This window comes from Streptomyces sp. NPDC005752, assembly GCF_040630715.1.
Classification (GTDB): domain Bacteria; phylum Actinomycetota; class Actinomycetes; order Streptomycetales; family Streptomycetaceae; genus Streptomyces.
In genome coordinates this window covers 1-54,572 of record NZ_JBEXYB010000042.1, presented here as the reverse complement: position 1 = coordinate 54,572, position 54,572 = coordinate 1, and the positions used below count along the sequence as shown (strand labels likewise).

The 54,572-nt window shown below is 69.1% G+C and carries 56 protein-coding genes, 2 tRNA genes and 1 riboswitch (1 of these 59 running past the window's edge); of the genes, 28 read left to right on the top strand and 30 right to left on the bottom strand.

Translation table 11 applies throughout. From position 1 onward, the window contains the following. Positions 1-101 carry the 3' end of a hypothetical protein gene (locus ABZ441_RS28775; protein WP_358979455.1) on the top strand. 361 nt of this gene lie to the left of the window's left edge, so the window shows 101 of its 462 coding nt (coding positions 362-462); the start codon falls outside the window, past its left edge; it ends in the stop codon at positions 99-101. A 144-nt stretch (positions 102-245) separates the two neighbouring features. Here ABZ441_RS28775 and ABZ441_RS28770 read toward each other — a convergent pair whose 3' ends face one another. From ABZ441_RS28770 to ABZ441_RS28760, 3 genes are read right to left on the bottom strand one after another with little or no spacing between them, the layout of a single operon-like run. Further along, positions 246-1,214, bottom strand: a complete 969-nt coding sequence (locus ABZ441_RS28770) for an ATP-binding cassette domain-containing protein (RefSeq protein WP_358979468.1) — start codon at positions 1,212-1,214, stop codon at positions 246-248. An 18-nt stretch (positions 1,215-1,232) separates the two neighbouring features. Further along, positions 1,233-2,105, bottom strand: a complete 873-nt coding sequence (locus ABZ441_RS28765; RefSeq protein ID WP_358979453.1) for an ABC transporter permease — start codon at positions 2,103-2,105, stop codon at positions 1,233-1,235. Next, entirely contained in the window at positions 2,098-2,898 is an 801-nt protein-coding gene (locus ABZ441_RS28760; RefSeq protein ID WP_358979451.1) for an ABC-2 family transporter protein, read from the bottom strand. The genes ABZ441_RS28765 and ABZ441_RS28760 overlap by 8 nt, the downstream gene beginning before the upstream one ends. A 148-nt stretch (positions 2,899-3,046) precedes the next feature. On the opposite strand from ABZ441_RS28760, the gene ABZ441_RS28755 reads away from it, so the two are divergent. Then, positions 3,047-5,500, top strand: coding sequence for a transglycosylase domain-containing protein (locus tag ABZ441_RS28755; RefSeq protein ID WP_358979449.1), 2,454 nt, complete (start codon positions 3,047-3,049; stop codon positions 5,498-5,500). Between the two features lie 70 nt (positions 5,501-5,570). Here ABZ441_RS28755 and ABZ441_RS28750 read toward each other — a convergent pair whose 3' ends face one another. The 3 genes from ABZ441_RS28750 to ABZ441_RS28740 form a co-directional block, all read right to left on the bottom strand. Next, a complete protein-coding gene (locus ABZ441_RS28750) occupies positions 5,571-5,891 on the bottom strand; it encodes a multidrug efflux SMR transporter (protein WP_014156030.1) in 321 nt (106 codons plus the stop codon). Between the two features lie 36 nt (positions 5,892-5,927). After that, positions 5,928-5,996: riboswitch (guanidine-III (ykkC-III) riboswitch) on the bottom strand. 57 nt (positions 5,997-6,053) lie between these two features. Further along, positions 6,054-6,389 carry a co-chaperone GroES gene (locus tag ABZ441_RS28745; protein WP_051834804.1) on the bottom strand — a complete coding sequence of 112 codons (336 nt, stop codon included), beginning with the start codon at positions 6,387-6,389 and terminating at the stop codon, positions 6,054-6,056. A 140-nt stretch (positions 6,390-6,529) separates the two neighbouring features. Next, on the bottom strand, positions 6,530-6,850 hold the full coding sequence (locus ABZ441_RS28740) for a DUF3618 domain-containing protein (protein WP_358979447.1): 321 nt from the start codon (positions 6,848-6,850) through the stop codon (positions 6,530-6,532). Between the two features lie 129 nt (positions 6,851-6,979). Between ABZ441_RS28740 and bcp the strand changes: the two genes are divergently transcribed. From bcp to ABZ441_RS28720, 4 genes are all read left to right on the top strand, one after another. After that, complete coding sequence (gene bcp, locus ABZ441_RS28735) at positions 6,980-7,447, top strand: thioredoxin-dependent thiol peroxidase (RefSeq protein WP_358979445.1); 468 nt, start codon at positions 6,980-6,982, stop codon at positions 7,445-7,447. Positions 7,448-7,576: 129 nt separating this feature from the next. Beyond that, positions 7,577-9,073, top strand: a complete 1,497-nt coding sequence (gene proP, locus ABZ441_RS28730) for a glycine betaine/L-proline transporter ProP (RefSeq protein ID WP_358979443.1) — start codon at positions 7,577-7,579, stop codon at positions 9,071-9,073. 156 nt (positions 9,074-9,229) lie between these two features. Next, a complete protein-coding gene (locus ABZ441_RS28725; protein ID WP_358979441.1) occupies positions 9,230-10,231 on the top strand; it encodes an HNH endonuclease in 1,002 nt (333 codons plus the stop codon). 46 nt (positions 10,232-10,277) lie between these two features. Beyond that, positions 10,278-10,361: transfer RNA gene (locus tag ABZ441_RS28720), tRNA-Leu, on the top strand. Positions 10,362-10,417: 56 nt separating this feature from the next. Here the strand turns inward: ABZ441_RS28720 and rdgB are convergent. The 4 genes from rdgB to ABZ441_RS28700 all read right to left on the bottom strand — a co-directional run bounded on the left by rdgB (position 10,418) and on the right by ABZ441_RS28700 (position 12,697). Then, positions 10,418-11,020, bottom strand: a complete 603-nt coding sequence (gene rdgB / locus ABZ441_RS28715) for an RdgB/HAM1 family non-canonical purine NTP pyrophosphatase (RefSeq protein ID WP_358979439.1) — start codon at positions 11,018-11,020, stop codon at positions 10,418-10,420. 21 nt (positions 11,021-11,041) lie between these two features. Then, positions 11,042-11,431 (bottom strand): hypothetical protein, encoded by a 390-nt coding sequence (locus ABZ441_RS28710; protein ID WP_358979437.1) that lies wholly within the window; start codon positions 11,429-11,431, stop codon positions 11,042-11,044. A 101-nt stretch (positions 11,432-11,532) separates the two neighbouring features. Further along, the gene (gene rph, locus ABZ441_RS28705) at positions 11,533-12,270 is read right to left on the bottom strand and encodes a ribonuclease PH (RefSeq protein ID WP_358979435.1); all 738 of its coding nucleotides are present in this window, start codon (positions 12,268-12,270) and stop codon (positions 11,533-11,535) included. Between the two features lie 124 nt (positions 12,271-12,394). After that, complete coding sequence (locus tag ABZ441_RS28700) at positions 12,395-12,697, bottom strand: PTS glucose/sucrose transporter subunit IIB (protein ID WP_307792665.1); 303 nt, start codon at positions 12,695-12,697, stop codon at positions 12,395-12,397. Positions 12,698-12,850: 153 nt separating this feature from the next. Between ABZ441_RS28700 and ABZ441_RS28695 the strand changes: the two genes are divergently transcribed. After that, positions 12,851-14,110: a PTS transporter subunit EIIC gene (locus tag ABZ441_RS28695; RefSeq protein ID WP_358979432.1), complete on the top strand. Its 1,260-nt coding sequence runs from the start codon at positions 12,851-12,853 to the stop codon at positions 14,108-14,110. Between the two features lie 240 nt (positions 14,111-14,350). Further along, positions 14,351-15,616 carry a PTS transporter subunit EIIC gene (locus tag ABZ441_RS28690; protein WP_358979430.1) on the top strand — a complete coding sequence of 422 codons (1,266 nt, stop codon included), beginning with the start codon at positions 14,351-14,353 and terminating at the stop codon, positions 15,614-15,616. A gap of 68 nt (positions 15,617-15,684) precedes the next feature. Here the strand turns inward: ABZ441_RS28690 and ABZ441_RS28685 are convergent, their stop codons facing one another. Next, positions 15,685-16,437 (bottom strand): MBL fold metallo-hydrolase, encoded by a 753-nt coding sequence (locus ABZ441_RS28685; RefSeq protein WP_358979428.1) that lies wholly within the window; start codon positions 16,435-16,437, stop codon positions 15,685-15,687. 174 nt (positions 16,438-16,611) lie between these two features. Between ABZ441_RS28685 and ABZ441_RS28680 the strand changes: the two genes are divergently transcribed. Then, entirely contained in the window at positions 16,612-17,082 is a 471-nt protein-coding gene (locus ABZ441_RS28680; protein WP_358979426.1) for a type II toxin-antitoxin system PemK/MazF family toxin, read from the top strand. An 88-nt stretch (positions 17,083-17,170) separates the two neighbouring features. On the opposite strand, the gene ABZ441_RS28675 is transcribed toward ABZ441_RS28680, so the two are convergent. From ABZ441_RS28675 to clpS, 7 genes are all read right to left on the bottom strand, one after another. Further along, the gene (locus ABZ441_RS28675; RefSeq protein ID WP_358979423.1) at positions 17,171-18,121 is read right to left on the bottom strand and encodes a cysteine synthase; all 951 of its coding nucleotides are present in this window, start codon (positions 18,119-18,121) and stop codon (positions 17,171-17,173) included. After that, positions 18,121-18,399 (bottom strand): MoaD/ThiS family protein, encoded by a 279-nt coding sequence (locus tag ABZ441_RS28670; protein ID WP_031100176.1) that lies wholly within the window; start codon positions 18,397-18,399, stop codon positions 18,121-18,123. Before ABZ441_RS28670 ends, ABZ441_RS28675 begins: the two co-directional genes overlap by 1 nt. Before the next feature lie 112 nt (positions 18,400-18,511). After that, positions 18,512-18,625, bottom strand: a complete 114-nt coding sequence (locus tag ABZ441_RS28665) for a putative leader peptide (RefSeq protein ID WP_324605446.1) — start codon at positions 18,623-18,625, stop codon at positions 18,512-18,514. A gap of 120 nt (positions 18,626-18,745) precedes the next feature. Next, a complete protein-coding gene (locus ABZ441_RS28660) occupies positions 18,746-19,180 on the bottom strand; it encodes a M67 family metallopeptidase (RefSeq protein WP_358979420.1) in 435 nt (144 codons plus the stop codon). A 113-nt stretch (positions 19,181-19,293) separates the two neighbouring features. Then, complete coding sequence (locus ABZ441_RS28655) at positions 19,294-20,724, bottom strand: amino acid permease (RefSeq protein ID WP_358979418.1); 1,431 nt, start codon at positions 20,722-20,724, stop codon at positions 19,294-19,296. A 303-nt stretch (positions 20,725-21,027) separates the two neighbouring features. Next, complete coding sequence (locus ABZ441_RS28650) at positions 21,028-21,615, bottom strand: DUF2017 domain-containing protein (protein WP_358979416.1); 588 nt, start codon at positions 21,613-21,615, stop codon at positions 21,028-21,030. Positions 21,616-21,665: 50 nt separating this feature from the next. Then, positions 21,666-21,974, bottom strand: a complete 309-nt coding sequence (gene clpS, locus ABZ441_RS28645) for an ATP-dependent Clp protease adapter ClpS (RefSeq protein WP_358681254.1) — start codon at positions 21,972-21,974, stop codon at positions 21,666-21,668. Between the two features lie 88 nt (positions 21,975-22,062). Here clpS and ABZ441_RS28640 point away from each other — a divergent pair, with 88 nt between their 5' ends. Both ABZ441_RS28640 and ABZ441_RS28635 read left to right on the top strand, forming a co-directional pair. Further along, positions 22,063-23,391: a nicotinate phosphoribosyltransferase gene (locus ABZ441_RS28640; protein WP_358979412.1), complete on the top strand. Its 1,329-nt coding sequence runs from the start codon at positions 22,063-22,065 to the stop codon at positions 23,389-23,391. Positions 23,392-23,545: 154 nt separating this feature from the next. Further along, positions 23,546-24,130 carry an isochorismatase family protein gene (locus ABZ441_RS28635; RefSeq protein ID WP_358979411.1) on the top strand — a complete coding sequence of 195 codons (585 nt, stop codon included), beginning with the start codon at positions 23,546-23,548 and terminating at the stop codon, positions 24,128-24,130. A gap of 15 nt (positions 24,131-24,145) precedes the next feature. Here the strand turns inward: ABZ441_RS28635 and ABZ441_RS28630 are convergent, their stop codons facing one another. Together ABZ441_RS28630 and ABZ441_RS28625 are read right to left on the bottom strand one after the other, a co-directional pair. Beyond that, positions 24,146-24,490 (bottom strand): hypothetical protein, encoded by a 345-nt coding sequence (locus tag ABZ441_RS28630; protein ID WP_358979409.1) that lies wholly within the window; start codon positions 24,488-24,490, stop codon positions 24,146-24,148. A gap of 121 nt (positions 24,491-24,611) precedes the next feature. Then, positions 24,612-27,017 carry an immune inhibitor A domain-containing protein gene (locus ABZ441_RS28625; protein ID WP_358979407.1) on the bottom strand — a complete coding sequence of 802 codons (2,406 nt, stop codon included), beginning with the start codon at positions 27,015-27,017 and terminating at the stop codon, positions 24,612-24,614. A gap of 393 nt (positions 27,018-27,410) precedes the next feature. Between ABZ441_RS28625 and ABZ441_RS28620 the strand changes: the two genes are divergently transcribed. Beyond that, entirely contained in the window at positions 27,411-27,701 is a 291-nt protein-coding gene (locus tag ABZ441_RS28620; protein ID WP_358979405.1) for a hypothetical protein, read from the top strand. An 11-nt stretch (positions 27,702-27,712) separates the two neighbouring features. On the opposite strand, the gene ABZ441_RS28615 is transcribed toward ABZ441_RS28620, so the two are convergent. Both ABZ441_RS28615 and ABZ441_RS28610 read right to left on the bottom strand, forming a co-directional pair. Then, on the bottom strand, positions 27,713-28,363 hold the full coding sequence (locus tag ABZ441_RS28615; protein WP_358979403.1) for an RDD family protein: 651 nt from the start codon (positions 28,361-28,363) through the stop codon (positions 27,713-27,715). 88 nt (positions 28,364-28,451) lie between these two features. Then, positions 28,452-30,080: an RDD family protein gene (locus ABZ441_RS28610; RefSeq protein ID WP_358979401.1), complete on the bottom strand. Its 1,629-nt coding sequence runs from the start codon at positions 30,078-30,080 to the stop codon at positions 28,452-28,454. 216 nt (positions 30,081-30,296) lie between these two features. Here ABZ441_RS28610 and ABZ441_RS28605 point away from each other — a divergent pair, with 216 nt between their 5' ends. Continuing rightward, positions 30,297-30,773 carry an SsgA family sporulation/cell division regulator gene (locus tag ABZ441_RS28605; protein WP_358979399.1) on the top strand — a complete coding sequence of 159 codons (477 nt, stop codon included), beginning with the start codon at positions 30,297-30,299 and terminating at the stop codon, positions 30,771-30,773. A gap of 17 nt (positions 30,774-30,790) precedes the next feature. Here ABZ441_RS28605 and ABZ441_RS28600 read toward each other — a convergent pair whose 3' ends face one another. Next, the gene (locus ABZ441_RS28600) at positions 30,791-32,158 is read right to left on the bottom strand and encodes an FAD-linked oxidase C-terminal domain-containing protein (RefSeq protein WP_358979397.1); all 1,368 of its coding nucleotides are present in this window, start codon (positions 32,156-32,158) and stop codon (positions 30,791-30,793) included. Positions 32,159-32,255: 97 nt separating this feature from the next. On the opposite strand from ABZ441_RS28600, the gene ABZ441_RS28595 reads away from it, so the two are divergent. Then, on the top strand, positions 32,256-33,929 hold the full coding sequence (locus ABZ441_RS28595; protein ID WP_358979395.1) for a tetratricopeptide repeat protein: 1,674 nt from the start codon (positions 32,256-32,258) through the stop codon (positions 33,927-33,929). A 57-nt stretch (positions 33,930-33,986) separates the two neighbouring features. Here ABZ441_RS28595 and hppD read toward each other — a convergent pair whose 3' ends face one another. Next, on the bottom strand, positions 33,987-35,132 hold the full coding sequence (gene hppD / locus ABZ441_RS28590) for a 4-hydroxyphenylpyruvate dioxygenase (protein WP_358979393.1): 1,146 nt from the start codon (positions 35,130-35,132) through the stop codon (positions 33,987-33,989). A 122-nt stretch (positions 35,133-35,254) separates the two neighbouring features. Between hppD and ABZ441_RS28585 the strand changes: the two genes are divergently transcribed. The 8 genes from ABZ441_RS28585 (at position 35,255) to ABZ441_RS28550 (ending at position 41,802) form a co-directional block, all read left to right on the top strand. Continuing rightward, positions 35,255-35,728 carry an Lrp/AsnC family transcriptional regulator gene (locus ABZ441_RS28585; protein WP_205020046.1) on the top strand — a complete coding sequence of 158 codons (474 nt, stop codon included), beginning with the start codon at positions 35,255-35,257 and terminating at the stop codon, positions 35,726-35,728. A 16-nt stretch (positions 35,729-35,744) separates the two neighbouring features. Then, positions 35,745-36,392, top strand: coding sequence for an ABC transporter permease (locus tag ABZ441_RS28580; RefSeq protein ID WP_358979390.1), 648 nt, complete (start codon positions 35,745-35,747; stop codon positions 36,390-36,392). Continuing rightward, complete coding sequence (locus ABZ441_RS28575; protein WP_358979388.1) at positions 36,385-37,659, top strand: betaine/proline/choline family ABC transporter ATP-binding protein; 1,275 nt, start codon at positions 36,385-36,387, stop codon at positions 37,657-37,659. The genes ABZ441_RS28580 and ABZ441_RS28575 overlap by 8 nt, the downstream gene beginning before the upstream one ends. Beyond that, positions 37,656-38,510 carry an ABC transporter permease gene (locus ABZ441_RS28570; protein ID WP_358979385.1) on the top strand — a complete coding sequence of 285 codons (855 nt, stop codon included), beginning with the start codon at positions 37,656-37,658 and terminating at the stop codon, positions 38,508-38,510. Before ABZ441_RS28575 ends, ABZ441_RS28570 begins: the two co-directional genes overlap by 4 nt. Next, complete coding sequence (locus ABZ441_RS28565; protein ID WP_358979383.1) at positions 38,507-39,478, top strand: glycine betaine ABC transporter substrate-binding protein; 972 nt, start codon at positions 38,507-38,509, stop codon at positions 39,476-39,478. Before ABZ441_RS28570 ends, ABZ441_RS28565 begins: the two co-directional genes overlap by 4 nt. A gap of 155 nt (positions 39,479-39,633) precedes the next feature. Continuing rightward, complete coding sequence (locus ABZ441_RS28560; RefSeq protein WP_358979381.1) at positions 39,634-40,251, top strand: winged helix-turn-helix domain-containing protein; 618 nt, start codon at positions 39,634-39,636, stop codon at positions 40,249-40,251. A gap of 13 nt (positions 40,252-40,264) precedes the next feature. Further along, complete coding sequence (locus ABZ441_RS28555) at positions 40,265-40,480, top strand: hypothetical protein (protein ID WP_358979379.1); 216 nt, start codon at positions 40,265-40,267, stop codon at positions 40,478-40,480. Positions 40,481-40,482: 2 nt separating this feature from the next. Then, positions 40,483-41,802, top strand: a complete 1,320-nt coding sequence (locus ABZ441_RS28550) for an MFS transporter (protein ID WP_358979377.1) — start codon at positions 40,483-40,485, stop codon at positions 41,800-41,802. On the opposite strand, the gene ABZ441_RS28545 is transcribed toward ABZ441_RS28550, so the two are convergent. Together ABZ441_RS28545 and ABZ441_RS28540 are read right to left on the bottom strand one after the other, a co-directional pair. After that, on the bottom strand, positions 41,732-42,520 hold the full coding sequence (locus ABZ441_RS28545) for a S16 family serine protease (protein ID WP_358979375.1): 789 nt from the start codon (positions 42,518-42,520) through the stop codon (positions 41,732-41,734). The two genes, ABZ441_RS28550 and ABZ441_RS28545, sit on opposite strands and share 71 nt — an antisense overlap. 95 nt (positions 42,521-42,615) lie before the next feature. After that, entirely contained in the window at positions 42,616-43,257 is a 642-nt protein-coding gene (locus ABZ441_RS28540) for a helix-turn-helix domain-containing protein (protein ID WP_109881333.1), read from the bottom strand. 675 nt (positions 43,258-43,932) lie between these two features. Between ABZ441_RS28540 and ABZ441_RS28535 the strand changes: the two genes are divergently transcribed. Genes ABZ441_RS28535 through ABZ441_RS28525 form a run of 3 tightly spaced genes read left to right on the top strand, consistent with a single transcriptional unit; the run spans position 43,933 to position 47,367 of the window. Further along, a complete protein-coding gene (locus ABZ441_RS28535; RefSeq protein WP_358979372.1) occupies positions 43,933-44,382 on the top strand; it encodes a hypothetical protein in 450 nt (149 codons plus the stop codon). Then, the gene (locus ABZ441_RS28530; RefSeq protein WP_358979370.1) at positions 44,382-46,673 is read left to right on the top strand and encodes a DUF6571 family protein; all 2,292 of its coding nucleotides are present in this window, start codon (positions 44,382-44,384) and stop codon (positions 46,671-46,673) included. The genes ABZ441_RS28535 and ABZ441_RS28530 overlap by 1 nt, the downstream gene beginning before the upstream one ends. Before the next feature lie 52 nt (positions 46,674-46,725). Next, complete coding sequence (locus ABZ441_RS28525; RefSeq protein WP_358979368.1) at positions 46,726-47,367, top strand: hypothetical protein; 642 nt, start codon at positions 46,726-46,728, stop codon at positions 47,365-47,367. 72 nt (positions 47,368-47,439) lie between these two features. Here the strand turns inward: ABZ441_RS28525 and ABZ441_RS28520 are convergent, their stop codons facing one another. Both ABZ441_RS28520 and ABZ441_RS28515 read right to left on the bottom strand, forming a co-directional pair. After that, positions 47,440-49,221: a DEAD/DEAH box helicase gene (locus ABZ441_RS28520; protein WP_358979366.1), complete on the bottom strand. Its 1,782-nt coding sequence runs from the start codon at positions 49,219-49,221 to the stop codon at positions 47,440-47,442. A gap of 240 nt (positions 49,222-49,461) precedes the next feature. Continuing rightward, positions 49,462-50,928, bottom strand: coding sequence for an MFS transporter (locus ABZ441_RS28515; RefSeq protein ID WP_358979363.1), 1,467 nt, complete (start codon positions 50,926-50,928; stop codon positions 49,462-49,464). A 197-nt stretch (positions 50,929-51,125) separates the two neighbouring features. On the opposite strand from ABZ441_RS28515, the gene ABZ441_RS28510 reads away from it, so the two are divergent. Together ABZ441_RS28510 and ABZ441_RS28505 are read left to right on the top strand one after the other, a co-directional pair. Continuing rightward, positions 51,126-51,200 (top strand) — tRNA-Cys (locus tag ABZ441_RS28510). 125 nt (positions 51,201-51,325) lie between these two features. Beyond that, on the top strand, positions 51,326-51,886 hold the full coding sequence (locus ABZ441_RS28505; protein ID WP_358979361.1) for a hypothetical protein: 561 nt from the start codon (positions 51,326-51,328) through the stop codon (positions 51,884-51,886). 125 nt (positions 51,887-52,011) lie between these two features. On the opposite strand, the gene ABZ441_RS28500 is transcribed toward ABZ441_RS28505, so the two are convergent. Then, entirely contained in the window at positions 52,012-52,260 is a 249-nt protein-coding gene (locus ABZ441_RS28500) for a winged helix-turn-helix domain-containing protein (protein ID WP_358979359.1), read from the bottom strand. Between the two features lie 128 nt (positions 52,261-52,388). Here ABZ441_RS28500 and ABZ441_RS28495 point away from each other — a divergent pair, with 128 nt between their 5' ends. After that, a complete protein-coding gene (locus ABZ441_RS28495; protein WP_358979357.1) occupies positions 52,389-52,685 on the top strand; it encodes a hypothetical protein in 297 nt (98 codons plus the stop codon). A gap of 21 nt (positions 52,686-52,706) precedes the next feature. On the opposite strand, the gene mycP is transcribed toward ABZ441_RS28495, so the two are convergent. After that, complete coding sequence (mycP, locus tag ABZ441_RS28490; RefSeq protein WP_358979355.1) at positions 52,707-53,942, bottom strand: type VII secretion-associated serine protease mycosin; 1,236 nt, start codon at positions 53,940-53,942, stop codon at positions 52,707-52,709. Positions 53,943-54,572: the final 630 nt, after the last annotated feature.

The following is a 54,572-nucleotide window of genomic DNA, read 5'->3' as shown; positions in this document are numbered from 1 at the left end:
AGGTCACCAACATGGCGAAGAGCGACCCGCCGGTGCTGAGCCTCGACCTGGTGTCCGGCTGCTACAAAGTCCCGGACGGCGAAGAGGTCGAACGCTTCTGAGAGGCCGTACGACGTAGCGACCATCAGCTACAGGACGGGCGCTCGCATACTGGACGTATGCGAGCGTTCCGAAGCATGGCGAGGTGCCGTAGCTGTCGCCGTGCGCCCGCCGGGGATTGCGGGACAGCCCTCTGAGCACGCCCCTCAATGAGCAGAGTCCGACACGTACATCCTCGCGATGACGGACTCGATGTCCGGCTCCCGCACCGACAGGTCCACCAGCGGATAGTCCGCCGCGATACGCGCCACCAGCGGTGCGGCGGACGCCGCCGCCGGGAACGCCAGCCACTGCCGGGGGCCTTCGACCTTCACCACCCGCACCGACGGCTCCGACCCCAGCTCGATCGGCGGCAGTTCCCGCTCCAGGTCCACGACCAGCGTGCGCTCGCTCTCCCCCACCTCGTGCAGCCCGGCGAGCGCGCCGTCGTACATCAGGCGGCCGTGGTCGATCACCATCACCCGCTTGCACAGCTGCTCGATGTCGGTCAGGTCGTGCGTGGTGAGCAGCACGGTCGTCGACCGCTCCTCGTTAAGGTCCCGCAGGAACCCGCGCACCTTGGCCTTCGACACCACGTCGAGCCCGATCGTCGGCTCGTCCAGATACAGCACCTCAGGGTCGTGCAGCAGCGCCGCCGCGATGTCGCCCCGCATCCGCTGCCCCAACGAGAGCTGACGCACCGGCACCTCCAGCAACGCTCCCAAGTCCAGTAGCTCGACGCACCGGTCCATGTTCTCCCGGAACCGGCTGTCCGGAATCCGGTACATCCGGTGCATCAGCCGGTACGAATCGCGCAACGGAAGGTCCCACCACAACGTCGTACGCTGCCCGAACACCACACCGATCCGGTGCGCCAGCCTCGTACGCTCCCGGGATGGATCGACCCCCGCGACCCGCAGCCGGCCACCGCTCGGCGTGAGGATGCCCGTCAGCATCTTGATCGTCGTCGACTTGCCGGCCCCGTTCGGACCGATGTAGCCGACCATCTCACCGCGCGGCACCCGGAAACTGATGCCGTCCACCGCCCGGACCTCGCGCCGCTCCCGGCGCATGAAGCCCGTCCTGCGGCGCACGTCGAAGACCTTCTCGACGCCGTCGAGCTCGATGAAGTCCATGTCGTCCACGCCCACTCCTCAGCTTCCCGTACTGCGGTACGCCCGCAGCCCCATGCGCCACACCAGCCCCGCGAGCACCCAACACCCCACGGCCACCACCGGCGGCAGGAACGCCACCCACCGGGGCAGGTCCAGCGGATAGTCCCGGCCCAGCAGGTACAGGGCCGGCAGCCAGCTCACGAACGCCAGCGGCACCACGAACGTCACCCCGCGCACCAGGTCCTTCGCGAACACCGACGGCGGATACTGCAGCAGCGTCGTCCCCCCGTACGTGAACGCGTTCTGCACCTCCGAGGCGTCCTGGGCATAGAACTGGAACGCCGCCCCCACCACGAACACCGCCCCGAAGATGGCCGCCCCGCTCAGCACCATCAGCGGCAGCATCACCACCTTCAGCGGCGTCCACGCGATGTCCAGCGCCAGCAGCGCATAGCCCAGCACCAGCAGCCCCTGCGTGATCCGCCCCAGCCTGCGCAGCGCGAACCGGTCGGCCGCCACCTGCGCCAGCACCGGGACCGGCCGCACCAGCAGCGTGTCCAGCGTCCCGTCCCGCACCCGCCGCCCGAGCCGGTCCATCGACCCCAGCAGCAGGTCTGCGAGCCCGAACGCGGTCGCCGACGTCCCGTACAGCAGCGCGACCTCCTGCAGCGTGAAGCCGCCCAGCACATCGACGTGCGCGAACATCAGCATGATCGTGACGAAGTCGAAGCCCGTCGCCACGAAGTTCCCGACGGCCGTCATCACGAACGACGCGCGGTAGGCCATCGTCGACCGCAGCCACATCGCCACGATCAGCCCGTACCCCCGCACCCCCTCGACCAGCCGCGACCGCTCGCCGAACGCGGCCTCCGGCCCCACCGCGACGACGCGCTCCTCCCGGACCTCAGCCACCCTGGACCACCACCCTCCTGGTCGCCACCGACTGCAGGAGCCGCCCCGCGAGCAGCAGCGCCACCGCCCAGCCGGCCTGGAAGGCGTACGCCCCCGCCAGATCCCAGCCCGCATACCTGCCGAGGAACACATCGGCCGGCACCTGCAGCAGCGACGACCACGGCAGAGCGCGCGCCACGTCACCCAGCACCCCGGGGAACAGGTTCAACGGCAGCAGCATGCCGGAGAAGAACAGCCCGGCCAGCCAGGCGATCTGCATCGCGCCCGCACCGTCCATCAGCCAGAAGGCCGACAACGCCACGAGGAAACGCACCCCGAAGCTCACCATCACCCCCAGCGCGACCGACACCAAAAAGGCGACCCACGTCCACGGCGAACCCGGCAGCGCCAGATCGAAGGCCAGGGCCCCCAGCACCATCGGCACGATCCCCCGCCCCAGCAGGTGGAACGCCGCCCGGCCCAGATCCCCCGCCAGCCACCACAGTTGCAGATCGGCGGGCCGGTACAGGTCGACCGCGATGTCACCCGTACGGATCCGCTCCATGAGCTCGTCCTCGAAGCCGCCGCCCATCATCGCGCAGGTCATCAGCAGGGCCTGACCGAGCCACACATAGGTCAGGGCCTGCGACATGTCGTAGCCGCCGAGATGCGGACGCTCGTCCCACAGGGCGATGTAGGTGTACGCCATGATGAAACCGAAGACGGTGTTGGTGAACATCCCCGCGACCGTCGCCACCCGATAGGTGGCATACCGCCGGAACCCACCGGCCGCCACCACGGCGTAGAGCCGCACCCCACTCCCCCCTCTTTCGCCAAAGCGCACGACGTTAGCCGAGGGAGCCCGGCCGCCGCGACCCTATTTCCCTTGAGGGGGTCCAAGGGATATCCGCCCGAAAAGTGCACTATAGGAAAATCATCCGCAGTCGAGGAGCCTCACAGTCATGAGCCACGAGCCACCGCAGCACGGCGGAGACCCTGGTCAGCAGGGCTCCCAGGGCTGGGCCCCCCGAGACCCCTCGGCCGCGGCCCCCACCACCGACCCCCAGCACCCGAACGGCGCAAAGGACTCCAAGGGGCGCACAAAACGCCCCAAGCGGCCCAAGCGCACCGGCTGGCGCCGCGCCGTCCCCAGCTGGCGGATGGTCCTCGGCGGCGTACTCCTCCTCGCGCTGCTCCTCGTCGGCGGGTTCATCGCCGGCTACCAACTCGTCGACATCCCCGCCGCCAACGCCAGCGCCACCGCCCAGTCCAACGTCTACCTGTACGAGGACGGCACCGTCATCGCCCGCGACGGCAAGATCAACCGGGAGAACATCCCCCTCCGCCGCGTCCCCCGCACCGTCCAGCACGCCGTACTCGCCGCAGAGGACCGGGACTTCTACTCCGAGGACGCCATCGACGTCAAAGCCACCCTCCGGGCCGGCTGGAACACCGTCACCGGCAAGGGCAGGCAGGGCGGTTCCACCATCACCCAGCAGTACGTCAAGAACTACTACCTCGGCCAGGAACAGACCGTCGTCCGCAAGGCCAAGGAATTCTTCATCTCCATCAAGCTCGACCGCGAACAGAGCAAGGACGAGATCCTCGAGGGCTACCTCAACACCAGCTACTTCGGCCGCAACGCCTACGGCATCCAGGCCGCCTCCCACGCCTACTACGGCAAGGACGTCGAAGACCTCGGCGCCGACGAAGGCGCCTACCTCGCCTCCCTGCTCAACGCCCCCAGCTCCAACGACGTCGTAGCCCACCCCGAGAACAAGAAAGCCATCCTCGCCCGCTGGAACTACGTGCTCGACGGCATGGTCAAGCACCACTGGCTCACCTCCGCCGACCGCGCCGCCATGACCTTCCCCGTCCCCGGCAAGGCCAAGCCCGCCACCGCACTCTCCGGCCAGCGCGGCTACATCGTCCAGGCCGTCGACCGCTACCTCGCCGCCAACAAGATCCTCGACGAGAAGACCCTCGCCACCGGCGGCTACCGCATCACCACCACCCTCCAGAAGAAGAAGCAGGACGCCCTCGTCGAAGCCGTCAAGGACAACGTCCTGTCCAAGACCAGCGACGAACGCGAAGCGGACCGCAACGTCCGCGCCGGCGGCGCCTCCGTCGACCCCGCCACCGGCCACGTCGTCGCCCTCTACGGCGGCATCGACTACACCAGACAGTTCGTCAACAACGCGACCCGCCGCGACTACCAGGTCGGATCCACCTTCAAACCGTTCGTCCTCGCCGCCGCCCTCGCCAACGGGTCCACCACCCGGAAGGACCGCGCGATCACCCCCAACACCCGCTACGACGGCACCAACGAACGCACCGTCCTCAGCGCCACCGGCTCCACCGGCTACTCCCCCGCCAACGAGGACGACGTCGACTACGGCAACATCACCGTCCGCGAAGCCACCGACAAATCCGTCAACGCCGTCTACGCACAGATGGCCCAGGACGTCGGCCCCCAAGAGGTAAAGGACACCGCGGTCGCCCTCGGCATCCCCCAGGACACCCCCGACCTCACCGCCTCCCCCTCCATCGCACTCGGCCCCGCCACCGCCAGCGTCGTCGACATGGCCTCCGCCTACGCCACCCTCGCCGACCACGGCAGACAGCGCCCCCACACGCTCGTGTCCAAGGTCAGCAAGAACGCCACCGAACTCCACCTCCCCGAGAGAACCACCCGGCGCGCCATCAGCCGCGAAGCCGCCGACACCACCACCTCCGTCCTGCGCAGCGTCGTCGACGGGGGTACCGGCACGGCCGCCCAGGGCGCGGGCCGCCCCGCCGCGGGCAAGACGGGCACCGCCGAGGAGGACAAGGCCGCCTGGTTCGCCGGCTACACCCCCGACCTCGCCACCGTCATCGCCGTCATGGGCCAGGATCCCGAGACCGGTGTCCAGAAACCCCTCTACGGCGCCCTCGGCCTCGCCCGTATGAACGGCGGGGGCGCGCCCGCCGAGACCTGGGCCGCCTACACCCGGGCGGCACTGGAGGGCAGCGACGTGCAGGACTTCGATCTGAAGGCCGACGAAGGCCCCGAAGAGCCCGACCCGGACGAGAGCGGGGACCCTGACGAGACCGGGGACACCGAGGAAGCCGGAGGCACCCGGAAACCGAGGGACCGCGAGGACACCGACGAACCCGGCACAGGAGACTCCCGCGAGGAACGGCGCGGAACACGCACCCCCGACTCCCCCTCGGATGCCTCCCGCGCCCCCGAGGAACCCCACACCGACACCCCCGCGGCCGCACCCCCACGCACCGACGGCCGAGACCGCGGAACCGACGCCGGCGGCCCCGGCACGCACCGGCCCGGAAAAGAACCCACCCGCCCCGCCGCAGGACCCCCGGCCGACCCGCACGAAGGAGACGGGCAGGCCCCCCGGGGCTCCACCCGCCCCTGAACACACGACCGCAGCCGAACACACGACGGCGGCGCACCCGGACCCGGGTGCGCCGCCGTCGCCGTACAGCTCAGTGCCCGGACGTCGCCTTCAGCCCCACCACCGCCACCAGCAGCAGACAGACGAAGAAGATCCGGGCGGCGGTCACCGGCTCGTTCAGGACGACCATGCCCAGCACCGCAGCACCGGCCGCGCCGATCCCCACCCACACGCCGTACGCCGTACCGATCGGCAGCGTCTTCGCCGCCTGCGACAGCAGCATCATGCTGGCCACGATCCCCAGCCCCGTAAACACACTCGGCCACAGCCGCGTGAACCCCTCGGTGTACTTCATCCCGATCGACCAGCCCACTTCCAGCAGACCGGCCACGATCAACAGAACCCACGCCACGACGAAACCTCCACGACGAAACACGCGAACAACACGGGCGCGTCGTCTTTGCGGAAACCCGGTACGGCGCATCTCGTCGGGGTCCCACCACCGTAGCAAGCCCACCGAACAGCCAAAAGGCCTGGTGACCACAGTCACCAGGCCCACTCACCCCAGACGTGCCTACAGATACAGCCCGGTCGAATCCACCGAACCCTCGAACCGGTCCGCCGCCACCGCGTGCAGATCCCGCTCACGCATCAGCACGTACGCCACACCCCGCACCTCGACCTCGGCACGGTCCTCGGGGTCGTACAGCACCCGGTCACCCGGCTCCACGGTCCGCACGTTCTGGCCGACCGCGACCACCGCGGCCCACGCGAGACGCCGGCCCACCGCCGCCGTCGCCGGGATCAGGATGCCGCCGCCCGACCGCCGCTCGCCCTCGGGCGAATCCGACCGGACCAGCACCCGGTCGTGCAGCATCCGGATCGGCAGCTTGTCGTCGGTGGTACTCATGCCGTTGTCGCTCACGCCCCGAAACCTACCTGCCCCGAACCACTCCGCACGCCCCAGGCCCGCGCAGCGGCGGCCTCAGCACCTCATCCGCCGCGCGAAACCTGCCCTCCGCGCCTCTCTCGAGCCGCGTACGACGCCCCTCAGCGCCTGTCGCGCCGCACCGACAGCGTCAGCAACGCCACCGCACCGGCCACCACCAGTGCCGCCGGAATCACGCGCTCCAGCCGCGGCGATCCGTCCTCGGCCACGAACTGCGCCTTCACGTCCGAGACCGCACGGTTCACGGCGACGAACGCACGCCCGGCCGTCCGGTCCACCGTCGACGCGACCTTCGCCTTCGCGTCACCGATCATCGTCTTCGGGTGCACCCTCACCCCGATCTCGTCCAGCACCACCGCGAGCTGCTCGCGCCTGCTGATGATGTCCGCCTCGATCTGCGCAGGGCTCCTCGTGTCCGACACTGCGCCGCCTCCGTGGTCGTCGTCGGGTAAACCTTCATCGACAGTCTGTCAGCTCGGCCGCCCCGACACCCGGCGGCACCCCCTATTACGCTCGGTGCCACACAGCACGCGTGCCACTCGAGGAGAAACATGAGCGAGCGACTCCAGACCGGCGACACCGCCCCCGCCTTCACCCTTCCGGACGCCGACGGCAACGACGTCTCGCTCGCGGACCACAAGGGCCGCAAGGTCATCGTCTACTTCTACCCCGCCGCACTTACCCCCGGTTGCACCAAGCAGGCCTGCGACTTCACGGACAACCTGGACCTCCTCACCGGCGCCGGCTACGACGTCATCGGCGTGTCGCCCGACAAGCCGGAGAAGCTCGCGACGTTCCGCGAGAAGGAGAACCTCAAGGTCACCCTGGTCGGAGACCCCTCCAAGGAGACCCTCGAGGCCTACGGCGCGTTCGGCGAGAAGAAGCTCTACGGCAAAGTGGTGACAGGAGTGATCCGCTCCACGATCGTGGTGGACGAAGAGGGCAAGGTGGAGAAGGCCCTTTACAACGTCAAGGCGACCGGACACGTCGCCAAGATCATCAAGGACCTCGGGATCTGACCCTGGCTCGGGACGGTCCATGCCCAAAAAGATGTGACTGAGATCGCAAATAGCCGCGGATTCGGTTTGCAACCGCCATGACTGCGCAGAAGCCTTTCCTGGAACACCGTTCGACGAAAGGAACCGGCCATGGCGGCCTCCGACCCCCACCAGGCGGCCGACCCTGATGCGGTCAAACGTCACCCCACGCTCTTCCGGGCCATCCGGAAGCGCCAGAACCCCCGGCTCCGTCGGACGGACATCACCGTCACCGACGACCAGGCGGTCAAGCGCGCGGTGAAGGCGGCGTCGCTCGGTAACGCCATGGAGTGGTTCGACTTCGGCATCTACTCCTACCTGGCCGTCACCATCGGGCACGTGTTCTTCCCCTCCGGGAACGACACCACCCAGCTCCTCTCGTCGTTCGCGACCTTCGCCGTGGCGTTCCTCGTCCGGCCGCTCGGCGGCATGTTCTTCGGCCCCATGGGCGACAAGATCGGCCGCAAGAAGGTCCTTGCCCTCACCATGATCCTCATGGCGATCGGCACCTTCGCGATCGGCCTCATCCCCTCCCACGACACCATCGGCGTCTGGGCCGCGGTCCTCCTCATCGCCTTCCGGATGCTCCAGGGCTTCTCCACCGGCGGCGAGTACGGCGGCGCCTCGACCTTCATCGCGGAGTACGCCCCCGACAAGCGCCGCGGCTTCTTCGGCAGCTTCCTCGAATTCGGCACGCTGGCCGGATACGTCGGCGCCGCCGGGCTCGTCACCCTCCTGTACGCCGTCCTGGACACCGGCCAGATGGAGTCCTGGGGCTGGCGCATCCCGTTCCTCGTCGCCGGTCCCCTCGGCCTCGTGGGCCTCTACCTGCGACTCCGTCTGGACGAGACCCCCGCCTTCCAGAAGCTCGAGGGCGGCATCGCCCACGCCTCGGAGGCCGCCGACCACGTCGAGTCCACCGCCAAGGGCGACCTCGCGAAGATCTTCCGCCAGTACTGGCCGACGCTGATCCTCTGCATCGCCCTGGTCGGCGCGTACAACATCACCGACTACATGCTGCTGTCGTACATGCCGACGTACCTCTCAGACGAGCTCGGCTACAGCGAGACCCACGGACTGCTGATCCTGCTCGGCGTCATGGTGTTCCTGATGCTGATCATCAGCCAGTTCGGCAAGCTCTCGGACCGCTTCGGCCGCAAACCGCTCCTGATGACCGGCATGCTCGGCTTCCTGTTCCTGTCGCTACCGGCCTTCCTCCTGATCCGGCAGGGCAGCATCCCGGCGATCATCATCGGCATGCTGATGCTGGGCCTCTCCCTGGTCTGCCTGCTGGGCACGATGTCCGCCGCCCTCCCGGCCCTGTTCCCGACCAACGTCCGCTACGGCTCCCTGTCGGTCGGCTACAACCTCTCGGCGTCGATCTTCGGTGGCACGACCCCGCTGGTGATCACCGCCCTGATCAGCTGGACCGGCTCGAACCTCATGCCCGCCTACTACGCGATGGCGGCGGCCCTGGTCGGCGTGATCGCGGTGGCCTGCATGAAGGAGACCGCCAACCAGCCCCTGGCCGGCTCCCCGCCCTCGGTGGAGACGGCGGAGGAAGCGGCGGACCTGGTCCACTCCCAGAGCCCGGACCCGAAGTTCTGAAGCACGTCCCCCGCAGCGAAGGGCCCGTACCGCTTCTCCCCCCGAAGCGGTACGGGCCCTTCCACATCTCGTCGCATTACGGACGTGACCATCCGATTAACGGTTCGTTGCTCCGTACGAGGCTGCGAACGCGCGGCCGGATATGGAGGGGGAGGAATGTCCGAGGCGTACGACCCTGCGGGGCTCGCGACGGCTGTGGCAGGGGCAACCAACTGGACCGACCTCATGCGCCGCCTCGGTTTGAAGAAGAGTGGCGGTAGATACCGAGTCCTCAAGGAGAAGGTCGCAGAGCTGGGACTCGACACCAGCCACTTCAGACAGCGCAGCCCTTGGCGTAAATATCCTGACGCATCCATCGCCGCTGCCGCGATGTCATCTTCTTCGCTCCGCGAGGTCGTCCTCAAGCTGGGTGCGACACCGGCAACCGGCACGCTGTCTCACATCGCCCGCCGCATCGCGGCTGCGGGAATCGACGTCAGCCACTTCCCTGGCATGAATCGCCCACAGTTGGGGCTCCTGTTCAGCACCGAGGAACTACAGGCTGCCGCCGCCGCCACCGACTCCGTCCGTGGTGTGGCTCGCGCCTTGGGCGTCCCTGATGACGGCCGGTCGCGCGCCGCAGTATCCGCAACACTCCGCAGCAGGGGCATCAACACCTCCCACTTCCGCAACGCGCGCCTCTCCATCCAGGAGGAAGCATTGCGTACTGCGGTACGGGATGCCTCCAGCTTCGCCGATGTCATGCGGGCACTCAGTCTCGAAGTGACGGACCCCAACCACCGCCGGGTCCGACGCAAGGTCCTTCAGCTGCAGCTGGACACAAGCCACTTCAAGCGACGCACATGGGGGCCGGTGCAGGTGCCTGAACGGCGGAAGATTGCATCAGAAGTGCTCGTGATCATGCCGCGGGGGTCGACACGCGTGAACCGGGCGCGCCTTCATCGGGCGCTTCAGGAGATCGGCGTGGAGTACCGGTGCACGTCGTGCGGCAACACCGGCGAATGGCTAGGCAGACTGATCACGCTCCAGATCGACCACGTCAGCGGCGACTGGCTGGACAACCGCGCAGGGAACCTGCGATATCTGTGTCCGAATTGCCATGCGCTGACAGACACGTGGTGCCGTAACCGGCACTCAGCCAATACAGCAACGACTTAGCCTCTCCCTACCGGTTGCCGCTCCCGCTTGTAGACTGCCAGCACGCGCGCGAGTGCTGGAATTGGTTAGACAGGCTGGTTTTAGGTACCAGTGCCCTAGTGGCGTGAGGGTTCGAGTCCCTTCTCGCGTACGTCGCGAAGGCTCAGCACGTACCAGTACGTGCTGAGCCTTTCGTAACTGCCAACCTCAGCCCACCAACTCCCGCACCACCGGCACCAGTGCCCGGAACGCCTTCCCCCGGTGGCTGATCGCGTTCTTCTCGTCGGGGGTGAGCTCCGCGCAGGTCCGGGTCTCGCCGTCCGGCTGGAGGATCGGGTCGTAGCCGAAGCCGTAGGCGCCGGCCGGGGCGGTGCGCAGGGTGCCCGTGAGGCGGCCCTCGACCACGCGCTCCGTGCCGTCGGGGAGGGCCAGGGCCGCGGCGCAGGCGAAGTACGCGCCGCGGTGCGGGGTGTCGATGTCGGCGAGCTGTGCGAGGAGCAGGTCCAGGTTGGCCCTGTCGTTGCCGTGGGCGCCCGCCCAGCGGGCGGAGAAGATGCCGGGGGCTCCGCCGAGCACGTCGACGCAGAGGCCGCTGTCGTCGGCGACGGCCGGGTGGCCGGTGGCCTGCGCCAGGGCGTGGGCCTTGAGGAGGGCGTTCTCGGCGAAGGTGACGCCGGTTTCCCTGACGTCGGGAACGTCGGGGTACGCGTCCGCGCCGACGAGGTCGTGGGTCAGGCCCGCGTCGGCGAGGATCGCGTGGAGTTCGGTGATTTTCCCGGCGTTGCGGGTGGCGAGGATCAGGCGCGTCATGCGTCGATTATCGCCGCACGGTCACGTGGTGCAGACCTTGCCGATCTCGGTGGCGGCGTCCGTGACGGGGCTGATGTCCGGGGTGGCGTCGCCCTTGTCGATGGAGTCGCGGACGTTGGTGACGCCGGCCTGGAGGTCGTCGACGGCCTTGCTGAGGTCGGCGTTGTCCGTGGTGTCGCCGAGGTCCTTGAGTTCCTTGTCGATCTGGTCCAGGGCTTCGGTGGCCTGGGTCGGGTCGTCGGAGGCGCTGGACACGGCCTGCTGGAGGTTGTTGACGCTGGTCGCGATGGCGTCGGCGGTGCGGACGCAGTCCAGGGCCTTGTCCACGGCTCCGCAGCCGACTGCGGCTGTGAGCGTCAGCAGGGTGGCCGTGACGGCGAGTGCGGTGCGGTGGTGGCGGCGCGAAGCCATGGTGCGGTCCCTCCCCAGGGTGGATACATGGACGGACGCACGGTTCGACCCGTGCGCCCGTACCCGTTACGACGCTGTGTGCTGCGGATTTGGTTGCTTCTTTACTCGCCGAGTGTGCGGGCGAGTGCCTCTTCCTGGAGTGTGGCCAGATCGGTGCAGCCGGCGGTGGCGAGATCGAGGAGTGCGTTGAGCTCGTCGCGGTCGAAGGGTTCGGCCTCGGCGGTGCCCTGGACCTCGACGAAGCGCCCGTCGCCGGTGCAGACGACGTTCATGTCGGTGTCTGCGCGGACGTCCTCTTCGTAGCAGAGGTCGAGGAGGGGGACGCCGTCGACGATGCCGACGCTGATCGCGGCGACGGTGCCGGTGAGGGGCTTGCGGCCGTGCTTGATGATCTTCTTGCCCTGGGCCCAGGCGATGGCGTCGGCGAGGGCGACGTAGGCGCCGGTGATGGCGGCGGTGCGGGTGCCACCGTCGGCCTGGAGGACGTCGCAGTCGAGGACGATGGTGTTCTCGCCCAGCGCCTTGTAGTCGATGACCGCGCGCAGGGAGCGGCCGATGAGGCGGCTGATCTCGTGGGTGCGGCCGCCGATCTTGCCGCGTACGGATTCGCGGTCCCCGCGGGTGTTGGTGGAGCGGGGCAGCATGGAGTACTCGGCGGTGACCCAGCCTTCGCCGCTGCCCTTGCGCCAGCGGGGGACGCCTTCGGTGACGGAGGCGGTGCAGAAGACCTTGGTGTCTCCGAAGGAGATGAGTACGGAGCCTTCGGCGTGCTTGCTCCATCCGCGTTCGATGGTGACGGGGCGGAGCTGTTCGGGGGTGCGGCCGTCGATACGAGACATGGCGTCGAGCCTATCGGCTGAGGGGCCGGGTCCGTTCGGGTGCACGGCAGGCCCCGCTCCGGGCCGGTCGGGGGGCGGAGCGGGGCCTGCGCGTGGGACCGTGGTGGGCCGGCGGGTCAGCCGGTCACATCATGTCTTCGATGTCGGCGGCGATGGGGTCGGCGTCGGTGCCGATGACGACCTGGATCGCGGTGCCCATCTTGACGACGCCGTGGGCTCCGGCGGCCTTGAGCGCGACTTCGTCGACCTTGCTGGGGTCGTGGACCTCGGTGCGGAGGCGGGTGATGCAGCCTTCGATCTCGTCGATGTTCTCGATACCGCCGAGCCCGGCGACGATCTTCTCAGCCTTGCTGGCCATGTCCTTCTCCCTGGTCTGTGCATGCGTGGGGCGGCCCCACCATGGGTCCGTTTCGTCACGGTAACGCACGGTTGGCCCAACTTCACGGGCAGGTAACCGCGCTGTCCCCAATGATGACGATCACCGGCGCCATGCCTTCCGGCAGGGCCCCGCTCCGTATCGCGACTGGTCTACACCAGTTTGCAACGACCGCCAAACCAGGCGTGTTCCGGGAGGATGCCGATGAGTTCGAACGCGGCTGTGCGACCGCAGCGGAAGTGGTGGAACGGGCCGGTCCAGGGACTCCAGAAGGTCGGCCGGAGCCTGCAGCTGCCGGTGGCCGTACTGCCCGCGGCGGGGCTCCTCGTCAGCCTCGGCAACCTCTTCGACTCCTCGCTGCACGGCGCCTTCTGGGACAAGTTCGCGAAGGTCCTCCTCAACGGCGGCACGGCGATCCTCGACGGCGAGGTGGGCCTGCCCCTGCTCTTCTGCATCGGTGTCGCGATCGGCTTCGCGAAGAAGGCGGACGGCTCGACGGCACTCGCCGCCGTCGTCGGCTTCCTCGTCTACCGCGGCGTACTGACGGCCTTCCCGGTGGACGACACGATCACCGAGGCGACGCCCGACGGGGTGCCGCAGAACCCCGGGGTCCTGGGCGGCATCATCATCGGCCTGTTGACCGCCGTGGTCTGGCAGCGTTACCACCGCACGAAGCTGGTCGACTGGCTCGGCTTCTTCAACGGCCGGCGCCTGGTGCCGATCCTGATGGCGTTCCTGTGCGTGATCCTGGGCGTGCTGTTCGGCCTGCTGTGGCAGCCGGTGGGTGACGCGCTGACGTGGTTCGCCAAGCAGCTGATCGATCTGGGCGCCTGGGGTTCGGCGATCTTCGGATTCGCGAACCGGTTGCTGATCCCGATCGGCATGCACCAGTTCCTGAACACGTTCTTCTGGTTCCAGGCGGGCGAGTTCACGGGCGGGGACGGCGGGACCGTCCAGGGCGACATCTCCCGCTTCTTCGCGGGGGACCCGTCGGCCGGGCAGTTCACCTCGGGGTTCTTCCCGATCATGATGTTCGGCCTGCCGGCCGCCGCGCTGGCGATCGCCCACACCGCACGGCCGGAGCGGCGCAAGGAGGTGTCCGGACTGATGCTGTCCGTGGCGCTGACGTCGTTCGTGACGGGTGTGACGGAGCCGCTGGAGTTCTCGTTCCTCTTCGTCGCCCCGCTGCTGTACGGGGTGCACGCGATCCTGACCGGGGTCTCGATGGGGGTCACCTGGGCGCTGGGCGTGCACGCGGGGTTCAGTTTCTCGGCCGGGCTGATCGACTACGTCGTCAACTGGCACCTGGACACGAAGCCGTGGCTGATCATCCCGATCGGGCTGTGCTTCGCGGTGGTCTACTACGCGATCTTCCGGTTCGCGATCACCAAGTTCAATCTCCAGACCCCGGGGCGCGAGCCCGTCGAGGAGGAGGAGAAGATCGAGGAGGACCTCACGAAGTAGGGCCTCCCCGGCCCTCGGAGGAGCCCCCGGACCTCGCGGTCCGGGGGCTCCTCCGCGTCACCGAGGGTGGCGGGGGCACTACGGGACAAATTGAAGGTTCCTTATCCAACCCTCACCGTGCTAAAACTGGTCTACACCACTCAGTGGTCCAGACCACGCGGCCGTCTCTGCCGCCGCGTTCCTCGAGTCGCCGCCCCCACCAACTGTCCCCGGCGGCGCCTTGCCTACTGGAGGAAGTTGATGAGTACGGACACCGCTCCGGCCGCCCCCGCGAAGAAGCGGGGCGCCGGTGTGATGGCTGTCATGCAGCGCATCGGCCGCAGCCTCATGCTGCCCGTCGCGGTCCTGCCCGCGGCCGCGCTGCTGGTCCGGCTCGGCAATGCCGACATGCTCGGCCGCGAGTCGTTCCCCACCGTCATCACCAAGCTGGCCGGCTACATGGCGGCCGGCGGTGGTGCCATTCTCGACAACATGGCGCTGCTGTTCGCCGTCGGCATCGCCATCGGCTTCGCCAAGAAGTCGGACGGCTCCACGGCGCTCGCCGCGGTGACCGGCTACCTGGTCTTCCAGAAGGTGCTCGCCACCTTCACCGACAGCAACCTCCCGCAGGTCGCGAGCGTCGCCGACGGCAAGATCGTGATGAGTGACGCCCCCGTCAACGCGGGTGTGCTCGGCGGTGTCGTGATGGGCATAGTCGTGGCCCTGCTCTACCAGAAGTTCTACCGGACGAAGCTGCCGGACTGGGCTGGCTTCTTCAGCGGCCGTCGTCTGGTCCCGATCCTCTCCGCCTTCGCGGGTCTGGTCATCGGTATCGTCTTCGGGATCATCTGGCCGGTGCTCGGCACGGGCCTGCACAACTTCGGTGAGTGGCTGGTCGGTTCCGGCGCGGTCGGTGCGGGCATCTTCGGTGTCGCCAACCGTGCGCTGATCCCCGTCGGCATGCACCACCTGCTGAACTCCTTCCCGTGGTTCCAGGCCGGCGAGTACAACGGCGCCCACGGTGACATCGCCCGCTTCCTGGCCGGCGACCCGAACGCCGGGCAGTTCATGACCGGCTTCTTCCCGATCATGATGTTCGCCCTCCCGGCGGCCTGCCTGGCGATCGTCCACTGTGCCCGCCCGGAGCGCCGCAAGGTCGTCGGCGGCATGATGTTCTCGCTCGCGCTGACCTCGTTCGTCACCGGTGTGACCGAGCCGATCGAGTTCACGTTCATGTTCATCGCCCCGGTGCTGTACGCGATCCACGCGGTGCTGACCGGTGTCTCGATGGCACTGACCTGGGCGCTCGGTATGAAGGACGGGTTCGGCTTCTCCGCCGGCCTGGTCGACTTCCTGCTGAACCTGGGCATCGCGTCGAAGCCCTGGCTGCTGGTGCTGGTCGGCCTCTGCTTCGCGGTGCTCTACTACGTGGTCTTCCGCTTCGCGATCACGAAGTTCAACCTCCCGACGCCGGGCCGCGAGTCCGACGAGGAGCTCGCCGAGCTCCAGAAGGCCGAGGCCAAGTAGTCCGGCCCCCGTCACAGCACGGCGAAGCCCCGGTCCCCCGCGTGGGGGGACCGGGGCTTCGCCGGTTCCTAGATCTCGTACACCGCGCCGGGTGCGGCCAGCTCGACCGGGCCGTCGTAGACCTCGCGGGCGTCGGCGAGGTTGCGTTCGGCGTCCGTCCACGGCGGGATGTGGGTGAGGACGAGACGTCCGGCTCCGGCGCGGGCGGCGTACTCGCCTGCTTCGCGGCCGTTGAGGTGGAGGTCCGGGATGTCCTCCTTGCCGTGGACGAACGATGCTTCGCAGAGGAACAGGTCGGAGCCCTCGGCGAGTTCGGCCAGCGCGTCGCAGGTGCCGGTGTCGCCGGAGTAGGTGAGGGTGCGCCCGTCGTGCTCGATCCTGATGCCGAAGGTGTCGACGGGGTGGCGGAGCTTCTCCGTGCGGACCGAGAAGGGGCCGATCTCGAAGGATCCGGACTTCAGCGTGTGGAAGTCGAAGACCTCACCCATGGCGTGGTCGGACGGGGTGTCGGCGTGGGCCGTGGTGAGCCGCTGCTCGGTGCCCTCCGGGCCGTACACGGGGATGGCTGCGGGGCGTCCGCCGTCGAAGCGGTAGTACCGGACGACGAAGTACGCGCACATGTCGATGCAGTGATCGGCATGGAGGTGGCTGAGGAAGATGGCGTCGAGGTCGTAGAGACCTACGTGGCGCTGCAGCTCGCCCAGGGCGCCGTTGCCCATGTCGAGGAGCAGCCGGAAGCCGTCGGCCTCTACGAGGTAGCTCGAGCATGCCGAACCCGGTGACGGGAACGAGCCGGAGCAGCCGACGACGGTGAGCTTCATGGAGCGTGAACCTCCGAGGCGTGGGAACGGGGAGGGTTCGTGCGGTCCGTCGAGCGTAAGGCGCGAAACCACTGGTCGCTCCTCCACGGCCTGCCGTTGTGGGGGAACTCACCTGCGGTGTCACCGGTTCGATGGAAGGCCGGGTGCCGTGCGGCGCGCCGGTACGGTCGGTGCATGAACTCGTGGTGGTGGGCGGCACTGGCCGTCGTTGTCCTGCTGGCGCTCGTGGCGACGGTCTCCGATGCGCGGGGCCGGGGCGGGCGTGGTCCGCGGCGTCCGGGCGGGCGGACGCGTCCGCCGGGGCGTGCTCCGGAGAGGAAGAAGGGCCGGCCGCGCGGAGGGCCGCGGCCCGGGGAGATCTGGTGGGCGGACGTGCCGTTCGAGGACGGGCCGGGGTCGAAGGACCGGCCGTGCCTGGTCCTGTCGGTGCGGGGCGGCACGGCGGTGGTGGCCAAGATCACCAGCAAGCATCATGAGGAGCGGCCGGGGGTGATCGCGTTGCCCGCGGGTTCGGTGGGGGACGCGCGGGGCCGGCGGAGCTATCTGGAGACCGACGAGTTGCGGGACGTCGCGCTGTCGGGGTTCCGGCGGAAGGCCGGCGAACTGGATCCGGGGGTGTGGGGGCGGGTCCGGGACCTGGGGTGAACGTGCGGGAGGCGCGGGACGGGTGTTCTCCCGTCCCGCGCCTCCGGTGCGCGTGGCCGCCGGTCCGGCCGGGCGGCCCGAGTGCCCGTCAGGCCCAGAGCTGGCCGTGCAGGGTTTCGATGGCGGCTTCCGTCGTGGGTGCGGTGTAGACACCGGTCGACAGGTACTTCCATCCGCCGTCCGCGACGACGAAGACGATGTCCGCGGACTCGCCCGCCTTGACGGCCTTGCGGCCGACGCCGATGGCCGCGTGGAGTGCGGCGCCGGTGGAGACGCCCGCGAAGATGCCCTCCTGCTGGAGGAGCTCACGGGTGCGGGTGACGGCGTCGGCGGAGCCGACGGAGAAGCGGGTGGTGAGCACGGAGGCGTCGTAGAGCTCGGGGACGAAGCCCTCGTCGAGGTTGCGCAGGCCGTAGACGAGGTCGTCGTAGCGCGGTTCGGCGGCGACGACGGTGACGTCGGGCTTGTTCTCGCGGAGGTAGCGGCCGACGCCCATGAGGGTTCCGGTGGTGCCGAGGCCCGCGACGAAGTGGGTGATGGACGGGAGGTCGGTGAGGATCTCCGGGCCGGTGGTGGCGTAGTGGGCGCCGGCGTTGTCCGGGTTGCCGTACTGGTAGAGCATGACCCAGTCGGGATGCTCGGCGGAGAGCTCCTTGGCCACGCGTACGGCGGTGTTGGAGCCGCCCGCGGCGGGGGACGAGATGATCTCGGCTCCCCACATCGTGAGCAGGTCGCGCCGTTCCTGCGAGGTGTTCTCGGGCATGACGCAGACGATGCGGTAGCCCTTGAGCCTGGCTGCCATGGCGAGGGAGATGCCGGTGTTGCCGCTGGTGGGTTCGAGGATGGTGCAGCCGGGTGTGAGGCGGCCGTCCTTCTCCGCCTGCTCGACCATGTGGAGCGCGGGGCGGTCCTTGATCGAGCCGGTGGGGTTGCGGTCCTCCAGCTTGGCCCAGATGCGGACGTCCTCGGAGGGGGACAGCCGTGGGAGGCGGACCAGGGGCGTGTTGCCCACGGCCGCCAGTGGGGAGTCGTACCGCATCAGCGCATGCCGCCGGCGACGGCCGGGAGGATGGTGACGTTGTCGCCGTCGGCGAGCTTGGTGGAGATGCCGTCGAGGAAGCGGACGTCCTCGTCGTTGAGGTAGACGTTCACGAAGCGGCGCAGCTTGTCGCCGTCGACGATGCGCTCACGGATGCCGTTGTGGCGGCTCTCGAGGTCGGCGAAGAGGTCGGCGAGGGTCTCCCCGTTGCCTTCGACGGCCTTGGCGCCGTCGGTGTAGGTGCGGAGGATGGTCGGGATGCGGACCTCGATGGCCATGGCGTGGGCTCCTGTCGAATGCGGGGAGGTGGCGTGGGGCGCGCGTCTGTGGCCCCGCGCGGGGGGTTGGTGCGTACGTGGTGCGCTCGGACCGCGGCTCAGGCCGTGCGGTTCACGGGCAGGCGGAAGCCGGACACATCGCGCTGCTGAGCCTGCACAGGTCGACGTGCAGCCGCGCGACGAGCAGCATGCCCGGCGTCTTTTCGCTCACGTCATGGGGAACCATGTGGTCATCGTATCGATTCCCCACCCTGGATCCGGAGTGTGATCCCACATGGCGGATGGTGAGCGTTCGCCATGTGGACAGATGGGCTGGAACCGGTGTTTCCACGGCTGGTCGAGGGCGTCAGGCCGCCGTGGGGTAGGACTCGACGATCTCGACCTCTTCCTCGGTGATCTCACCGTCCACGATGCGGTACGAGCGGAACTGGAAGGGGCCGGCGTCGTCGGCGTCCGCGGTGGAGACCAGGACGTAGTGGGCGCCGGGCTCGTTGGCATAGGTGAGGTCGGTGCGGGAGGGGTACGCCTCGGTCGCGGTGTGGGAGTGGTAGATGATCACCGGCTCCTCGTCGCGGTCGTCCATCTCGCGGTAGAGCTTCAGCAGGTCCGCGGAGTCGAACTCGTAGAACGTGGGTGACCGGGCGGCGTTGAGCATGGGGATGAAGCGCTCGGCGCGGCCCGTTCCGGCCGGGCCGGCGACGACTCCGCACGCCTCGTCGGGGTGGTCCTCGCGGGAGTGCGCGACGATCTGGTCGTGGAGGGCCTGGGTAAGGGTCAGCATGGTGCCCAGGATAAGCATCCGGGCCCCCGCGTACCGAGGAGTGGTACGCGAGGGCCCGGATGCCGGACAGGGTCGTTGGGGCGTCCCGTGTCCCGGGGCCGCCGTTGCGCGGGTCAGCGCTTGGCGAAGGCCTTGTTCGCGGGGTTGCGGGCCTTGAGCACCAGATAGGAGACGCCGAGGACGAGGCCCCACACGGGTGCGCAGTACAGCGAGATCCTGGCGTCCTCGTCGATGGCCATCATGACGATGACGAGGCCGATGAACGCGAGGGCGAACCAGCTGGTGAACGGTGCCCCGGGCGCCTTGAAGGTGGACTGGGGCAGTAGGCCGCGGTCGGCCTTGGCGCGGTAGCGGATCTGACAGATCAGGATCATGATCCAGGCCCACATGCCGGAGATGGTCGCGAAGGAGACGACGTAGTTGAACGCGTCGCCCGGCCACTGGTAGTTGATCCACACCCCGACGAGCATCAGCGCGGCGGAGAAGGTGGTGCCGACCAGCGGGAGTCCGTTGCTGGTCAGCTTGGTGAAGGCCTTGGGTCCCTGCCCGTTGAGCGCGAGGTCGCGCAGCATGCGTCCGGTGGAGTACATGCCGGAGTTGCAGGAGGAGAGCGCGGCGGTGAGCACGACGAAGTTGACGATCGCCGCGCCGATGCCGAGGCCCATCTCCTCGAACGCGGCGACGAACGGTGAGACGCCGGGCTTGAAGGTGCTCCACGGGACCACGGAGAGGATCATGATCAGCGCGCCGACGTAGAAGACGGCGATGCGCCACGGCACGGTGTTGATGGCCTTGGGCAGGACCGTCTTCGGGTCCTTGGACTCGCCGGCGGTGACGCCGACCAGTTCGACGGCGAGGAACGCGAACATCACGATCTGAAGGGTCATCAGCGTGCCGCCGATGCCCTGGGGGAAGAAGCCGCCGTCGTTCCACAGGTTGGAGACGGTCGCGGTGTCACCGGCGTCGGAGAAGCCGATCGTGAGCACGCCGGCGCAGATGAGGATCATGCCGAGGATGGCGGTGACCTTGACCATCGAGAACCAGAACTCGAGCTCGCCGAAGACCTTCACCGAGATCAGGTTGGCGCCGTACAGAATGAAGGTGAACACGAGCGCGGACAGCCATTGCGGGATATCCCACCAGTACGTCATATAGGTGGCCGCGGCGGTGACTTCGGTGATTCCCGTCACGACCCAGAACAGCCAGTACGTCCAGCCGGTCACGAATCCGAAGAAGGGGCCGAGGAATTCGCGTGCGTACTCCGAGAAGGAGCCGGACACGGGGCGGTACATGAGGAGTTCACCCAGGGCGCGCATGATGAAGAAGATGACGAGGCCCGCGATGGCGTACGCCAGGATGAGGCTGGGCCCGGCCCTGTCGATGGCCTTGCCCGCACCGAGGAAGAGTCCCGTGCCGATGGCTCCGCCGATGGCGATCATCTGGATCTGACGGGCGCCCAGGCCACGCTGGTAGCCCTCACCCGCCGGGGCGTCGACGGCCTTCGGGCCGTCCGCCTGTCCGTTGTCGACCTGCGCCGATGTCATGGTGGTGCGCCTTTCTCCACGCCGATCCGCGCCGCCGTCGGCGTCGGATCAGGTCCTGATCCCCCCGGATATGGATGGAGTGCCGCCGGCGTTCGGCCGGCTTGTAGCGCCCCCGGGGACAGGGGTGGCGTCCCCGGGCGGTCGTGAAGATTTATCACGGGTGACCGGTGGGGCCACCGGACATTATGTGGCGCACGCCACAGGAAAAAGCGGACAAGCGTTTCCAGGCACAGCAAAGAACGCCATTCAGGTGACGGGATCGTTATTCGGATTTGAGCATCCGTTGAGCGAGCCCGGGATGCCTCACCCGGGCATCAGTGTTTCGACGAGCGTCTCCTGGAGTGCGCCGAGCCAGAGATAGGCCATGACCATCGGTTTGCGCGGATCGTCGTCGGGAAGCCGGTAGAGCGAACCGTCCTGGCCCTCGTCCTCGTCGGACACCTCCAGGCGCGTGCCGATCGTGAGCCGGAGGTCGTTGAGGGAGCCGAGCCAGTGGTGGCAGTCCTCGGCGGTCAGCCCGAGCACCGCGCCGCTGTCCGCCACGGGCGAGAGCGCGTCGAGCGACCGCACGACGGCGAGGGCGTCGTCGCGCTTGCGGGTGCGCAGGTCGTTCTCGGTGAAGCGGCGGAACTCGGCGGACGCCTCGCGCAGTTCCTTGTCCTGGTCCCCGTACGCCTCGGGGAAGAGGCGTGCCAGGGCAGGGTCGGAGGGCGGTTCGCTGGGGCCTTCGGCGAACAGGGCGGCGAGTGGGTCCTCCCCCTCGGCGGGTTCGTCGCCGGGGCCGATCAGTTCGAGCAGCTGGACGGCGAGGGAGCGCAGGATGGCGACCTCGACCTCGTCGAGGGCGACGGACGCGCCGCCGCCTGGGGTGGCCTCAAAACGGCCGGCCATGAATTCTCCGATGGTGGGTCGGGCGGAGGGCGGAAGGGGGGTACCGCGGGTCAGTTGCGGTCCTGGGTCAGGGTGGCCCAGAGTCCGTAGCCGTGCATGGCCTGGACGTCGCGTTCCATCTCCTCGCGGCTGCCGCTGGAGACGACGGCGCGGCCCTTCCGGTGGACGTCGAGCATGAGCTTGTGCGCCTTGTCCTTGGAGTAGCCGAAGTAGGCCTGGAAGACATACGCCACATAGCTCATGAGGTTGACCGGGTCGTTGTGCACCAGCGTCACCCAGGGGACGTCGGGCTCAGGGACGGCGAAGGTCTCCTCGGCCGATTCGGGACGTTCGATCTCTACGGGGGCAGCAACGCTCACCTACCCCATGCTGCCACCAGAGAGGCCCAGGCGCACAAACGACGCCCCCATCTCGTCACTTTGACGAATAGGGAGTAGCATCCCCGGCATGAACTCAGCGGACCTTGGACGACGGGTCGGTGTGCCGTCGACCGCACTCTTCACCGACCAGTACGAGCTCACGATGGTGCAGGCCGCGCTGAAGGCCGGCACCGCGGACCGGCGCTCCGTCTTCGAGGCCTTCACCCGCCGCCTGCCCGAGGGGCGGCGCTACGGCGTCGTCGCCGGCATCGGGCGGGTGCTGGACGCGGTGGAGAACTTCCACTTCGACGACGAGATGCTCGCCTTCCTGCGCGACCAGCGGGTCGTGGACGCGCCCACGGTCGACTGGCTGGCGGACTACCGCTTCAGCGGCGACATCTGGGGCTACCCGGAGGGCGAGGTGTACTTCCCGGGCTCGCCACTCCTGCGGGTCGAGGGTTCCTTCGCCGAGTGCGTGCTGCTGGAGACCGTGATCCTGTCGATCCTGAACCACGACTCGGCGATCGCCGCCGCCGCGTCCCGGATGTCGGCCGCGGCGGGCGGCCGACGGCTCATCGAGATGGGCGCGCGGCGCACGCACGAGCTGTCGGCGGTGGCGTCGGCGCGTGCGGCGTACATCGGGGGCTTCCACACCACCTCGGACCTGGCGGCCGGTTTCCGCTACAACATCCCGACCGTCGGGACGAGTGCGCACGCCTTCACGCTCCTGCACGACAGCGAGCGGGACGCCTTCCGGGCCCAGGTGGACTCGCTGGGCCGGGGGACGTCGCTGCTGGTCGACACCTACGACGTGACCGAGGCCGTCCGCACGGCCGTGGAGGTCGCGGGGCCGGAGCTCGGCGCCGTACGGATCGACTCCGGGGACCTGCTGCTCGTCGCGCACCGGGTCCGGCAGCAGCTGGACGAGCTGGGTGCCACGGAGACGAAGATCGTGGTCACGTCCGACCTGGACGAGTACGCGATCGCCTCGCTGGCCGCCGCGCCCGTCGACGCCTACGGGGTGGGCACGCAGCTGGTCACCGGCAGCGGGCACCCGACGTGCTCCATGGTCTACAAGCTGGTGGCACGTGCGCGGACCGCCGATCCGGCAGACCCGCTGGTGCCGGTGGTGAAGAAGTCACTGGGCGCGAAGTCGTCGAGGGGCGGCCGCAAGTGGGCGGCGCGCCGGCTGGACGGTGCCGGAATCGCCGAGGCCGAGGTGATCGGCAGCGGTGAGGTCCCGCCCGAGCTGGTGGACCGGCAGGTGCAGGTGCAGCTGGTCAAGGGCGGTGAGGTCGTCGGCCGGGAGCCGCTGGAGGCCGCGCGGGAGCGGCACATCGCGGCGCGGGCGGGGTTGCCGATGTCGGCGATGCAGCTGTCCCGGGGTGAGCCGGTGCTGCCCACCGAGTACCTGTGAGGCACGCCCCGGCCCGCTCGGCCGCGGGGCGCGCCCGGCCGCGAGAGCGAGGTGCGCACCCCCTCCCGCAGGCTGCCCGGAGTCTCTAGGCTCGGTGGTATCCCCACCGTCCGTATCCGCTCGACCGCCCGAACCCCACCGAAGGACAACCGCCATGCATCGCGCCTTGATCGTCGTCGACGTTCAGAACGACTTCTGCGAGGGCGGCAGCCTCGCGGTGGCGGGCGGTGCCGAGGTCGCCGCCGCCATCACCGACCTGATCGGTGAGGCCCGGCCCGGCTACAGCCATGTCGTGGCCACCCGGGACCACCACATCGATCCCGGTGACCACTTCTCCGCCACGCCCGACTTCGAGCACTCCTGGCCGCCGCACTGCGTCGCCGGCACGGAGGGTGTGGGCTTCCACCCCAATTTCGCCCCTGCCGTGGCCTCCGGCGCGATCGACACCGTCTTCGACAAGGGGGCGTACACCGCGGCGTACAGCGGTTTCGAGGGTGTCGACGAGAACGGGACGGGGCTCGCCCAGTGGCTGCGGGACCGGTCCGTCACCGCCGTCGACGTCGTAGGCATCGCCACGGACCACTGTGTGCGGGCCACCGCCCTGGACGCCGCCCGGGAGGGCTTCGTCACGCACGTCCTGCTGGACCTGACCGCCGGGGTCGCCGAGGCGACCACGGAGCGGGCCCTGGGCGAGCTGCGGACCGCCGGCGTGGAGCTGTCGGGCAAGCCGGTCGTCTGACCCCGCCCGGCGCGCTCAGGCCGCCGGGCGGGCCGGGCCCGCGTATCCGGAGGATCCCAGCAGCGCCCGTATGGGGTGCCAGAGCTCCTGGCCGGTCCGGTGCGCCGTGCGCCAGAGCAGTCCGTCCGGGTGGTGCAGGACCGCCGTGACCTCGTCGGGGGTGGGCGGCTGCGCGTTGCCCCTGAGGTAGACGGCGCGCAGCCCGAGATTGCGCACCCTGGTCAGGGCGCGCGCCCGGTTCACCGCGTGCACCAGCACCCGTACCGGTTCCCCCGGGCCGGATCCGCCGGCCGGCCCGTTCAGGGTCAGTGCCACCACCACGGTGCCGTTGGGCAACCTGCAGAAACCTCCGCCTGCCATGCTTCGCGCTCCCCCGTAAGACTTCTTGTCAATAAGGATTCGTAGGACGCACCTAAACACGATCGGCCGCCGCCCGCTAGAGGGCGACGGCCGATCATGCTTCGACCTGCGAGTTTGACGACTACTTGCCCGAGGGCCCGACCTTCACAGTCATCGTGGAGCCGCTGAGCGGCTCGTTCACGATGGTGATCCGGGTGTTGGTGTCAGAGACCTTGACACTTCCGGTCGGGTTCTCCTCGTACCAGTACGTGCCCTTGCGGTCGTCGAAGACCGGGACGCCCAGCGAGGGCTTAATCTTCAGCGGCACGTCCGCGTTGTGCAGCGTGAAGCCCTTGTTCGGGTACCAGCTGAACGGTGCGTCGAAGGGCTGGATCTTGTTGCGCAGGAGCGAGCCGTTCGCCCACTTCAGCGGCTTGGCGTGCGAGTCCACCGGAAGGATCAGACCCTGGCCCTCGTGCTGCGAGGTGTTGTTGTCCTTCTGGGCGGTGTCCCAGAGCCACACCATCAGGCCGTTCTGGTAGGCGTAGTGCTCGACCCAGTCCGGGCGGGTGGTGGAGAAGCCGAAGTTGTACGGGCCGACCTCGAGGGTCTTGTCGTACGAGACGTACTGACGGTTCTCGGCGATGTAGTACTGCGGGTAGTCGTTGGTGAACGACTCGCCGATCCGCGAGAAGCCCTTGGCGGTCCAGCCGTTGTCGTCGCCCTCGGCGTTGTCCGTGAAGAGCGCGGCGCCGTCGGCGGTGACGGTAATGGCGTCGGCCGTGAAGCCCTTGCCGCCCGCGCCGCCGTCCGTCTGGTAGCGGAAGCGCAGGTCGATCTTCTTGCCGGCGTAGGCGTCCAGCGGGTACGAGAGCTTCTTGACGGCGCCCGACACGTCGGTCAGGGCCGGCTTGTCGCTGGCGTCACGCGGGATGGCCTTGCCGTCCGCCGTGCCGTCCAGCGCGGTCCAGCTGGTGCCGCCGTTGTCCGAGACCTCGGTGTAGAGGTAGTCGTAGTCGGCCTCGATGTCGTACCAGCCGGACAGATCCAGCGAGGCGGACGTCTTGCCGGTGAGGTCGACCGAGCGGGTCAGGGTGTTCGACAGGTCGTCGCCCATGTCGCTCCACCACTGCTTCGAGCCCTCGGCGGGCTTCGTGACGGTGGTGGTGACTTCCTTCTCGGGCAGCTCGACGACGAGCGCCTGCTTGTCCTTGGTGTTGTACTCCGCCACACCGAGCTTGTGCGTCGACTTCGTGGCGGCCTTGGCCGTGTCGTAGTCGAGCCAGCCGAGCTGGAGCTTGTCCCAGGCGGTCATGTCGCCGGGCAGGTTGCCGATCTCGCCGTCGCCGGTGCCGAGCCAGGAGCCCGCCGACATCAGGGACCAGAAGCCGACCGAGTTCTCGCCGCCGCCGGAGGTGTCGTAGAGGTCCGGCAGGCCCAGGTCGTGGGCGTACTCGTGGGCGAAGACGCCCAGTCCGCCGTTCTCGGGCTGTGCGGTGTAGTCGCCGACCCAGATGCCCGTGTCACCGATCTCGGCGCCACCGGCCTTGTTGCCCGCGGGGCCCGTCGCGCCGGCGTTGGTGCCGTACGCGTACCAGCGGTGCGCCCAGAGGGCGTCGGTGCCCTGCACCCCGCCGCCCGCGGACTCGTCCTCGCCGGCGTGGACCAGCTGGAAGTGGTCGATGTACCCGTCGGGCTCGTTGAAGTCGCCGTCACCGTCGAAGTCGTAACGGTCCCACTCGTCGTACTGCGCGAGGTCCGCCTTGATCTCGTCCAGGGTGCGGCCCTTGGCCTTCTGGTCGGTGACCCATGCGTTGACGCCGTCGCGGACGGTGTCCCAGACGTTGGCGCAGTTGGTCGAGCCGCAGTAGTTCGAGCCGTAACGGGCCTCGTTGTACGGGACCTTGACCCAGTCCGAGACCTCGCCGTCGACCGAGTAGCGCCCGGAGGACGTCTTCTCGTAGTACGTCTTCAGCGATTCCTTGCCCTTGTCCTTGCCCTCACCGAAGTAGAGGTCCTGGAAGTGGGACTGGTCGTAGTCGGCCTTCCAGGCGGTGCTGTTGTCCTTCGCCGGGTCCGGCTCGGATATCTCGTTGTGCAGCGGGCCCGGCGTGCCGCCGTACTTCTTGACGGGCGGCTTCGGGCCGTCGCCGTCGGGGTCGAACATCGTGGTGTCGTCGACCTTGTCGCCGAACTCCACGAGGATGGTGAAGATCTTGTCGGTCTTCTCCCGGCCGAGCTCGACGTACTTGCTCTTGCCGAGCTTGACGACCTTGGAGCCGCCCTTGGCGGTCACCTTCTTGTCACCGGACAGGACCTGCTCCAGCGCGGCCTGACGCTGTGCGTCCTGCTCCTTGCTGAAGGGCCCTTCCAGGTCGTGCTCGTGCGCCTTGACCGGCGCGGGGTCGCGCCGGTCCACGATGGAGGCGCCGGAATCCGACACCTTGTCATCCGCCTGCGCCGTGGCGAAGGCGGATGCCGTCGCAGCGGTGGCGGCCAGGCACACGGCTACGGCGGTGGCGCGCAGCGCTCGTCTCTGAGTGGTCACTTGATGCAGTCCTCCCCGGCGTTCGCAGCCGCGGCCAGGGGGTGAAAAACGGGCCGCGCGCGTTCAACGCGTCACAAGTGACGACATTCGATCGGAGTTATGAGAGAAAAGACAGATCTTGACTTGCACATACCAAGTGCACTATGCGGGAGGCCTCTTCCGTTATCCGGACGTACACCGGAGGTACACCGACCCCTGCCGCTCCGCCCGACCGGCGCGCCGCCGACACCCGACGGCGACAGCGTGACTCCGTGCGCCCCCTGTGCACCGGCACCGTGGGTTAGGTCACGCTTACTACCCGTTCTCCACGGGCATCCACCGTCGTAGAGTCGATTGACAGTGCGAACGTGTTGAGAGACTGCCCTATCCGACGCCCCGAGGACGGATACCGCCATGCCGCGTCCGACAGCCGCACAGTTCTCCTACGGTTCGGCCACCGTCGTCTTCTCCGCCCTCGCCATGCTGCTGCTCTTCCGTACGGAACCGGGCGTCGGCGTCGTCCTCGTCGGCACCGCGGCGCTGGCCCTGGGCCTCCTGGTGGCGATGGCCCTGCCGGTCCGCGCGAAGACGGTCCGGAAGGTGACGGCACCGCCCACCGCCGCCCGTACGCACCGCACGATCGAGGACATCGAGATCGCCACGGCGCAGCGGGAGCACGCCGGCGGGCACTCGCTGCGTCACTGATCCCTCCCGGCTCAGGGGACGGTGACGACCACGGTCTTGCCCGCCTTGTCCTGCAGGCCCTGCCGGTAGGGCTTGTCCGTGAACATCAGCACGATGTTGATGAGCCACCACAGGCAGGGGCAGCACAGCAGCGCCGGGAGCCAGAGCACGACGGCCCGCATCAGCGAGGAGTTCGTGTCGGGCACCGAGCCGTCGTTGAGCATCGCGACGCGCATCTTCAGCAGCCGCTTGCCGAGGGTCCGGCCGTCCTTGTGGGTGAAGTACGTGTCGTAGGCGACGTAGACCACCAGGCCGATCAGCGACCACACCAGCTGATGGCCCGAGTAGGCGTTGCCCACCGCGTTGCCGAAGTCGTCGTTGCCGTCGTCCGACGTGACGTCGACCGCCCCGCCGAAGGGCAGCGAGATCAGGTACAGCGGGATCGAGATGATGAGGAAGTCGATCAGCCGCGCGAGGATCCGCTTGCCCGGTTCCGCGAGCGGCGGCATGCCGGCCAGCGGATCCGCACCGCCGTAGGGGCCACCGCCGCCGTAGGGGTCCTGGGGCGGCGGTGGCGGGGGCGGCCCGCCGCCGTAGGGCGAACCGCCCGGCGGGGGCCCCTGCGGCGGCCTCTTCGAGAAAGGGTCGTCGTCGGGCGGCGGAGGCGGTGGTTCGTTGCTCATGGGGGCAGTGCACCCCGGCCCGTGAAGGCCCGCAACGGCTGAGGTCCCTTCGGGGGACGGGGCGTCAGCACACGGGCGTACGGGGCCCCTACCGGCCGGCGACGAAGGTACGGGCCGCCTTGTCGTGCCAGCACTGGCGCCACGGACGGTCGATCAGGCACCAGAGCACGTTGAGCACGCCGACGGCGACCAGGCCCAGCACCCCGTACACCAGCCAGCGGCGCAGCGCGGCGCCCAGGCTGGGCGCGTCGTGGGACTCGATGTCCCGTACCTCCAGACCGCACAGCTTCTTGCCCAGCGTGCGGCCCCACCTGGCGGTGGGCACGGCCTCCAGGACGCAGCCGAGGACGAGGACGGCGGCGAGGACCCCACCGAACAGTCCGGCCGTGGTGGAGTCCAGGAGCCAGACCGTGACCGTCTCGCCGGACATCTTCGCCGCTTCGATCTTCCGGTCGATGTGGTCCATCGCCCGGGTGACCAGGGGGAAGCCGACCGCCCCCGCCAGCACACCGAGGACGACGGTGTCGAGGACCCGGGCGGCCAGCCGCTTGCCGAGGGCGGCGGGCCTGGCGGAGGCCTGGGACCGGACGAGCTGCTGGAAGGGGTCGTCCACCGGGGGCTTCCAGGGCACGACAGGCTGCTGCTGACCGGGACCGACACCCTGCGCGGGCATCGGGCTCTGCTGCTGGGGCGGCGCGGACTGCTGGGGCGCGGGCTGCTGGGGCACGGGCTGCTGCGGCGCGGGCTGCTGCGGGCGTGCCGTGTGCTCCGGCCGGGCGAGCTGGTGGGCCTGCTGCGGCCAGGCCGCGGACCCGCCGGCGGGGCCCGGTGTCAGGGGCGTGTTCAGCCCCGGAGGCCCTGCCTGCGGCGGGGTGGGCGACGGAGCGGGGGCCGGGGACTGCGGGGTGCCGCCGGGCGGCACCGCGCGGATCGTCATCGTGCCCTCGGCCTGGGCGTCGTCGCGTGGACGCGAGGGGCGGGCGGCGGTGCCGGGGCCCACCGCGCGGATGGTCACCGTGCCGTCCGTCGGCGGGCGGCTGCCGGTGCCGGTGCCACTGCTCCTGCCGGGCCGGTCGGCGCGGATGGTGACGGTGCCGTCGGACACCGCGTCACCGCCGTCCCGCGTGCCGGGCAGCGCGCCGCGCGTCGGGTCCGCGGTGCCGGGCCGCCGGGGGCCGGCGGGCTCGCCGTCCGCGGGGGCGGGAGCCGTGGGTGGCGCGGGGTGCGGCGTCGCGGCTTCGGGCGTGCCCGCACCGGCTGTCCGGGGATCGGGGCCGCCCGCCCCCGGCGTACCGGGATCGGGGCCACCCGCCCCCGGCGTCCGGGGATCGGGGCCGCCCCACGAGACCCGGTGGTCGCGTTCGCCGCCGAAGCCGGACTGCCGGGAGGTGTCGGCCTGCCAGGCGGACGCCGACAGGGGCCGGCCGGGGGCGGAGTCGGCGTGCGCCCCGCCGTCTCCTCCGGCAGGGGCCGCGCCCTCGACCTCGTCGAAGTACATCGGCCCGGTCTCGTCCACCCGGGCCTGAGGCGGCGGGGCGGCTTCAGCTGCCGGGGTGGGCGCCGTCGCGGCCGCCGTCCCGCCCTTCGGTGCGGGCCGGCTGGTGCCGGGGACCCATGAAGCGCCGTTCCAGTACCGGACGTATCCGGGAATGGACGGGTCTGGGTAGTACCCCTCGCGGGGGCTTTCGTCACCGGGTGCCGGGGTTGGGGCGCTCATCACCGTGGTCCCGTATCTCTTCGAGGCCTCAATACAAGGGTCCACATCTATCAGACCTCCGAGCACCCCCGTGCCTGTCCTGCTGTTTGGACCACTTTCAGGATCGGGGGAAGTTTTTCTGGGAAGTCGCGTCATAGACGTCGGGGAGGGCGGTCTCTCCTTGTGCGGACCGGTCACGGAACCGGCCCCTACGAGCATCGGAAGGTCGTACACCTCATGCAGAACACCGTGGAACGCGAGCTGGAAGTGAAGCTGGTCCTGTCGCCCGAGCGGTCGGTCCCCGTGCCTGCACGGCTGTCCTACTTCACCGACGACCCGTACGCCGTGCACATCACCTTCCACGTCGGCTCCGAGTCGCCCGTGCACTGGACGTTCGCCCGTGAACTGCTGGTCGAGGGGGTGTTCCGGCCGAGCGGACACGGGGACGTACGGATCTGGCCGACGAAGGTCGCGGACCGGGGCGTCATCTGTGTCGCGCTCACCTCACCCGACGGCGACGCCCTCCTGGAGGTGCCGTACGCCGCCGTCGCCGCCTGGGTGGAGCGCACCCTGCGCGTGGTGCCTCCGGGGACCGAGAGCGGACTGCTGGGACTCGACGGGGCCCTCGCCGAACTGCTCGCCCCGCTGCCGGCCGACGACCTGTGGCTGAGCGATCCCTGGCCGCAGGACGAGCCGCAGGACGGCGAGGCCTGAGCGGCGGTGCGCGGGCGTCAGAACAGCTTGCCGGGGTTGAGCAGCCCGAGCGGGTCGAAGGCGGCCTTGATCCCGCGCTGCAACTCGAGTCCCACCTCGCCGAGTTCGCGGGCCAGCCATTCCTTCTTCAGCACGCCGACGCCGTGTTCGCCGGTGATGGTGCCGCCCAGTTCGAGGCCCAGCGCCATGATCTCGTCGAAGGACTCGCGAGCCCTGCGGGACTCGTCGGCGTCCGTGTGGTCGAAACAGACGACGGGGTGGGTGTTGCCGTCGCCCGCGTGGGCGCAGACACCGATGGTCAGCCCGAACTTCTCGGCGATCGCGGCGGTTCCCTCGATCATCGCGCCCAGCCGGGAGCGCGGCACGCACACGTCGTCGATCATCGTGGCCGACTTGACGGTCTCCAGGGCGGGAAGGGCCGTCCGGCGTGCCTGCAGCAGGAGTTCGGACTCGGCGGCGTCGTCGGCGGGCACGACCTCGGTGGCCCCGGACGCCTTGCAGAGTTCCCCGACGGCGGTGAGGTCGGCCGCCGGGTCGGGCGTGTCGAAGGCGCAGAGCAGCAGGGCCTCGGTGGACTCGGGCAGGCCCATGGAGGCCATCGCGTTGACGGCCCGCACGGTCGTCCGGTCCATCAGTTCGAGGAGTGACGGTGTGTGCCCTCGCTCCATGATCCGGCACACCGCGTCGCAGGCCGCTGCCGCGGAGGGGAATTCGGCGGCGAGCACGAGCTGCCGCGGTGGCATGGGCCGCAGCGCGAGGACGGCCTTGACGACGACACCGAGGCTGCCTTCCGAACCGACGAAGAGCCGGGTGAGGTCGTATCCGGCGACGCCCTTCGCGGTACGCCGCCCGGTGTTCAGCAGCCTCCCGTCGGCCAGGACGACTTCCAGGCCCAGGACGTATTCGGCGGTGACGCCGTACTTGACGCAGCACAGTCCGCCGGACGCGGTCCCGATGTTGCCGCCGATCGTGCACATCTCCCAGCTCGACGGGTCCGGCGGGTAGTACAGGCCCTGTTCGTTGACGGCGCGGGACAGCGTGGCGTTGACGACACCCGGTTCGACGACCGCGATCCGGTCGACCGGGCTGATCTCCAGGATCCGGTCCATCTTCACCAGGGAGAGCACGATGCAGCCGTCGGAGGCGTTGGCCGCACCCGAGAGCCCGGTCCTCGCACCCTGGGGGACGACGGGGACCCGCAGGGCGGTGGCGGTCCGCATGACGTGCTGGACCTCCTCGACGGTGCGCGGGAGCACCACGACGGCGGGAGCGCCGGCGTCGCAGAAGCTCGCCATGTCGTGGGCGTACGAGGCGGTGATGTCCGGGTCCGTGAGCAGTGCCTCGGCCGGAAGACCCGAGCGCAGTCGTTCGAGGAGTGCGTCCATGATCCAAGCGTGACACCCGGGGCCAATGGTGTGAACCCGTCTGCGTCAGCCTTCACGGAGCGCGATGTGATCGTCGTACTGACGCAGAGTGATGAGCATGGATGCCAAGCCGCAGCAGAACCCGGAGCCGCTCCCCTCCACCCTGCCGCCCCAGGGTGCGACGTCCGTCCCACCGCCTCCCGCGCCGATGCGCACGACGCTGCGCAGGGCGGCGTTCGGCGCGGTGGCCGGTGCCGTGCTCGTGGCCGGTGCGGTGATCGCCGTGCCGGACGGGGACGGCGCGGGTCGCCCGCAGGGGCCCGTGGCACGGGCCGAGGCCGCGGCCGCCGCGGGCTCCCCTGCGTCGCTGTCCGATCTGACGGCCCTCATCGGCGACCGGCAGAAGTGGGTGGAGACGCATCCCGCCGACGCCCCGTCCTGGGCGGTGCTCGGCTCGGCGTACGTGGAGTGGGGTCGCCGTTCCGCGGACGCGGCCTACTACACCCGGGCCGAACAGGCCCTCCAGCGCTCGCTGGCCGCGCAGCCGGGTGAGCGCGGGAACACGGCGGCGTGGGTGGGCCTCGGGACGCTCGCCAACGCCCGGAACGACTTCCTCGCCGCCAAGAAGTGGGGCGAGACCGTGCGGACACGGCAGCCGAAGGGCTGGACGGCGTACCCGGTGCTGATCGACGCCTACAACGGCCTCGGCGAGTACGCGGCGGCGGCCAGGGCGACGGAGAAGTTCGGCGCCCTGCGCAAGGGCGCGCCCGGCCTGGCCAGGACGTCGGACATGTACCGCAACCAGGGATGGCGCGAGGACGCCCTGGCCACCGCCCAGGAGGCGGCGGACCGCGCCGCCACGCCGGCCGAGAAGGCGGCGGCCCTGCACCGTCTGGGGGAACTCGCCGCGGAGCGCGGCGAGCCGGCGGAGGCTCTCGCGCAGTACGACGCGGCCCTGCGCACCGACCGCGGTCACCTCGCCTCCCTGGCGGGCCGGGCCCGCGCCCTGGCGGCCCTCGGCCGCACGGACGAGGCGCTGGCCGACTACCGGACGGTGACCACGAAGCTGCCCCGCCCCGAGTACGTGCTCGAACTGGGCGAGCTGTACGAGTCGCTGGACCTGGACGGCGACTCCCGCACCCAGTACGCGAAGCTCCGCGACCTCCTGACGCGGGCGGGGACGTCCGGGGTCGACGAGTCGCTGACCGAGGCCCGCTTCGAGGCCGACCACGGTGACCCCGAGGCCGCGGTGGAGCTGATGCGCACCGAGTGGGAGGCGCAGCGCCGCAGCTCCGCGGTGGCGGACACGCTGGCCTGGTCGCTGCACCGGGCGGGCCGGAGCGAGGAGGGCATGCAGTACGCCGAGAAGGCCGTGGAGTCCGGTGTGCGGAACGCCTCGTACGCCTATCACCTGGGAATGATCGAGAGTTCCCTCGGCCAGGACGGTCCGGCCCGCGGCCATCTTCAGGAGGCCCTCCGCACGAACCCGGGCTTCTCGCCGCTCGCCGCCCCTTCGGCGCAGGAGGCCCTGGACGCCCTGGGTGAGCCGGCGGCGGGCGGCCCGGAGTTCATGCAGCCGCCGGCTCCGGAGCCCTCCGCCGACGACGAGCCGGAGCCCTCCGACGAGCCGGAAGCCTCGCCGTCGCCGTCGACGGAGTCCGGGGCAAACGCCTCGCCGGAGCCCACGCAGGAGTCCTCGCGGACGGTCTCGCAGGCACCCGGGGAGCCCCGGGCCGGGCAGTCGGCGGCCCCGTCGCCGCAGGCGAGGCCCAGCGCCGGCCCCACTCCGTGACCGCGCACTGAAGGGGTCCTCCTCCCACCCGGGAGGAGGACCCCTTCAGTGTGGTGGCTACAGGTTGCCGCGCTTCTCCTGCTCGCGCTCGATCGCCTCGAACAGGGCCTTGAAGTTGCCCTTGCCGAAGCCCATCGAGCCGTGCCGCTCGATCATCTCGAAGAAGACGGTCGGGCGGTCCTGGACCGGCTTGGTGAAGATCTGCAGCAGGTAGCCGTCCTCGTCACGGTCGACGAGGATCTTCAGCTCACGCAGCGTCTCCACGGGCACGCGGGTCTCGCCCGCCCAGTCCCCCAGGGTGTCGTAGTACGAGTCCGGGGTGTCCAGGAACCGCACGCCGGCCGCACGCATCGCCTTCACGGAGGCGACGATGTCGTTCGTGGCGAGCGCGATGTGCTGGACGCCGGCGCCGCCGTAGAACTCCAGGTACTCGTCGATCTGCGACTTCTTCTTCGCGATCGCCGGCTCGTTGATGGGGAACTTCACCTTCAGCGTGCCGTCCGCGACGACCTTCGACATGAGGGCGGAGTACTCGGTGGCGATGTCGTCGCCGACGAACTCCTTCATGTTGGTGAAGCCCATGACCTTGTTGTAGAAGGTCACCCACTCGTTCATCCGGCCGAGCTCGACGTTGCCCACGCAGTGGTCGATGGCCTGGAAGGTCCTCTTGGCGGCCGGCTCGACGATCGGGTCCGCGGCCACGTATCCCGGGAGGTAGGGGCCGTCGTAGCCGGAGCGCTCGACCAGGGTGTGCCGGGTCTTCCCGTACGTGGCGATGGCGGCCAGGACGACCGTGCCGTGCTCGTCCTTGACCTCGTACGGCTCCGTGACGCCCGTCGCGCCGTGCTCGACGGCGTAGGCGTACGCCGCGCGGGCGTCGGGGACCTCGATGGCGAGGTCGACCACGCCGTCGCCGTGGGCGTGCACGTGGTCGGCGAGGAAGGTGCCCCACTCGGTGGACGCCTTGATGACGGAGGTGAGGACGAAGCGGGCGGAACCGTTGGTCAGGACGTAACTCGCGGTCTCGCGGCTGCCGTTCTCCGGTCCGGAGTAGGCGACGAGCTTCATGCCGAAGGCGGTCGAGTAGTAGTGCGCCGCCTGCTTGGCGTTGCCCACCGCGAAGACCACCGCGTCCATTCCCTTGACCGGGAAGGGATCGGCCTGCCGGGCGGTGTCGGGGGTGGTGTGCACAGTCTCAGTCATGTCCGAAGGTTCCCGCCGCTTCGCAAGGTGCGCAACAGTTCGCGCATCCGCTGGTCAATCTGTGCAGCCTGCCGCGAGGATGGGCGGGCTATCTGTACAGGCTGACCATCGGGAGGCGGATCATGGCGATCGATCATCTGGACGGCCGGCTCATCCTGCTGCTGGCCCGCGAGCCCCGCATCGGCGTACTCGAGGCGTCGCGGCGGCTCGGGGTCGCGCGCGGGACCGTGCAGGCCCGGCTGGACCGGCTTCAGTCGAATGGCGTCATCCGCGGGTTCGGCCCGGACGTGGACCCCGCCGCGCTGGGCTATCCCGTCACCGCATTCGCGACGCTGGAGATCAAGCAGGGACAAGGCGCCGACGTGCGGGCCCACTTGAGTGGCGTACCGGAAGTCCTCGAACTGCACACGACGACCGGGCACGGGGACATGTTCTGCCGGCTCGTCGCCCGCTCGAACGCCGACCTCCAGCGGGTGATCGACCGCGTGGTCGGCTTTGATGGCATCGTCCGGGCCTCCACGGCGATCGTCATGGAAAACCCGGTGCCGCTGCGTATTATCCCGCTGGTTGAGCAGGCTGCAGAGGACACCGACTGAGCCTACGGAGCAACATGTGAACTTCTGGGAGTATGTGGGCACCCGCCACCAGCAACTGCTCACCGACACGTATCAGCACGCCAGCGCCGTCTTCCAGTGCATGGTCATCGCCACGCTCCTCGGCGTACTGATCGGTGTCGTCAGCTATCGGAGCAGCTGGGGCGGCTCCCTTGCCGTCACGTCCACCTCGGCGATCCTCACCATCCCTTCGCTCGCCGCGATCGGTCTGCTGATCCCGCTGGTGGGACTCGGGGTCCCGCCCACCGTGATCATCCTGACGCTGTACGGGCTCCTGCCCGTCGTCCGCAACTGCATCGTCGGGCTGCGCGGGGTCGACCCGTCCCTCGTCGACGCGGCCAAGGGCATCGGGATGTCCCGGATGCGGCGGCTCGTCAAGGTGGAACTGCCCCTCGCGTGGCCCCCCATCCTCACCGGTATCCGGGTCTCCACCCAGATGCTGATGGGGATCGCCGCCATTGCCGCCTACGCCTCGGGCCCCGGACTCGGTAACGAGATCTTCGGTGGCCTCGCCTCACTGGGAAGCGCAAACGCCATCAACAAGGTCCTCGCCGGCACGATCGGCATCGTCATCCTCGCCCTGCTCTTCGACGCCGCCTACGTGCTCCTCGGACGGCTGACCATCCCTAGGGGGATCCGTGCCTGAGACCGTCACCGGGTCGACGGATTCGTCGGCCCCGGCCCGCCCCGCCTCCACCTCGGGCGCCACCATCCAGCTGGAGAACCTCAGCAAGTCCTACCCCGGCAGCCCCACCCCGGCCGTGGACGAGGTGTCCATGGACATCAAGGCCGGCGAGACCGTGATCCTCGTGGGCCCCTCGGGCTGCGGGAAGTCCACCACCCTCAAGATGATCAACCGCCTGATCGAGCCGACGTCCGGGCGGATCAGGATCAACGACGAGGACGTCACCGACATGGACCCGGTGAAGCTCCGCCGCAAGATCGGCTACGCCATCCAGTCCTCCGGTCTCTTCCCGCACATGACGGTCGCGGAGAACATCGCCCTCGTACCGAAGATGACCGGCTGGTCGAAGTCCGGGGTGAAGGACCGGGTCGAGGAGATGCTCGACCTGGTCGGGCTGGACCCCCGCGAGTTCCACGGGCGTTACCCCCGCCAGCTCTCCGGCGGCCAGCAGCAGCGCGTGGGGGTGGCGCGGGCCCTGGCCGCGGACCCGCCGGTGCTGCTGATGGACGAGCCGTTCGGGGCGGTCGACCCGATCACGCGCGACCACCTCCAGGACGAGCTGATCCGGCTCCAGCACGAGCTGCACAAGACGATCGTCTTCGTCACCCACGACTTCGACGAGGCCATCAAGCTGGGCGACCGGATCGCGGTGCTCCGGGAGCGTTCGCACATCGCGCAGTTCGACACCCCCGAGGCCATCCTCACCAACCCGACGGACGACTTCGTCTCCGGGTTCGTGGGCGCGGGCGCCGCGCTGAAGCGGCTCAACCTGACCCGTGTGCGGGACGTGGGGATCGCCGATTTCCCCACGGTGACGGTCGAGGACCCGCTCCAGTCGATCTTCAACAAGCTGCGGGACGGCCAGCACAACGAGCTGCTGATGCTGGACCGCCGCAACCGCCCCTACAAGTGGCTGCGGCGCGGCGACCTGATGCGGGCCAAGGGTTCGCTCGCCAGGGCCGGACAGTTGGTGCACGACACCGTGACCCGCGACGCGACACTGCACGACGCCCTGGAGGCGGTGCTGACCGACAGCGGCGGGCGGGTCGCCGTCACGGGGCGGCGCGGTGAGTTCATCGGCGTCGTCGACATGCACACCCTGATGAACTCCGTCCAGGAACTCCTGGAGGCGGACCGGCTCGCCGCGATGGAGCACGAGCACGACCTCGAAGAGCTGCGCGTCCACCGGACGGAGCAGGAGCAGGAGGGCGGTGGCAGCGGGCTATGACCCCCAGTCATCAGGCTCCCCCCAAGGGAGCGCGACCGCCCGGAGAGCACGACGTGGGCGGGCATGCATTCCGTGACGAGGAGGCGGAGCCCTCCGCGCCGACGTCGGGTCCGGCGCGCCGGATCACCTGGCAGAAACTCGTCCTGGTGCCGGCCGTCCTCGCGGTCGTCCTGGTCGCGACCTATCTGTGGATCTCCCACGTCGAACTCGACTCGATCGCGAAGAACTCGCTGGCCGGGGACATCGTCGAAGTCCGCTGGTGGCAGCACGTGAGACTGACCGCGATCTCCACCTTCTGGGTGCTGATCATCGCCATTCCGCTCGGCATCGCGATGACCCGGCGCGGACTGAAGAGGGCCGCCCCCGGGGTGACGGCCCTGGCGAACATCGGGCAGGCCACACCCGCCATCGGGCTGCTGGCCCTGCTGGTGATCTGGCTGGGCATCGGACCGTCGACCGCGATCATCGGAATGGTGATCTACGCGGTGCTGCCGGTGTTCTCCAACACCGTGGCGGGGCTGAACGCCATCGAGCCGACCCTCGTCGAGGCCTCCCGGGGCATCGGCATGTCGGCGATGGGCACCCTCACCAAGGTGGAACTGCCGCTCGCGGTCCCGCTGATCCTGGCGGGTGTGCGCACGGCCCTGGTGCTCAACGTGGGCACGGCGACCCTCGCGACCTTCGGGGGCGGCGGCGGACTCGGCGACCTGATCACCTCGGGAATCCAGACGCAGCGCATGCCCGTGCTGATCCTCGGATCCGTACTGACCGTTGTGCTGGCACTGCTCGTGGACTGGCTGGCCTCGCTGGTCGAACTGTGGCTGACGCCGCGCGGACTGGAGGAAGCGTGAGGGTACGTACGGGCCTGGCATCGGCGGCCGCGCTCGCCCTCCTGCTCACGGGGTGCGGGCTGAAGAGCGGATCGCCGCTGGTGGACGAGGTGGAACCGGGATCGATCGGAAAGGGGCAGCCGCTCAAGGGCGCTTCCCTGACGGTGACCTCGAAGAACTTCAGCGAGAACATCATCCTCGGCCACGTGATGGGCCTGGTGTTCAAGGCGGCCGGCGCCGAGGTACTGGACCGCACGAACCTGCCGGGGTCGATCAGCGCCCGCGAAGCGGTCGCCCAGGGCGAGGCCGACGCGCTGTACGACTACACGGGCACGGCGTGGATCACCTATCTCGGCCACGCCGAACCGATCGTCGACCCGCAGAAGCAGTGGAAGGCGGTCCGCGACGAGGACCTGGGCAACGGGGTGACCTGGCTTCCGCCGGCCACCCTCGACAACACGTACGCCCTGGCGATCAGCAAGAAGAACAACGCCAAGTACCACCTGAAGACGCTGTCGGACGTGGCCGCGCTCGCCAAGAAGGACCCCAAGGCCGTGACGGTCTGCGTGGAGAACGAGTTCGCCTCGCGCGACGACGGGCTGCCGGGCATGCAGAAGAAGTACGGGATGAATCTGCCTGCCTCGAACATCCAGAAGATGGACGCCGGAATCATCTACACACAGGTCTCGGATTCCAACTCCTGCCTGCTGGGTGAGGTGTACACCACCGACGGCCGGATCAAGGCCATGAACCTGGACGTCATGGAGGACGACAAGCAGTTCTTCCCCAACTACAACGCGGCACCCGCCGTCCACACGGCGACCCTCGACAAATATCCCGAGATCGCCGAACTGCTGGCCCCGGTCACCGAGAAGCTGACGACGCAGCTCGCGCAGGAGCTGAATTCCAAGGTGGACGTCGACGGCGAGGACCCGCACGAGGTGGCGAAGGACTGGCTGGTGGAGGAAGGATTCATCAAGGAGGGCTGAGCGGGAGCACCGCAGCCCTTCCGACGCCGGGGCCTCTGCCGCAACTCGCGGTGGAGGCACCGGCGTCGGTGTGTGCGGCCGGGCTGTCAATCTTGCAAAGAACTCCATGCAAAGAACATGTTGCAAAGCAGTCTTTGCAACTTTAGAGTCGTGTCATGTCGCCGAACGAGCCCGAAGGCCCGCCCACCCGGTACGCGGACGATCCGCGGATCCACCACATCGACGCCCACAGCCTGCGCGGGCTCGCACACCCCCTGCGCATGCGGCTCCTGAACGCGCTGCGGGAGTTCGGCCCCGCCACCGCCTCCGGTCTCGCCGGCCGGCTCGGCGAGTCCAGCGGGGCCACCAGCTACCACCTCCGCCAGCTCGCGGCATACGGCTTCGTCGAGGACGACCCGGAACGCGGGAAGGGTCGTGAGCGGTGGTGGAGGGCGACTCACTCGGGGACCGTGTTCGGGCCCTCCACGGACTTCATGCGCCATGCGGACCCGGAGGTGCGCGGCGCCATCGGGGTCGTCCTCCACGAGCTCGCGACCACGCACGCCCAGGAGCTGAACACCTGGCTCGGGACGATGCGCGAATGGCCCGAGGAGTGGCTGCGCAGCTGGGACGTCAGCGACTTCAAGGTGCGCCTCACCCCCGAACTCTCCCTGGAGCTCGCGGAGAAGATCCACGACCTGGTGAACAGCTACCGGGGTCGCGTCCCCGACGACACCGAGGGTTCGGCGGTCGTCCGCACCCATCTGCACATCTTCCCGCGTCCCACCGACTAGAGGGGATCACCTCATGCACAGCGACAACCATCATCTGCTCCACGCCTGCCGTGCCGCCGCGTTCCGCCATGAAGCGGCGGAGTTCGCCCTCGCCCGCACCGCATCGCGCCGCCGCACGGGCTGGATGACGACCGAGCTGCGCCGGCGCGCAGGCTGGACGATGATCGAGCTGGGCATGCGGCTGGCACAGACCGGGCCGACCCCCGTCGGCGCTGCGCGAACGGCCTGACGGTGGACGAAGGGAGACCGCCGGCGCGGCGCACTCCGCTCGCGGCCGTTCTGGCGGCCAACTCGATTTCCACCGCGGGCACGTCACTGACCCTCATCGGCGTACCGTGGTTCGTCCTGGAGACCACGGGGAGCGCGGGGCGGGCCGGTGTGGTCGCTTTCTGCGCGACCCTGCCCATCGTCGTCGCCGCCCTGGTCGGCGGCCCCCTCATCGACCGGCTGGGTCGGCGGCGCGTCGCTGTCGCCTCGGACGCGGTCTGCGGAGCGACCGTCGCCGCCATTCCCCTGCTGCAGTACGCGGGCGCGCTCGAGTTCTGGATGCTGTGCGCGCTGATGGCGCTGAACGGGCTGGCTCACACCCCCGGCAACACCGCGCGCTACGTCCTGGTCCCGGACCTCGCCGAGCACGCAGGCACCACCCTCGCCCGCGCCGCCAGCCTGTTCGACGCGGTGTCACGCGGCGCGCGCATGGTCGGCGCCGCGCTGGCGGGCGTACTGATCGCCGTCGTCGGCGCGGAGACCGTGCTCCTGCTGGACGCCGCCACCTTCGCACTGTCCGCCCTGCTGGTGGCGGCAGGCGTACGCGGGATCCGCGCGGCCGAGCCACGCAAGGCCGCGGCCCCGGTCTCACTGCGCAGTTACCGCGCCGAACTGAAGGAGGGCTACGCCTACTTGCTGGGAAACCGGCTGCTGCTCGCGGTCGTCGTCATGGTGATGTTCATGAACGGCACGGACCAGGGCTGGAACGCCGTCCTGCTCCCCGTGCACGCCGAGGGCGAGCTGGGCGGATCCAAGGATCTCGGCCTTCTCACCGCACTGTTCGGCGCGGGCGGACTGACGGGCGCACTGCTGTACGGCTCCGTGGGTCACCGCTTCTCACGTCGGACGGTGTTCGCGGTGTGCGTGGTGCTGTGCGGCGCACCGAGGTTCGTGGTCGCCGCACTGACCGGTACGACGCTGCCGCTCGCGGTCACGATGGCGCTGGGCGGAATCGCCGGCGGCATGCTCAACCCGATCCTGACGACGGTGACGTACGAACGCGTCCCCGAGGAGCTGCGCAGCAGGGTGTCGGGGGCGCTCACCGCAGGCTGCGAGCTCGCCATGCCCGTGGGCGGGCTGGCCGCGGGCCTGCTGGCCGAGGGCCTGGGCGCGACGGGGGCACTGCTGGCGATGGGCGGCGTGTACTTCCTGGCCACGCTGAGTCCGCTGGTCTTCCCCGCGTGGCGCGAGATGGAGGGACCGGCGCCGCAGGTCAGCAGCTCGGGATCCTGCCACCCTGGTCCAGGGCCCGCAGCGAGGACACCGCACTCGTCAGTGTCGTGACGGGGATCAGCCGCAGGCCGTCGGGCCGCTCGGCCTGCGCCTGCTTGCACTCGGCCTTCGGGACGAGGAAGACGGTGGCACCGTCGCGACGGGCGGCCTGCGTCTTGAGGGACACCCCTCCGACGGCGCCGACGGCACCGTCGGCCTCGATCGTCCCCGTGCCGGCGACAGTGCGACCACCGGTCAGATCGCCGCCGGAACCGTTGCCGGCCAGCTTGTCGATGATGCCGAGGGAGAAGAAGAGGCCCGCGCTGGGACCCCCGACATCGGCGAGGTGAAGGGTGATGTCCACCGAACCGGGCTTCTTGTCCAGGTAGTTCAGGGCCGCGTCGACGGCGACGTTCTGCGACTTCTCCATGTCCTGGAGGTTGTGCTGTTCGATCTCCTTCTCGGAGCCACCGGTCGGATAGACGGAGTCGCGCGGCATGACCGCGCGGTCCGTCCTGAACCAGCTGTCCACCACGTCCCCGAGGCCGACGTCGGCCGTGGGCCCGGTCGCGAGGATCGTCGTCATCCGCAGTTCACCGTCTGTGGTGCGGGTGGGCGTGCCCTTGATGGTGATGACCGGCTTCCCCTGGCTGTCCCCCAGGACGTCGGCGGTGGTGCCGGGCTGCGCCACGGTGAACGGCAGCGGCGCGAAGGCCGCCGTGCCGAACAGTCCGAGGACGGGCAGCGCGCAGAGGGCGAGAGCGCGGGGACGGGAGAGACGAATGGCCACCCGCCCAATCTATCCGCCGCCCGGCGCCGGGGCCGACCGCCCCGGCTCCGGATCCGACCGCCCCGGCGCCACGGGGCCACAGGTGCGGTCGGGGCCTAACGGAGCGCGTCGGCGACCTCACGGGCCGCGTCGAGGACCCGCGGACCGACCCGCTCCGGCACGGCGTCCGCGAGCATCACCACGCCCACACTGCCCTCCACTCCCGACACACCGACCAGCGGTGCCGCAGCCCCGCAGGCACCGGCTTCGAGCTCACCCTGGGTGAGGGTGTAGCCGGGATGGTCGACCGTCTTCTGCCGGGCGGTGAGGATCGCCCGGCCCGCCGCGCCCCTGTCCAGGGAGTGGCGGAAACCGGCCCGGTAGGCCACGTGGTAGTCGGTCCAGGTCGGCTCCACCACGGCGACCGCGAGCGCGTCCGAACCGTCGACGAGCGTGAGGTGGGCGGTGGCCCCTATGTCCTCGGCCAGGGATCGCAGTGCGGGCAGTGCCGCCTCCCTGACCAGCGGGTGCACCTGGCGACCCAGGCGCAGTACGCCCAGACCCACTCTGGCCCGGCCGCCCAGGTCACGCCGGACGAGCGCGTGCTGTTCCAGGGTGGCGAGCAGTCGGTAGACCACGGTGCGGTTGACGCCGAGCTTGTTCGACAACTCGGTGACGGTCAGGCCGTGATCGGTATCGGCGAGCAGTTTGAGGACACGCAGTCCCCGGTCGAGCGTCTGCGAAGTCTCCGCGGTCACGACGCCCTCTCCCTCGTGGTGAGCGGGGCGGTTGTCTCCGGGATACCGACGCCGGTCCCGCGGCGACGCACCGAGAGGCCGCCGACTGGCCATGGCACCGGCTGCGCTCCGCGGCCACACTGCCACGGGGCGTTCATTGTTTCCGGGAGATTAGCGAGCGGGTCCGCTCAGCGGAAGACCTCGTCCAGAATCCGGTCTCCCTCCGGGACGGCCCGGCATAACCGCCGGTCAGAGGCGGACCGTCCGGAACGCGAACATCTACGCGCGTCCAGGTCGGGTGACGCGGCGACGACGCTGCGTGCATCAGGCGTGAACGATTGTTAACGAACCGTAAAATAAAAAGCCGAAAATTCACCCCCGCCACAGCGCCCGCCGCACGCTCGCGCGCCCCCACGCGTCAGGGCGCGCGCCCCTCCGGGGCCGGAGGAGGGCCAGGCCCGACGCACGACAGTCGGACTTCACGCGCCGTGACGTAAGCCCCTGGGGATTCGCGCACCCCACCCCCTTTCGCTCCCGGTGTTGCGGTTTTTCCATACACCGCCTTCGATTGATCATGCCAATCCATGGTCAACTCTTACGGCAACTGCCGGACCCGATTGGTAGGTTGAGTTGCCACTTGCCCGCAACAAGAGGGGCACAGGAAATTATCGACCACTACGGGGAGGGTTACCGCCAATGGCGTGGGACGAATGGGAGCAGCTGAAATCCGAGGCCGCGGAGAGGGGTTCTGCACAGATGCAGTTGAACCAGCTGCCGCCCGAAGCGGGCGGAGGGCCGCCACCCCAAGGTGATCTGAAGGTCAACCAGCAGGACCTGGCCGCGATCGGCAATTCCGCGTACAGGCTGTACGGCGACCTGGAGAAGGCCGGTGACCACGCCCGCACCTCCACCCAGAAGGCCGCCGGAAGCCTGAAGACGGATACGTTCGCCCTGGGTGGGGCCCTCGATCATGTGGCCTCTCGCTGGATCGACCAGGTCAGGTCCCTGATGGACGCCTGCGCCCACATCTCCAACCACCTCGACTACACCAAGGGCGCCCACGCCGGCGACGAGGTCTACATCGCCACGGTGGTCAGCAACATCGACACCCTGGACAAGGGCTTCGACGAAAGGTCCGGCAGCTGATGGATCTCGACTCCTTGCGCTTCGCGAACTTCTCCGACCTGGACGCCGCGATCACTGACTGGGAACAGATGGTCGCCAAGCTCAAGGTTCTCCAGGGCGACGCGAAGGACGACCTCAAAGCCAAGGCAAAAAAGGCGAACTGGGCCGGCGAAAACGCAACAGTCACCCGCGCTTTCGTGGACATGACGGCAGGTGAGTTCGCCGATGCCCACACCCAGGCTGAAACGATCAAGAGAATCGTCTCAGACACCCGTGGCGAACTGGTCGCTTGTCGCACACAGCTGAACGCGGCCATCGAACGCGGCCTGAAGAGCAGCCTCATTGTGCGTGACACAGGCGAGGGCTCCTTCACCGTGAGTGCCCGCCCCGATCCGGCGGCGAAGGCCGGCACGGCACCGGAGCCCACCCAGCAGGACGTCGATGTGTTCCGGAACGAAATCCAGAACATCATGAAGAAGGCCACGGAGAGCGACACCTCCGCGGCGAAGGTCCTCACGCTCCTGGTCGACCAGGCCAAGCACGGCTTCTCGGATGCCAGCTACGCGGACCGGGACTCGGCTGCCAAGGCTGTGGCGGAGGCGGAGAAGCTCGCCAAGATCCTCAAGAAGGACCCGCACGACGTCACGCTGACCGAGCTGAACACCGTCAATACCACCCTGGCCACCTACAAGAACGACCCGCTCTTCGCCGAGCGCTTCGCCACCCAGGTGGAACCGAAGAAGCTCCTCGAGTTCTACGCAGGAGTTGCCGACCCGTACCAGGGCATGGGGAGGGACCCCAAGTTCTACGAACAAGCGAAGAAGCTCCAGAAGAACCTCGGCATCACGCTGGGCACGGCCACGCTCTCCGACAGCGCCAAGATGCAGGGCTGGGAGGAGAAGATGGTGAAGCTGGGCCCGGACCGGCTCGGCATCGACGACGCTAACGACCCCACGGGCTTCGGCGTCATGAGCAACCTCATGCGGTTCGGCGACTACGACGACCAGTTCCTCAACTCCTACGGCGACAAGCTCATCGCGTACGACAAGGAACGCAACGTCGAGGACATGAGCCCCTGGGTCAACAACTGGAACCAGGGCGACCTCAACTTCTGGGACAAGAACGACCGGGGCCGCGACCCGATGACGGGCTTCATGCAAGCCCTGGGCCACAACCCCGACGCCTCCACCCAGTTCTTCGCCCAGCCCGGCAGCGGAGAGGACCCGGTCGACAAGGCCGGTGAGGTCAACGAGCACCTCAAGTACCTGACCCAGGACCGCATCTGGCTCGCGGACCCGACGCTCGACGGCGACAGCAAGTTCAACGCCGGCAAGGACGCTCTGGGCCACGCGCTGGAGTCCGCCACCACCGGTTACGCGTACGACTCCGACCCGATGACCGGCAAGGACCCCCTGCACCCCGGCAGCGGGGACCACCGCACGGCGGCGACGGCAGGGGTCATGGAGCAGGTGGCATACCTGTACGGGAGCGAGAAGGGCCCCGAGATGCTGCACAAGCAGTCGGAGCTCGCGGACAGCCTGGGCAAGATGGGCGCGGCGTACATCGACGACATCGACTACAGCCTGTCGGGGCTTGGCGACTCGGCGACGGACGCCGAAGCGTTCCCCCCGAAGTATGCCGGGCGGGCGAACTTCACCGATCAGGGCGCCATCAATTTCCTCAGCGTGCTGGGACAGAACGAGACGTCCCACGGTGTGGTCACGGCGGCACAGCACCTGTACACGCTCAGCGCGATGGACGCCTTCCCTGCGACCGATGCGGCGAGCATGGACCACGCGCACGATGCGATGACCACGGGTGCCGAAGCGCGCGGCATTCTGGACCAGGCACGCGTGCAGCAGGCAGAAACGACATACACGGCCGACTCCGAAGAGGCCAACAAGTCCTTGGCACGATCGGGGGACTGGATCGGTCTGGGCGCCGGCATCGTGGTGGGAGGAGGCATCGCCGCCCTACCCGTTCCCGGCACCGCTGTCGCGGGCGTGGCGATCGCGCCGCTGGTCACCGACACCGTCGGTGAGGCCGTCAACACCTTTATCGGGCACGAGATCGACAAGGGTGTCGACGGGGCGGAGGAGGACCCGACGGAGAAGGCGCAGACCACGAGCAGCGAGTTCTACCGGCAGGGAACCGCCCAACTCGGCGATTCGTACCAGACATATCTCGACCAGAATCCGAAACAAGCCGACGCCATCAACCGTGCGCAGTGGAAACAGGATATCGAAGGCGGCTATCTCGGCACCGGAACAATTCAGGGCGACTATCGCGGGCGTCCCGCCTACAAGGACTGACCGGCCAACCGGAGGATCGAAGAACAGGAGTCCGATGAGGAAAAGGCTACTCATGGCTGCATCCGGAGCACTGTTGCTGGCCGCCGGTGGCACTGCGTGCGGCAACGACGGCGACGGCGTGGAGAAGCCGGATGTGCTGTCCGCGTCCCAGGTCTGCGACGGGACACTGGACAAGACGGCGGCGACAGCCCTGGAAAGTCTGGGCGGCACGGAGCGGTTCAACGAGTTCCAGGGGACCGACAAGTCTGTGGCCCTGCGCCCTTTCTCCCTGGAGCTCGCGGCGAAGACTCTTCGTGCCAAGCCGACCGAGAAGAACACGTGCGTCATCTACAAGGCCGACGGGAGTGACTTCCCGCTGCTCGACATCAGCTTTTCTGCGTGGCACAGCCACCCCGACCTTGCTCAAGAGAACAAGGCGAGCGACTCGGGTGAAATGTTCTTTCCTTTGGGCCTGTTCGCCACGGCGAGTGGTGACCAGGGCACCTCGCTCTACTTCGCGTGCCCCACGGAAGGATCCGACGGCAAGAAGCCCTATGTCAAAGCGGACATGTATTCCGCCCGGGGCCAGGTCAACCCCGACGGAAAGGGACGCATGACCATCCTCAACGCCGTATCCCGCGCCGTGGCGGAGGAACTCGGCTGCGCCTCACGGGCGCAACTCCCCGCCGAAGTGCCCGACGCTCTGCCCCGATGACACCGCGGCCCCGGCGCGGAGGCGGATCACGCCGCTCCCGTGCCGGGGCCTGCCGGGTTCGTCCGGCCGGGCTCACCGCATCCGGGTGGCCCACTCCTGGACCTTCTTGATCCGGTCCTGGATCTGCCCCGCAGTCGCCTCCGCGCTGGGAGGGCCGCCGCACACCCTCCGCAGTTCGGTGTGGATCACCCCGTGCGGCTTGCCGCTCTGGTGCGTGTACGCCGACACCATCGTGTTGAGCTGCTTTCGGAGCTCCAGCAGCTTCTTGTGCGTGACCACCGGCCGCTCCTCCGCGGCCTTCTCCAGGAGGTCGGCCTCCGCGGCCGGCTTCTGGCGGCTGTGCGCGATCTGCCGGGTCTGCCGCTTCTGGAGCAGGAGCTGCACCTGGTCGGGTTCGAGGAGGCCGGGGATCCCCAGGTAGTCCTGCTCCTCCTCGCTCCCCGGGTGCGCCTGCATGCCGAACTCGGCACCGTCGTAGAGCACCCGGTCGAAGACCGCGTCGGACTCCAGCGCCTCGAAGGGCAGCTGGTCCTCGGTCTCCTCGTCCTCGAGCTTCTCCGCGTCGGAGAGGAGCTGGTCCTCCTCGGCGAAGGGGTTCTCCTCGTCGCTGCCCTTCTTGGGCTTGTCGAGCACGTGGTCGCGCTCGACCTCCATCTCGTTCGCGAAGTCGAGCAGCATCGGGATGGTCGGCACAAAGACGGAGGCCGTCTCGCCCCGGCGCCGCGACCGTACGAAACGTCCGACGGCCTGGGCGAAGAAGAGCGGCGTCGAGATGGTCGTCGCGTACACGCCCACCGCGAGCCGGGGCACGTCGACGCCCTCCGACACCATCCGGACCGCGACCATCCAGCGCGACCCGTCCTGGCTGAACTTGTCGATGTTCTTGGACGCGGCCTTCTCGTCGGAGAGGACCACCGTCGGCTTCTCACCGGTGACCGACTTGAGGATCTTGGCGTACGCCCGCGCCGACTCCTGGTCCGTGGCGATGACGAGCCCGCCGGCGTCCGGGATGCCCTTGCGGACCTCGGTCAGCCGCTTGTCGGCAGCTGACAGCACGTTGGGGATCCAGTCACCGGTGGGCGACAGCGCGGTGCGCCAGGCCTGCCCGATGGCGTCCTTGGTCATCGGCTCGCCGAGCCGGGCCGCGATCTCGTCCCCGGCCTTGGTGCGCCAGCGCATGTTGCCGCTGTAGCTGAGGAAGATCACGGGGCGGACGACGCCGTCGGCGAGCGCGTTGCCGTAGCCGTACGTGTAGTCGGCGGAGGAGCGGCGGATGCCGTCGTTGCCCTCCTCGTACGCGACGAAGGGGATCGGGTTGGTGTCGGACCGGAACGGCGTACCGGTGAGCGCGAGGCGTCGCGTCGCCGGGTCGAACGCCTCCTGGCATGCCTCGCCCCAGGACTTCGAGTCACCGGCGTGGTGGATCTCGTCGAGGATCACGAGGGTCTTGCGCTGCTCGCACCGGTTGCGGTGCAGCATGGGCCGCACGCCGACACCGGCGTACGTGATCGCGACCCCGTGGTACTCCTTGCTCACAGGGCCGGCGCTGTACTCGGGGTCGAGCTTGATGCCTATGCGGGCGGCTGCCTCCGCCCACTGCTTCTTGAGGTGCTCGGTGGGCGCCACGACGGTGATCTGCTGCACCACGTGGTGGTGCAGCAGCCATGAGGCGAGGGTCAGCGCGAAGGTGGTCTTCCCGGCGCCGGGCGTCGCGACGGCGAGGAAGTCGCGCGGCTGGTCCTGGATGTATCTCTCCATCGCACCCTGCTGCCAGGCGCGCAGCTTCCCGGCGGTCCCCCAGGGGGCGCGGCCGGGAAAGGCGGGTGAGAGGTGGTGGGAGGCGGTAGTAGTCACGGTCTCCGGTTCGGGGCACTCGGGTACGTGGGGCGCTGTCCGAACGGGCCGGAAGCAGCCCGAACGCGATACGACAACCGGGCCACCCTACCGGCGGGCGGGACGGAACCCCGTACGAATCCGCCGTGCCTCGGCACTCCTGAGACCCGCTTCACAGGAGGCAGTCACTGCGCGAACCCGGGCAACCGCTCCGCGATCTTGGTCATGTCCAGCGCACCTCGGCACACCGCCCACGCGGTGCTACACGTCCGTCCGTACCCGCGTGGCCACCCACACGCCCACCAGCGCGACCGCCGCCATCGGCAGGAAGACCACGGTGAACGCACCCGGATGTGCCGCAACCGCGCCACTGCCCACAGCCCCGTGGGCCGCCGCGCCCACCGCGCCGCCGCCGAGCGCGGCGAACGCCGCACCACCCGCGGCGAGCAGCAGCGCGTTGGACAGCCCGTCCGAGATCTGGAGCGCGGCCGAGTTCGCCCCCGCCTCCTGTGGTGCCGACAGCTTCAGCAGCAGCACGCTCGTCGAGGCGATCACCATGCCCATGCCGAAGCAGCCGACGCCCCAGACCACGGCCAGGGTCCACACCGGTACCGCCTCGATCAGCACACTCGGGGCGGCGACGATCGACAGGGTCACGAGCACCATGCCCGCCGTCATCAGCGCACCCCGGTGCGGCTCCAGCCGGGGCCGGGCCAGTACGTACGATCCGAGCGCCCAGGTCAGCCCGCCGGCGGCCAGGGAGAGGCCGGCCATCGTCGGGGACAGCCCGCGCTGGGTCACGAGCATCAGCGGGACGAAGGACTCGGCGACGATGAACGAGCCGGCCGATATCCCCCGCAGCAGGATCACCGCGGGCAGCCCCCGCGCGGCCCGTACGGTCCCGGGGGGCAGCAGGCCGCGCACGGCGGGGACGAGCAGCGCGGCACCGGCCAGCGCCGGGACCAGCGAGAGCCACCGCAGCTCCTGCCCGGCGTACTGGAGCAGCCCGGCACCCGCCGAGATCCCGAGCGCGAGCCGGATGCGACGCCCGTCGAACGGCTCGGCCGCCGCCCGCGCGTCCGCCGGCCCGCCCGCCATCCGCCGGATCGCGGGCAGCGCGAGGCCCAGCGGCATGAGGATGAGGACCGGGATGCCGACGAAGACCCAGCGCCACCCGAGGTGTTCCGTCACGGTCCCCGAGGCAAGTGGCCCGACGACGGACGGGACGATCCAGGCCGCCGAGAACGCCGCCATGATGCTCGGCCGGATCCGCTCCGGGTAGGCCCGCCCGATGACCACGTACAACGCCACGATCACGAGCCCGCCGCCGATGCCCTGGACGGCCCGCCCCAGGATGAACGTCCACATGTTCCCTGCGGTCCCGGAGAGCAGCAGCCCCACCCCGAACGCCCCGATCCCCGTGGCGAGCGGCGCGAGCGGCCCGCGCCGGTCGGCCCACTGCCCGGAGAGCACCATGGCGAAGAGGCTGGTGGTGAAGTACGCGGAGAAGGCGAACGCGTAGAGCGGGATGCCGTGCAGCTCCCTGGCCGCGACCGGCATCGCGGTGCCGACGGCGGTGGCCTCGAAGGCGATGAGCAGGACGACGGACACGATGCCGATGCTGAGCGCCCGGTGGGTCCGCCCGAGGACGCCTTCCGCCGGTTCGACGGCGGTGGTCTCGACGAGGTCGGCGGTGACCTCGGCGTCACGGGGTTCCAGGGCAGTCATGAGCCCCAGCGTAAGGGTCGTCGCAACGGGTGACCCCTGTCGGTGGGCGGTATCGAGCCGGTCCCTTGGTCGTAGGACCACGGCGCGCGCGAATCGTGAACGTGAACGCGGCATGGCAGTCGCGTTGCGGCGTGCCCGCAACCCTTGAGCCCGGCCGCGCCGGGCCCGTACGGTCGACCGCAGATCAAGAAACGCACGGCCGTGTGCCCGAGTGGTTCAGGGGCTCGACTGCAACTCGAGTTACACCGGTTCGAATCCGGTCACGGCCTCCACCACGGCGCCGGCGCGGAACACCCGCCCGGCGCCGCCCCGTTGCCTGCGACCCAAGGCGCCAGCGTAGGATCTGGCCCCTTGTCCGGGCACGGGCCCGAGGACCGGGATCTCGAGGAGCGCGCGCATGGCAGTCGCCATCTTCGTATTCGTCATAGCCGCAGCGTTTCTTGTCGTCGCGCTGGTCGGCCCGTACCGGCTGTACTGGCGGGCCCGGCCGCACGCGGCGCGGCAGCCGTCGGACGCGGCGCTCGCGGTGGGGCGGGTCGCCGCGTTCGGAGTCGCCGGGATCTTCGCCTTCGGGGGTTGCCAGGTCCAGACCGCTATCGACAAGGGTGCCTGGAGCGCGAGCGAGATACGAGCGGCCGCCGAGGAAGCGGCCGACTCCATGGCCGCCGACACGCAGATCCGCCGTGATCCGACGGCTGGTTATACCTCGCTGATCAAGGCGGACATCATGAGGGCGGGCGAAGGCCAGGGGCCCTTGTACCGCGTCTCCGTGGAGCGGGCCGGAGACGGGCAGGACTACGAGATATCCGGGGGCGGCAGCGCCACCACCGTCTGCATGCACGTGACGGAGGAGGAGTCCGCGGAAGGCGGAGTCTTCGTCCCGGGAGCGGACGGGGGTAGCGGCAGCTCCATTCCCGAGTACGACGTGACCGCCACCGTCGATGAGGGCGCCTGCTGACGCAGCCGCCTGGGACGCGACGCGCTTGGGGTCGGGTTGCGGGCGCGGCATGGCGGCCCACGGTCCGCGCGAATGTCCCGGCGTCCAAGCGCCGCATACACGCCGAGCCCGGACCTACGCGACCTTCAGGGCGCAGGCTCCGACTTGTCGGCGACGAACGAGCCCAGCCCGACTTCGGTACGGATTAGCCCCTCCCGCTTGAGGTGCGTCAGCGCCTTCTGCGCCGTCGAGGCAGCGATGCCGAACTCCGTCGACAGCTCAACGACGCTCGGAACTTTCCCGCCTACGGAATAACCACCCTCCTTGATCCGTGCAGCGATCACCGCTGACACCTGGGCCCACAGGGGGCGGGTGCGATCAAGGTCTTCACTCATGCTGGTGACGCTAGACAGCTGCGGTAGACCGCGCGACCGCAGTAGACTGCGGTAGACCGAGGTAGCAGGTTCCCCGCAAGGGCGTGACGGCCCGGGGAGATGGCATCCACCTACTGAGGAGCTATGACGTGACCCAGACCAGTCGCCCGCGACTGCTGCCCTGGTGCGGGGCGGACGGACAACCGGCCCTCCTTGTCACCGACGGCGCGCATAGCCACCTTTCACGCCTGACGGACAGCATCGAAGCTACGCAACTCGACACGGGAAGGGAGGTCCTCCGTCTCTCCCGCACCATGATCCGAAGCCTCGAACGCCCCACGGCGGATGAGCTGTTCTACGTAAGTCAGCGGCTCGCGGAGTGCTTGACCGATGCCCTCCGCGTCGCCGACAGTCGCGGCCTCAGGCTTTCCGGGTACGAAGCCTGACGGGCTGTCGCCCTTGCGGATTCAGACGGTGGGACCTTGACCTGGAGGGCCGCTGTACGGTGCACCGGATCCGGAAGCACCGGGAGGGGGCCCGTACGACGGGTACGGGGGCTGCGGTTGCTGCTGATAGCCGTGCGGCGGCTGGTACGGGTGCGAGACAGCGCGGGTGGCGCTTCGACGGCGGGAGCGGATGACCATGACTGCCACTGCAGCGCCGATGAGGGCCGCCGCACCGATGCTCAGGCCGATCCACAGCGTCATGTTGCCGCTGCCGTCGGAGGTCGGCGCCGCGCCAGCCGGCTTGTCGCTCTCCTCGGAACCGCCCGCGGCCCCGGACGGCTTCGCGGAGGGCGCCGGGGACTCGGCCGCCGCAAGGTCAGGAAGCGGGTACTCATCGGCAGGTCCGGGGTCGCCCGGGGTCTTCAACGCGATCCGGGGACGGACGATGCCGTACCCGATATCGTCCGCACGCTCCTCACCGGTCGTCGGTCCACCAGCCGTGTTCAGTAAAACCCGAAGGACCTGGTTGTTGGTCCAGTCCGGGTACTTGGACCAGATGAGCGCGGCGGATGCGGAGGCCAGGGCTGTTGCGTCACTCGTACCGTGAGACTTACACAAGCCCGTTTCGCTCGGACAGGCGTGAATGATGTCCTCACCCGGCGCGGAAAGATCTACATAAGGGCCGAACTGCGACTCGTCCGTCTTTTTGAGATTCTGACCGATTGCCCCTACACCCACCACTCCCGGTGTCGCAGCTGGATACTTGACCCCATTGGCGTTCTCTGCGTCGTTTCCGACACCCGCAAAGATGAGAGACCCCCTACCGAGGGCGTACTCAACGGAGTCGGTCAGCTCTTGCGAATCCTCGCTTGCCGCCAACGAGATGTTGATGACCTTCGCACCTTGGTCTACGGCATAGCGAATCGCGGCAGATACTTTGACATTGAACTGCTTATTGTCTGCCGCAAGATTTGCCGCCTTGTCAGGGACTCTGACAGGCAAAATCTTCACCCCGGGGGCCAGCCCGAACGCGCCATCTCCGCTACGGCTATCACCAGTTCCCGCGATCAGAGCTGCCATGCCCGTGCCGTGACCGTCGTAGTCGGAGCGCTCATCACCCGACTCTCCCGACGCGAAGTCCCTTCCCTTGAGGACCTGCCCTTGGAGATCAGGGTTTGACGCATCAACCCCTGAGTCGATCACAGCAACGGTGACACCCGCTCCTGTACTGCTCCGCCACATCTCCTCGGCCTTCATCGCTGTGAGATGCCACTGATCCGAGCGGACCGACTCCGCCTGAGCAGTCCCTGCCGTAGCAGCCACCAACAGTGTTCCAAGCGCCGCCGAAAAGAGGGCACTTGTCCAGCCCCTGTGCACACTGCTGACAAGCATTCGCGCCCCTATGCGAAGTCGTTCCATCATTCGATAACGGGCGGCGCTGCGCGACGTCCACTCTGCTTCCAGGTCTCTTCATCTTCGATCAAGTAGTCCGGACGCTCACCGCCCTGATCGCGGCGGGGGTCTCCAGGCCGACGGCTTGACGGTCCCCGCAATCCACCTGTCGCCTGTCCAGTAGCACGCCCGTTTTCGTTGCCCCGAACGAGGCAGGTGCCACCAGAGGTGTGAAGGGACGTTCACCTGAACGCTCCGAGCGCCCTGGCTCCCGGAGCCCGTTGCCTCCGAGAACTCGGAGCGCGTGGCCACCCCGCGATCCGCGCCTTCGCCCTCTGCAGCTACCTTGCCGCCAGCTGGCCCCCATGTCTGGGCGTCATCGATGCCACCAGACCGCTCAGGCACGATCGCCCCCGGCGGCGGCGGGAACGCCGGCTTCTCCAGGCCGTCCAGCTGCGAGGCCGACAACGCGTACGACTGCGCCAGCTTCCGCAT

Excerpts from the sequence above, each read along its gene's own strand:
- ABZ441_RS28770 (WP_358979468.1), bottom strand. The coding sequence starts at position 1,214 with ATGGACTTCATCGAGCTCGACGGCGTCGAGAAGGTCTTCGACGTGCGC.
- ABZ441_RS28680 (WP_358979426.1), top strand. The coding sequence starts at position 16,612 with ATGAACTCGTGGTGGTGGGCGGCACTGGCCGTCGTTGTCCTGCTGGCG.
- ABZ441_RS28690 (WP_358979430.1), top strand. The coding sequence starts at position 14,351 with ATGAGTACGGACACCGCTCCGGCCGCCCCCGCGAAGAAGCGGGGCGCC.
- ABZ441_RS28650 (WP_358979416.1), bottom strand. The coding sequence starts at position 21,615 with ATGGCCGGCCGTTTTGAGGCCACCCCAGGCGGCGGCGCGTCCGTCGCC.
- ABZ441_RS28585 (WP_205020046.1), top strand. The coding sequence starts at position 35,255 with ATGGCGATCGATCATCTGGACGGCCGGCTCATCCTGCTGCTGGCCCGC.
- ABZ441_RS28515 (WP_358979363.1), bottom strand. The coding sequence starts at position 50,928 with ATGACTGCCCTGGAACCCCGTGACGCCGAGGTCACCGCCGACCTCGTC.
- hppD (WP_358979393.1), bottom strand. The coding sequence starts at position 35,132 with ATGACTGAGACTGTGCACACCACCCCCGACACCGCCCGGCAGGCCGAT.
- ABZ441_RS28610 (WP_358979401.1), bottom strand. The coding sequence starts at position 30,080 with ATGAGCGCCCCAACCCCGGCACCCGGTGACGAAAGCCCCCGCGAGGGG.
- ABZ441_RS28655 (WP_358979418.1), bottom strand. The coding sequence starts at position 20,724 with ATGACATCGGCGCAGGTCGACAACGGACAGGCGGACGGCCCGAAGGCC.
- ABZ441_RS28635 (WP_358979411.1), top strand. The coding sequence starts at position 23,546 with ATGCATCGCGCCTTGATCGTCGTCGACGTTCAGAACGACTTCTGCGAG.
- rdgB (WP_358979439.1), bottom strand. The coding sequence starts at position 11,020 with ATGACGCGCCTGATCCTCGCCACCCGCAACGCCGGGAAAATCACCGAA.
- ABZ441_RS28525 (WP_358979368.1), top strand. The coding sequence starts at position 46,726 with ATGGCTGCATCCGGAGCACTGTTGCTGGCCGCCGGTGGCACTGCGTGC.
- ABZ441_RS28695 (WP_358979432.1), top strand. The coding sequence starts at position 12,851 with ATGAGTTCGAACGCGGCTGTGCGACCGCAGCGGAAGTGGTGGAACGGG.
- ABZ441_RS28530 (WP_358979370.1), top strand. The coding sequence starts at position 44,382 with ATGGATCTCGACTCCTTGCGCTTCGCGAACTTCTCCGACCTGGACGCC.
- ABZ441_RS28595 (WP_358979395.1), top strand. The coding sequence starts at position 32,256 with ATGGATGCCAAGCCGCAGCAGAACCCGGAGCCGCTCCCCTCCACCCTG.
- ABZ441_RS28605 (WP_358979399.1), top strand. The coding sequence starts at position 30,297 with ATGCAGAACACCGTGGAACGCGAGCTGGAAGTGAAGCTGGTCCTGTCG.
- ABZ441_RS28620 (WP_358979405.1), top strand. The coding sequence starts at position 27,411 with ATGCCGCGTCCGACAGCCGCACAGTTCTCCTACGGTTCGGCCACCGTC.
- ABZ441_RS28535 (WP_358979372.1), top strand. The coding sequence starts at position 43,933 with ATGGCGTGGGACGAATGGGAGCAGCTGAAATCCGAGGCCGCGGAGAGG.
- ABZ441_RS28725 (WP_358979441.1), top strand. The coding sequence starts at position 9,230 with ATGTCCGAGGCGTACGACCCTGCGGGGCTCGCGACGGCTGTGGCAGGG.
- ABZ441_RS28675 (WP_358979423.1), bottom strand. The coding sequence starts at position 18,121 with ATGCGGTACGACTCCCCACTGGCGGCCGTGGGCAACACGCCCCTGGTC.
- ABZ441_RS28670 (WP_031100176.1), bottom strand. The coding sequence starts at position 18,399 with ATGGCCATCGAGGTCCGCATCCCGACCATCCTCCGCACCTACACCGAC.
- ABZ441_RS28665 (WP_324605446.1), bottom strand. The coding sequence starts at position 18,625 with ATGGTTCCCCATGACGTGAGCGAAAAGACGCCGGGCATGCTGCTCGTC.
- ABZ441_RS28555 (WP_358979379.1), top strand. The coding sequence starts at position 40,265 with ATGCACAGCGACAACCATCATCTGCTCCACGCCTGCCGTGCCGCCGCG.
- ABZ441_RS28560 (WP_358979381.1), top strand. The coding sequence starts at position 39,634 with ATGTCGCCGAACGAGCCCGAAGGCCCGCCCACCCGGTACGCGGACGAT.
- ABZ441_RS28615 (WP_358979403.1), bottom strand. The coding sequence starts at position 28,363 with ATGAGCAACGAACCACCGCCTCCGCCGCCCGACGACGACCCTTTCTCG.
- mycP (WP_358979355.1), bottom strand. The coding sequence starts at position 53,942 with ATGAAGGCCGAGGAGATGTGGCGGAGCAGTACAGGAGCGGGTGTCACC.
- bcp (WP_358979445.1), top strand. The coding sequence starts at position 6,980 with ATGAGCGAGCGACTCCAGACCGGCGACACCGCCCCCGCCTTCACCCTT.
- rph (WP_358979435.1), bottom strand. The coding sequence starts at position 12,270 with ATGTCTCGTATCGACGGCCGCACCCCCGAACAGCTCCGCCCCGTCACC.
- ABZ441_RS28745 (WP_051834804.1), bottom strand. The coding sequence starts at position 6,389 with ATGAGTACCACCGACGACAAGCTGCCGATCCGGATGCTGCACGACCGG.
- ABZ441_RS28710 (WP_358979437.1), bottom strand. The coding sequence starts at position 11,431 with ATGGCTTCGCGCCGCCACCACCGCACCGCACTCGCCGTCACGGCCACC.
- ABZ441_RS28570 (WP_358979385.1), top strand. The coding sequence starts at position 37,656 with ATGACCCCCAGTCATCAGGCTCCCCCCAAGGGAGCGCGACCGCCCGGA.
- ABZ441_RS28685 (WP_358979428.1), bottom strand. The coding sequence starts at position 16,437 with ATGAAGCTCACCGTCGTCGGCTGCTCCGGCTCGTTCCCGTCACCGGGT.
- ABZ441_RS28505 (WP_358979361.1), top strand. The coding sequence starts at position 51,326 with ATGGCAGTCGCCATCTTCGTATTCGTCATAGCCGCAGCGTTTCTTGTC.
- ABZ441_RS28500 (WP_358979359.1), bottom strand. The coding sequence starts at position 52,260 with ATGAGTGAAGACCTTGATCGCACCCGCCCCCTGTGGGCCCAGGTGTCA.
- ABZ441_RS28640 (WP_358979412.1), top strand. The coding sequence starts at position 22,063 with ATGAACTCAGCGGACCTTGGACGACGGGTCGGTGTGCCGTCGACCGCA.
- ABZ441_RS28660 (WP_358979420.1), bottom strand. The coding sequence starts at position 19,180 with ATGCTGACCCTTACCCAGGCCCTCCACGACCAGATCGTCGCGCACTCC.
- ABZ441_RS28755 (WP_358979449.1), top strand. The coding sequence starts at position 3,047 with ATGAGCCACGAGCCACCGCAGCACGGCGGAGACCCTGGTCAGCAGGGC.
- proP (WP_358979443.1), top strand. The coding sequence starts at position 7,577 with ATGGCGGCCTCCGACCCCCACCAGGCGGCCGACCCTGATGCGGTCAAA.
- ABZ441_RS28600 (WP_358979397.1), bottom strand. The coding sequence starts at position 32,158 with ATGGACGCACTCCTCGAACGACTGCGCTCGGGTCTTCCGGCCGAGGCA.
- ABZ441_RS28630 (WP_358979409.1), bottom strand. The coding sequence starts at position 24,490 with ATGGCAGGCGGAGGTTTCTGCAGGTTGCCCAACGGCACCGTGGTGGTG.